We start from the raw sequence: 57,671 nt of genomic DNA, 5'->3' as shown, positions 1-57,671 counted from the left end.
GGTTGTGTATTGATATAACTAATCAAGATAAATATCTTGTGAAAGGAACAATAGAATCAGATTGGCTTGAAGAGAATTCTTATAAGTTTGGATTTATTATAAGATATCCACAAGGAAAACAAAACATAACTGGTATTGAATATGAGCCGTGGCATATTAGGTATGTTGGTGAAGCGGTTGCTAATTATATTTATAGTAATGGAATTACTCTAGAGGAATACTTAGACGAGTAATAATGAGAGGTGAAAATATGAATAATACTATTCTTGTTGTAGACGATGAAAAGGAAATAAGGCATCTATTAGAAATAAATCTTATTAATGAAGGATATAATGTATTTAAAGCTAGTTGCGGACAAGAGGCTTTAGACATATTAAATAGGGAAGAAATAAGTTTAATGGTTTTAGATATTATGATGCCGGGAATGGATGGATTAGAAGTTTGTAAAATAGCAAGGGAAAATCATAATATACCTATTCTTATGCTGAGTGCTAAAACTGAGGATATGGATAAGATACAAGGCATTATGACAGGTGCAGATGATTATGTTTGTAAGCCTTTTAATAGTTTAGAGCTTATGGTTAGAATAAGAGCTTTGCTTAGAAGAGCATATTTTTTGAATACAAGACTAAAGATATCTGATGAAATAATAAGAATTGAATCAATAGTAATTGATAAAAAGAAACATAGAATAACTATAGAAGGTAAAGAAGTATCTTTTACAGCAAGAGAGTTCGAAATTATATATTTATTGGCTACCAATAGAGGGAGGGTCTTTAGTGCTGAAGAAATTTTTGAAAGAGTGTGGAAAGAAAGATATTTTCAATCTAATAATACAGTTATGGTCCATATGAGTAGAATAAGAGATAAAATTGAGCAACATATGGCTGGGGCTAATATAATTCATACTGTATGGGGAGTTGGTTATAAAATTGAGAAATAGAAGATTATATAAGTTCATATTTAATAGTATGCTAGATATATTAATTTCAATAAGTTTAACTTTTCTCACCTTCATTACTATTAAGTTAATATTAGACTATTTATATAGAAAGGATAATATTCCTATTGTAAGATTAATTTGGTATTATTGGAGAGAATTAAAGGGTAGATTATTTGGAGACTATATTTATGCAGTTATTGGAATAGTATTATTCTTTGTATTTTATATCCTTATAATATATAGAAAAACTAAGAATTTAGTTGAAGTTATAAATGAAACAGAAGAAATGTCTAATGGAAATCTAACTAAGATAATAAAAACAGAGGCTAAAGGTGATATAAAAATATTGGCTGATAATATAAATAATATATCTAGTCAACTAAAAAATCTTACGATAGAAGAGAGACGAGCTCAGCAGACTAAGAATGATTTAATAACAAATGTATCACATGATTTAAGAACTCCACTAACTTCAATAATCGGATATTTAGAAATTATTGATACAGATAAGTATAAGGATGAAGTTCAGCTGAGATACTATGTGAATATTGCGTATGAAAAAGCTAAAAGCTTAAGTATACTTATAAATGATTTATTTGAGCTTACTAAGATGCAAAATAAAGCAATTAAGTTAGATAGGATAGATATTAATTTAGTTGAATTGTTAGGGCAAGTAGTTGCTCAATTTGAGTATCAGTTCAATAGTGCAGATATGAAATCAAGAATTAATTTCTCAGAAGATAGGTTAATGGTGAACGCAGATCCGGGAAAATTAGTAAGAGTTTTTGAAAATTTATTATCTAATGCAATCAATTATGGCAAGGATGGGTACTATGTTGATATAGTAACGAAAATAGAACAGGATAAAGCAGTTGTTCAAATTATTAATTATGGTGAATCAATATCTTCAATAGATTTACCATTTATTTTTGATAGATTTTATAGAGTGGAAAAATCGAGAAATAGAAGTATTGGAGGATCTGGATTAGGTCTAGCTATAACTAAAAGTATTGTAGAACTTCATGAAGGAACAATATCTGCATATAGTGATGATACAAAAACATTCTTTGAGGTAAGGTTACCGATTATATAAATTTAATGATAGGTAAAAAATTATTTAATATACAAAAAATGTTGACATTACTAGGGTATTTAGAATATATTGAGGTAGATAGATTTCAAAAAAGAGAGGTATTTTTGTGAGTGTATAGTATCAAATAGTTAATTTAATATTGATTCCAAAAAATTAGGTTTTTTAACCTTTATTTGTTATGGAATTAATTAAACTATATTGATACAAGTCGGCGAATGAAATTACGAGGGGTATATTATACCTTTTTCTATGATTGAGTTTTTAGCTGTGGAAGTATCCATGGCTTTTTTTATTAAAAAATATATTTATGAAATCTATCTAGGTTTCGTGACTTGTATGACTTAATGCAAGAAAGGAATATTTAAATGGATAAAATAACATTAGAGAAATTAAATTATTATGAATTAAAAGAAATAGTAAAGAGTTATTGTGTAAGTGGATTAGGAAAAACCTTAATAGATAAACTTGAGCCAAGTGGAAATTTAAAGATTGTGAATAAGAGACTTGATGAGACTTCAGAAGGAAGAAGGCTTTTAGAAGCATCATATCATATACCGCTAAGTGGAATATTTGATATAACACCTCATATTGAAAAAATTGAAAAGGGAGCATCATTAGATCCAGAAGACTTGACTATGATAAGTGACTTTCTAAGAGGATGTAGAAAAGTTAAGTTATTTGTTAAGGATAAGGAAGGATATGCACCAACGCTATGCAGTTATGGAGATAATATTACTGATTTAAGTTATATAGAAGAAGAAATAAATAAGTGTATTAGAGGTTCTGTTGTAGATTCTAATGCAAGTAAAGAACTTAAGAAGATAAGAAGACTTATAGATGATTGTGAGGAAAAAATAAGAGAAAGGCTTGATAGGTTCTTAAAGAATAGTGAAAATAAACAGTATATTCAAGAGTTTTTTATAAGTAAGAGAAATGGTAGATATACAATTCCAATAAAAGCAGCTTACAAAAAATATGTTCAGGGAACTGTTATTGAAGCTTCATCAAAGGGAGCAACAGTATTTATGGAGCCAGATACAATCTCTAGATATACTTCAGAACTAGCTACTTTAAAAATCGAAGAAAGTATTGAAGAATATAAGATTTTAGGTGTTCTTACAGAAATGTTAAATGAAAGAATAAGAGATTTAAAAATAAATATAGAAGTAATAGCTGAATATGATATGATTTGGGCAAAAGCTAAGTATAGTAATGAAATTTCAGGAATAAAACCTAGATTAAATGCTCATGGTTATGTAAAAATAGTAAATGGAAAATATCCTTTGATTAAAAATGGAGTTCCTCTTAATCTTGAGGTTGGAGAGGATTATAGAACATTAATAATAACAGGGCCAAATGCTGGAGGAAAGACAGTGGTTTTAAAAACAGTAGGGATTTTAACTCTAGCTGTACAGTCAGGGTTCCATATAGCAGCTGAAGAAGGAACTGAAATATCAGTCTTTGATAAAATATTTGTTGATATAGGAGATGACCAAAGCATTGAAAATGCTTTAAGTACCTTTTCATCTCATGTAAAGAATTTAGCAGAAATAATAAAGCAAAGCACAAAATCTACTTTATTATTATTTGATGAAATAGGAAGTGGAACTGAACCAAATGAAGGAGCAGCCCTAGCTATAGCTATTTTAGAAGAATTATATCATAAGGGATGCATTACAATAGCAACCACACACTATGGAGAAATAAAAAATTTCTCAGAGTCACATCCAGACTTTCAAAATGCAGCTATGGAATTTAAAAAGGATACTCTTGAACCTCTATACAAGCTTCATATTGGTAGAAGTGGTGATAGTAATGCCTTATATATATCTAAAAAGATGGGAATTCATGATTCAATAATAGATAGAGCTAAAAAATATATAGAAACAAAAGACTATAATTATGAATTAATTAAAGATAGTAAGATACAAAAGAAGAAGGAAGAAATAGAAGTACTAGAGGTTAAAAATAACTACTCTGTTGGAGATAGGGTAATTCTATTAGATAAAAACGAAAGTGCTATAGTTTATAAAGAATTAAATGAGTTTAATAATTTGGTAGTACTTTATAAAAATAATTTTATTGAGGTAAATTATAAGAGAGTTAAGTTAGATGTTAAGTCTGGTGAATTATATCCAGAAGGATATGATTTAAATCAATTATTTACAAGCTATAAAGAAAGAAAATTAGAACATGATATAAGTCGTGGATCAAAAAAGGCATTAAAGAAAATAATGAGAAATTTATAAAATTTATATGAAAAGGAGTATCTTTAAAATAATAAAGATACTCCTTTGTTATATGTAAAAACCAAAACTCTTTGACAAAAGAACGTAGCAATGCTATCATAGCACTATACAAGATAAATTAATACCTAATACTTTATTATAACATATAATATCATAAAGGTCAATACTTTTTTGGAGGAGTTTTAGAATGAATGAAATTATTAATTTTTTTCAAGATGACCTATCAGTAAGGAGTTTATCAAATGAAATTCTTAAGTGCAATGAGCACACAATAGACTATGGATTAAAACTTAGTGAGCATGATGTGCAAGATATTATTAAAACAAGGAAGATAGCCCTTGAGAAAAGTGGCAGAATAGAGTTTAATGGACAAATTATAAATAAAATGATAGAAAAGTTTTGTGATTCACCATATATTTCACAATACAACTATAGTGAAACAATAAGTGAATTATTAGAAATTTTTTACAATTATAAAAATGAGACTTTAGATTATATTGGTGATGATGAATTGATTGACATTATGAGGGATTTCTTTGATGGATACTGCCAAGGTTCACTAGAACTATTGGAAGGTAGAGTGTTATATAATATTGCAGATAATATTAGACATGGAGTTAGAGATTATACAAATATCAATAAGGAAAGGAGTTTTGATTAGTGGATAATAAGTATATTGAAATATATAATATATTAACAAATATTGATGAGGAATATTTTTTTAAAGATTTAATATCAAAATGCTATAAAAATTCTTTAATAGATGATATAGCTATAAATAAAATATATAATAGCAGATTAGAACTCTTAAGAATACAATTAAGATATTATACTAAGGATAAAAGCTCATCAGTTATGGTAGAAGTAGCTGAGAAAATATTAAATGGTATTGATTATTCTGTAGGAATATATTTAAAGTCGTTAAAAAATATAGAGATAATGATTAATGAGTTAAAAAAATATAGATTAGAAGATATTTTAAAAAAAGGTCAGGACATAATAAAACATAAAGTTATTAAAAATAGTATCTTATTAAGTAAAATAAAAAAAGAGAAACTGAAAGTAAAAAATGTTTCTTATAATGACACTATAAATTATGGAGTATCTTTGTTTTTTAAGGAGTATGATTACTCTTTTGCACCTCATGAGACAGGAGGTTCTATAGACTATCAATTATGTATTGATAATATGAAATATGTGGGCATCGAGTATATAGAGAACTATTTAAATACATTAGATTTAGAAAATGAATTTTGTAGTAAGTTTAATATTAAAGAAATTAATGAATTGCTAAAAGGATATAGAAAGGATAGCGATTTTCTACTTATAAATATATTTGAATTGGTTATTATTAATTCATTAGGCTTAATTATTTGTGATAAGCCAATAAGTAGTTTAAATATCAGTAATAAAGAAAGAGATATTATTATTAACAAATTGAGTAGTCTATCGTTTAGTGAATTAAACGATAAACTAAGAGATTGTGCATTAAAATTATATGAACAATTAAATATTAGAAATATTAATTTAATAAATTATATAGATAAAGCTATATTAAAAATAACAAAATTAATAAAAAGTAGTATAGAATTAGATAAATTAGAAGAGTTATTCATCTCCTTTATAGATGATGATAATTATATAAAATATATAGACAAAGAAAAAATGAGTAACGTAAGATTCAGAATGATAACTGAAAAAATTAGAGATAGCCAATCAATTGATGAAAAAATCAGTATAATAAAAGAAAATATTAAAAGTTTAGAAGATTTAATAGATATGCTAGGTTCTGATTGTATATTTGATGAAGAATTTAATATATATTTTAAAAGCTTATCACAGTTTGAAATTATACTGATATATAAATATATATCAGACATAAGTTTGGATGATATATATAATAAAGAATGGTATTCAATCTTTAATAAGTATATTTGTACTCTAACTGAGCAAGAGATAAATGACATAAATGCGATTGCAGAAAAAGTATTGTTGATTTAGTTAATGGTAAATAGCAACCTCTAATTGGTTGCTATTTTTTATTAATATAAACAACAGAAGTTAGGTTGTCCTTAAAGGATTTTAATATTTATGGTGTAACTATAAAAAAATAGATATACACGATTAAATTTATTGAAAAGATTTAACTAAACTGTACACTTTCTATTCGTAGCGAATATTATGCTATTAGAAAGGAAGTGATAAAAATGAATTATGACAGAGCTGATATGAAAAATTTACAAGACTTATATGATGAATGCAATAAATTAATGAGCTATCATATAACTATAGTTATGAAAGATGGAAGTACAGTAGATGGAATGATTGAAAAAGTAGATTCAAATGGAATTATCATGTTAGTTGGAGAAGACATTATGGATGATGATGACGGAGATACTAGTACTGGAGAAAGACAATTTGGAAAAGGTCCTGGTATGAGAAGGCATAGGAGATTTAGGCGTAGGGGTTATCCTTTTAACTCAATTAGAAGAGTACTCCCTATAGTTTATCCATATCCATTCTTTCCATTCTTCCCATATTAAAAAGAAATCTTAAGATTATGTATATTCGAATTTGACTATATGAAATCCTCCTGTTGTATTATGATATAATTAAAATAAATATAACTTAGGAGGCATTAATGATTAAACTAGCGATATTTGATTTAGATGGGACATTACTAAATACATTAGATGACTTAGCTAATGCTTGTAATTATGCCCTAAATAAATTTTCTTTTCCGACACATGATGTGGAGAAATATAAAAATTTCATTGGAAATGGAATATATAAATTGGTAGAAAGAGCTTTACCTGATAATGAAAAAGATAGGGGAACGGTAGAGAAAGTATTAAAAATCTTTATTGATTATTATAATGAACATATGATAGATATGACCAAGCCTTATGATGGAATAATAAATACTTTAGATGAATTACGATTTAAGGGAATAAAGCTTGCTGTAGTATCAAATAAAAAACATGAATTTACCATGGAAATAGTTAAAAAGTATTTTGGTGATAAATTTGATATAGTATTTGGGCATAGAGCTAATTATAAAGAAAAGCCAGATCCAGCTTCAGTCTTAGAAGTGATTGATAAACTTAATATCCTTAAGGATGAATGTATTTATATAGGAGATTCCAATATTGATATAATAACTGCAAGAAATGCTGGAGTTAAGTCAATTGGAGTTTCATGGGGGTTTAGAGGAAAAGAAGAGTTAGCTAATGAAGGGGCTGACTATTTAGTCGATAATACTATTGAATTAAGAAGTATAATAATAAATAATTAACACAAAAATAGTAGCTAATAATAAAAATAGGCTACTATTTTTATTATTAAATTTAATAAATAGAATTTATTGAAATTATTGACAATAAGATAAGTAAGGGTTTATATTAAAAATATAACAATATGTAAACGTATACCGAATTTAAAGTTAAAAATTTAACATTTATTGGTCTAAGAAAAAGATTAAAGAATAAATTACTATTATAATTTGAAAAAATAATGATTTATTATGCATCAGTATCTAAAAGCTAAATTTTTTTAAGAAGGTGATTAATAAAAATAATAAAGAAGGTTGCAAGAAAAATAATTATAAATATAGAAGGGAGAAAACCATGAACAGATTAATTAACACCCCTGTAGATAAGGCTCAGGAAACAATAGAACAACTATATGGAGATTTACAAAGAAGAATTGCTGTTAGCCCTACAAGATCATGTCCAGTGGATTTATCTGCTGCATTTCTAAGGATGTGTCAGTGCCATACATGTGGTAAATGTGTACCTTGTAGAATTGGGCTTAAGCAACTTGAAAATCTGGTAGAAGATGTATTAGAAGGGAGAGGGACTGAAGATACACTTAGGCTTATTGAAAGAACAGCAGAAGGAATAGCCGATTCAGCAGACTGTGCATTAGGTTATGAAGCTGCTGAAATGGTATTAAAGGGTATTAAAGGATTTAGAGATGATTATGAACTTCATATAAATGGTTATGAATGTGTAGAGAGACAAGAAAAATCTATTCCTTGTACTGAACAATGTCCGGCAGAAGTAGACATACCTGGATATATTGCATTAGTAGAAGAAGGAAGATATGCAGATGCTGTTAGACTTATAAGAAAGGACAATCCACTTCCTTTAACCTGTGCTTTTGTTTGTGAACACCCTTGTGAAAATAAATGTAGAAGAAATAATTTAGATTATTCTATTAACATAAGAGGTCTAAAAAAGACAGCTGTTGAGGAAGCTGGTGATGTACCTATACCTAAACCTTATCCAGCGACAAATAAAACTGTTGCTATTGTAGGAGGCGGTCCGAGTGGTCTTACAGCTGCCTATTACCTAAGTCTTATGGGACATAAAGTAACAATTTTTGAAAAAAGAAAAAAACTTGGCGGAATGCTTCAGTATGGAATTCCTAATTATAGGTTACCGAAAGATGAGTTGGAAAGAGAAATAAGAACGATACTTTCTAATGGAGTTGAAGTAAAAACAGAGGTATGTATTGGAAAAGATATCTTAATGGAAGAGCTTCGTGAAAATTATAATGCAGTATATGTATCAATCGGAGCTCATGGATTTAAAAGGCTAGGAATACCAGGGGAAGATTCAGATTCGGCTATATCAGCTGTACAATTTTTAAGAGAGGTAGCTGATGATAATCCACCTGATTTCAAAGGGAAAAAAATTGTTGTTGTAGGAGGCGGTAATGTTGCTATGGATGCAGCGAGAACTGCAATTAGGCTTGGTGCATCAGAGGTAAATATAGTATATAGAAGAAGAAAGATAGATATGACAGCATTAGCTGATGAGGTGGAAGGAGCTATAGCAGAGGGCTGTGAAATTATGGACCTTATGGCTCCGATTAGTATAGAAAAAGATGGTGTAGACAAGCTTAAGGGAATATGGGTTCAACCTCAGATAATAGGGCCTGTAGTTAATGGTAGAGCAAAGCCGCTCAATTCTAGTAAAGAGCCTGCGTTCATATCATGTGATATTGTAATTGTGGCTGTAGGGCAAGAAATTGAGTCTAAGTATTTTGAAAAATGCGGAATAAATACTAAGATGGGAAGAATTATTGTATCAGAATCAGGAGAAGTATATGGACAAAAAGGTATATTTGCTGTAGGTGATTGTGTAACAGGACCATCTACAGTAATTAAAGCAATAGCTTCAGGTAAAGTTGCAGCAGCAAATATTGATAGTTATTTTGGGTATAAGCATGAAATAAAGAACGATGTGGAAATACCACCTATAAAATTTAGAAGTAGTATTCCATGGGGAAGAGCTAATATGTCTGAAAGATCAGCACAAGAGAGAATTAGAGATTTTAATATGGTTGAGAAATCTCTTACGTTAGAGGAAGCAAAGCAGGAGGCAGGAAGGTGTTTACGTTGTGACCATTTAGGCTGTGGAGCATTCAAAGGAGGTAGAGTTGATAGATGGTAAATATAATAATAGATAACAAAAAAATAGCTATACCTAAGGAAATGACAATTCTTGAAGCAGCAAAGACGGCAGGAATAGAAATACCTACAATCTGCTACTTAAAGGATATTAATGAAATAGGTGCTTGTAGGGTTTGCTTAGTTGAGATTGAAGGAGTCAATAAACTTGCAGCAGCCTGTAATACTCCTATTTCAGAAGGAATGATTATTAAAACAAATAGTCCGAGAGTTAGAAAAGCAAGGAAAATTAATGTAGAACTTATACTTTCACAGCATAATTGTCGTTGTGCTACATGTATTAGAAATGGAAGCTGTCAGCTTCAAAGTATATCAAGGGATTTAGGAATTAACAATTTACCTTATAGAGAGGAAATAAAATATAAACCCTGGAGAAAGGATTTTCCTTTAATAAGAGATAATGAAAAGTGTATAAAGTGCATGAGATGTGTTCAGGTGTGTAACAAGATTCAATCCTTAGGGGTATGGGATACTACAGGAAGTGGCGCTAGAACTAATGTTGGTATATCTAAAAATAATAAAATAGAGGATATAGATTGCTCTTTATGTGGACAATGCATTACTCATTGCCCTGTAGGAGCTTTAGTGGAAAGAGATGATACTGAAAAAGTTTTTGAGGCACTTGCAAATCCTGAAATGATTACTGTAGTACAAATAGCTCCGGCAGTCCGCTCAGCTTGGGGAGAAGAAATTGGCCTTTCTAGAGAGGAAGCTACTGTAGGTAAAATAGTAGATGCTCTTAAGCGAATTGGATTTGATTATGTATTTGATACTTCCTTCGCAGCAGATTTAACTATAATGGAGGAAGGAACAGAATTAATAGAGAAAATAAAAAATGGTGAGAAACTTCCGATGTTTACTTCTTGTTGCCCAGGCTGGATAAGGTTTATAAAATCTCAATATCCAGATATGGTATCAAAACTTTCTACAGCAAAATCTCCACAGCAGATGTTTGGAGCAATTACAAAGACATATTTTGCAGAAAAAATGAAAATTGATCCTAGTAAGATATATAGTGTTTCCATAATGCCATGTACTGCCAAAAAATATGAAAAGGATATAGCAGATATTAATGCAGCAGAGGAAGGCGTGGATGTAGATGCAGTACTAACAACAAGGGAACTTGTAAAAATGATAAGAGCTGAACACATAAATGCTAAGGATTTAAAAGATGAGAAAATGGATAATATCTTAGGCGATGGAACTGGAGCAGGAGTTATTTTTGGAGCTACTGGTGGAGTGATGGAGGCTGCTTTAAGAAGCGCTTATTACTTACTTACAGGAGAGAATCCCAAAGTAGATAATTTTGAAAAAGTAAGGGGAATGGATGGGTGGAAAGAAGCTGAATTCGCCATTGGCAATACGACTCTAAGAGTAGCCATAGCAAGTGGACTTGGGAATGCTAGAAAACTGATGGAAGCTATTAAAAGTGATGAAGTTCAATATGATTTTGTTGAAATAATGGCATGTCCAGGAGGGTGCTCTGGAGGAGGAGGACAACCTATACTTTATAATATAGAGCTTGCAGAAGATAGAGCAGATGTATTATATGGTCTAGATGAAAGCTCTGAAAAGAGATTTTCTCATGAGAATCCTTTAGTTAATCAATGTTATAATGAATATTTAGGAGAACCGCTTTCTAAAAAAGCTCATAGACTTCTTCATTTCTCACATGTTGATAATAAATAGTATATATAATTTTCAATGAAATAGTAATAAAGAAGATTGATCCAAAATCGATTTTCTTTATTACTGTTTTTTTATTATAGAAGAAATTTATAAAAAGATTATCATGGAATAACTATTTATATTAAATTTTAAGATTATTATAAGGTTAACAAATTATAATATTAGAACTAATAGTGAGTATAAAAGTTTGATTCATAGACTGGGTAAATTTTATAGAGGTTATTTCATTTATAATTAGGAGGAAGCATAATGAAAAAAATCAATAAGTTACTTAGAAGAAGAAAAAGAAGAATACTTCTTAGAAGAACTAGAGCATGTATAATGTTGATAGTCTTTATAATACTTTCAAATAAAACAATAAATAGTATTTTTAATTATAAATTAACCGGTAGTTTAAGTAGGAATATATCAAATTTTGAAGATGTTAATGAAGATAAAGTAAGTGTTGTTCTTGATCCTGGTCATGGGGGACATGATGTAGGAGCTGAATTTGGCTCAATATATGAAAAAGATATTGTATTAAATATTTCTAATAAAGTTGGGGCTATATTAGAAGAAAACAATATTAATGTTATTTACACAAGAGATGAAGATATAGCATTAGGGAATGATGAGAAAGAAGATTTAAAAAGAAGAGTGGAGATATCAAATTCATCTAATGCAGAATATTTTATATCACTTCATATTAATGACTATGTTGATGTTTATTCATATGAAGATATATATGGTTTTGAAGTGTGGACAAACTATAATGATTATAGTAGCGTAAGCTTAGGAACAAAGATAGAAGAAAATTTAGAAAGATTAAATTATACACAAAGGCGTCCTATGTTAGATGGAAGCGAAGATTTATATGTAATAAGAGAAAATAATATTCCTTCTATACTTGTAGAATTCGGATTTATGAATAGTTATAATGATAGAACGTATTTTTCTAATGAATATAATCAAGAATTACTGGCGGAAGCTGTAGCAAATGCAATAATAGAAGCCATTAATGAAAACTCAAAAGGAGCTGCCTCGTAAATTATTTTTTATCATTTACGAGACAGCTCCTTTTATTTCTGGTTATGTCTTAAAAGAGTGTTGATATTAAATAGAAGAGAGATAATTTTATTTTTCATATAATCCATAAGCCTGATTTATTTCTTGAACAAATAGAATTCCATTTCCTGGTTTGTCCAATTGTAAATCTTCTCTTATAGAATTTACTATATCTTCAGTCTTATCTTTTTTAGATAAAATTATAACTACTTCTTTTTCTGGTTCTATTTCCATAGCAAAGACCTTACTAGTTTCATGAATCCCTGATCCTCTAGAATTTATAATAGTTCCGCCTTGAGAGCCTGCTTTAGTAGCTGCCTCTATAGCATCTTCTCCTTTTCCTTTATCAACTATTACAGTTATAACATTATACATATTATTCTCTCCACCTTTTTCTTCCTTATTACATTTACAACTTCTAGTTCCAAATACATCACATATATTCGTTGTGAAGGCTATTCCATAATTAGGTTTATTAAATTTGAATTCTTCATCTAATTTTACTAAAGCTTTATTTATTAAATCTGAATTAGAAATCATCATTACCACTTCTTTGCTTACATCTGCCAGTCCTATAAAGTCTAATATCTTATTGTTTACAGTTCCTTTACCTAAAAGTACTGTACCTCCAGAAATTCCATTTTGTTTCGCTTTTTGCATTACCTTGCTTCCTAATCCTGATTTAACTATAACACAAAGTAATTCAACATTGCTCGAATAACTAAACATTTAAATTTAGTCCCCCTTTTTTACTTTAACCAAGTATAAATTATAATAATTTTAAAGTTTTATTGCCCACCAATTATTTACATGAATCTTATGCTACATCAAAGTTAATACTATTTCAATAGAAATTAGCTCTAAAATAAAAAAATAAGAAAATATTAAAAATTTTCTTACTTTTTTATTATCTTTCAACTTATTTCTCATATAATCCATAAGTTTTATTTATATTTTGAACATATATAATGCCATTTCCTGGCTCATTAATTTTAATTTCTTTTGAAATTGATTCTACAATTTGTTCCGTTTGGTCTGTTTTTGATAAAATAAGAACTACTTCTTTTTCGGGTTCTATTTCCATAGCAAATACTTTACTAGTTTCATGAATTCCTGAACCTCTTGCATTAATAATAGTGCCTCCTAATGATCCAGCTTTAGTTGCTGCATCTATCACATCCTCAGCTCTTCCTTTATCTACAATAATAGTTATAGAATTATACATAATTTTATCAAAATCTCCCTCTTTAACTTTTTCATTTTCTTTGCAACTTCTAGTTCCAATTATATTAGATATTGATGTTGTAAAAGCTATTCCATGATTAGGCTTTTCAAATTTAAACTCTTCGTCTAATTTTATTAAAGCTTTTTCCATAATACTTTTTTTTGAAATCATTAAAACTACTTCTTTGCGAACATCTGCAAGTCCTAAAAAATCTAAAATTTTGTTATTTACAGTTCCTTTTCCTAAAAGCACAGTTCCACCAGATACTCCATGTTCCTTAGCTTTGTGAAGCACCTTACTTCCTAATCCTAATTTAACTATAACACAAAGAAGTTCAATACCTTTAGAATTAGAGTTATTCAACATCTAAACCAACTCCTTCTTTTTAGATTTAATTTTAAATATTAAACCTAATATTTGTAGAGCTATAATTGGCGTCATAGCAACCATAGCTATCATTCCAAAGCCATCTATTAAAACATCTGCTCCTTCTATTGATACTGCTGCACCTTGAGCAAAAGCTAATATAAATGTAGCTGTCATAGGTCCAGAAGCAACTCCACCTGAATCAAAAGCCATTCCTACAAATAGCTTTGGAACTATATACATTAAACCAACTGATATTATATATCCAGGTAATAGATAGTGCCATAATTGAATCCCTGGAACAATTATTCTTATCATTGATAATGCTACTGCAAATCCAACTCCAATTGCTAAGGACAACATTACTACATTTCTTTTTACATATCCACTAGTAACATCTTCAATTTGATGAGTTAAAACATAAACCGCCGGTTCAGCTAAAATCGTTACACATCCAAGGATAAATCCTACTATTATGACATAGGCCTTATTATCAAGGGCTGCTATCTTGTAACCAACTATAGTTCCAACTTCCATAAATCCAGCATTAACTCCTACTAAAAATATTACTAAACCTATAAAGGTAAATAATATACCGAACATTATTTTTCTTAATGATTTTTTAGAAGTTTTAAATTTAATCTTTTGGAATATTAAAAATATAAGAATTATCGGGGTTAGAGCTAAGAAAATTTCATATGCTAAATGAGGTATTGCATTTAAAAATGGCCCTATTATTCCTTTTGTTCCTTCCAAATTCACTTCTGCTGATCCGCTGATTTCATTAGTTTTTGATACTATGCTCATTATCATCACAGCTAAGATAGCTCCTGTTGATGCTATAGCAACTAAACCAAAACTATCTTTTTCTGACTGTTTACTATCTTTTTTCATTTTAGATACCCCAGTTGCTAAGGCTAAAATAAATGGAACTGTCATAGCTCCTGTTGTAGCTCCTGAAGCATCAAAAGATATTGCTAAAAACTCTGGTGATACAAAAATAGTAATAAGGAGTATTACCCCATAAATAATGGTCAGTAATTTATAGAGTGGAAATGAATAAACTATTCTTCCAAGTCCTAAAGCAAGCATTAGGGATATTCCAATTGAAACAACTATAACTATCAAGAACTTTCCGAAAGCACCTCCAGTTACATCTGCGACTTGTCCACCAAGTATATGAAGATCTGGTTCGGCTATAGATATAACAAGTCCTAGAATTAATCCCGCTATAATAACAATCCATAGCTTGTTTGCCTTAGCTATATTGTTTCCCATTATATTTCCTATTGGTGTTACTCCAATATCAACGCCAACTAAGAAGATTGATAATCCTATTACTACAAATACAGCTCCTATTATAAACCTTACCATCATAGAAGTTTCTATGGGAGTTAATGTAAAGTTTAGTATTATTACAATTAAAGTTATAGGTAAAACCGACAATGATACCTCTTTAATTTTTTCTGTCAATAAATTCAATTTGCCTCATCCCTTCTTATTTAAAATTTATTTTTTCAATCACCTCTCTTATTTTTTCTTTTATATAATAATGATAAGTATTAAATTTAATAATTTCATTGCTTTATTTACTCGTAAAATTTTATTACTGTAGAATATGTTGTATGAAATATTACACCTAAAATTTTTGATTAAATACTTACCGATTAAAATCAAATTTCATGTTTCCTAAGTTAATTGTACTTAATATCAAGTATTTTTGCAAATTTCTGAAAATTAATTTAATTTAATTTTATAATTGTGTTAAATATTTTTTTAACAATCAAATAAATAGGTTTTAGCTTTTTTAAATTTATTATTTTTCATATTATTATTTTAAAAAGCCATATTTTATTCATAATATTAAGTGTTTAATATTCTTTTAATAGATTTTCTCCAAGGATATTAAGGAGATATTGTCAAATATATAACTTTTCTCAATATCAAATACTTTTCAGTGGATGGATGATAATATAAAAAAAGCCCAACAATTATGTTGGACTTTAAATTCATTTCATGTCTTATTTCAATATTGAAAATTTTACGTTCTATTACATCACTAAAGAGATAATTATTTTTAAGTTATATTAAACTTGTTTATTAATCCAAATCTTTGCTAGTAAATCCTAGTGGTAAAAGTTCTTCTAATGTATATTCTTTAAATTCATCTTTATTTTTAGCAAGGAAGATTTTAAATGTCTTCGGATTACAGAACTCTGCTATTACTTGTCTGCAAACGCCACAAGGAGCACAGTATTCAGTTTCCTCAGCATCTGCTTTATTACCTACTATTGCTATTGCAAGGAATTCATGTTGTCCTTCAGATACAGCTTTGAAGAAAGCAGTTCTTTCAGCACAGTTTGTTGGAGTAAAAGCCGCATTTTCTATATTACAACCTAAGTAAATTTTACCGTTTGTACCAAGTAGTGCTGCACCAACATTAAAGTTAGAGTAAGGAGTATAAGCAAATTTTTGAGCTTCATAAGCCTTTTCAACTAATAATTTTGCATCAATCATAAATTTCACCTGACACTTTCTTTAATAATAATTAAATAATATAATTCACTTTAAAAGTATATAACATTAAGTGGATTTTTATTATAACACTATTAAATACCTGTGTATATATCAATTTTAATCAAAGATAATTTTGTTCTTAAAGATATCAAAAAAATATTAAAGTATGTATTGACATTAACGTTGCGTAAAGGTCTATTATTAACTTGTAAGGAGGAATGAAGATGGAATATACAATTAAAAAGCTAGCTGAAATGGCAGGTATAAGTACTAGAACTCTTAGATATTATGATGAAATTGGATTATTAAAACCATGTAGAATTAATTCATCCGGATATAGGATATATGGAGAAAAAGAGGTTGATATATTACAACAAGTTTTACTTTATAGATCTATGGATATTAAACTTGAAGAAATTCAAAATATAATTTCTAATTCTAGTTTTGATATTTGTCAATCATTAATTGAACATCGAAAAAGCCTCATTTCTAGGAGAAATCAACTTGATCAATTGATTTTAACTGTAGAAAAAACTATTGAATATAAAAAAGGGGAAATAAGTATGTCTAATAAAGAAAAATTTGAAGGATTAAAACAAGAACGATTAGAAGAAAACGAAAGAAAATACGGAAAAGAAATTAGAGATAAATATGGCAATGAAACAGTTGAGGCTTCTAATAAGAAGTTTATGAATATGAGTGAAGAAGATTTTAATGATATGAATAAAGTTGAGGAACGACTATTTAAGGCTCTATTAGAAGTTATTTCTACTAGTGACTTAGAATCAAAAGCAGCAAAAGAAGTCTACGAAAATCATAAAGAATGGCTTAGCTTCACATGGCCTAGTTATTCAAGGGAAGCTCACATTGGTTTAGCTGAAATGTATGTTGCTGATGAAAGATTTGCAAAATATTATAATGATAAAGCAGGTAAAGAAGTAGTAAATATATTAAGAGATATAATAGTAAAGTATGCAAAATAATTTTTTATAAATTCCTATCCCTCATTATATGAGTAGATAGATATTATATTCTGGCCACTTGAATCCTATAACGGAGAAAAGAATATAATTATCTATCTATTTTTTTTATTTAGTGTTTCCATAAGAAGAGTAAAGTTATTTATATAAAATAAAATTGAGTATAATAGTTAAATAAATATTAAGTTCGACATGGAAAAGAAAATATATATATATAATGAGTATAATATAATAATGAAGGTTTATTAGGAGGAAGTAGAATGAAGAAGAAAATATTGATTGCCGCTATCATGGTAGTCTTCGCAATTTCAATTACATCATGTGGATATAAGGATAAATCTAATAATAATGAAATCAATGTTAGCAAGCCTACAGAGATTGAAGAAGGTGCAAGTGGAGATTCATCTAATAATACTCCACATAAGAATACAGAGCCTAATACAGATGATTCAGATGAGACTAATGCTGGAAATTCAGATAATTATAAATTTGATTTATTAAATAGTATAAAAGGTAAGTCTGAAGATGGAATGATTATAAACAGTGAATTCAAAGCAAAATATACTGTTATTGATGAAATAATTAATGTTTATGGCAAAGCAGACTCTGAAAATTATATTGCCGAAGCTAAAGGTATTTATTATGCCTTTGAAAGCAAAAATTTAGCATTTGGATGTAATAAGGGCTCTCAAATATTTGAAGTAAGATCCTTTGATAAATCGTTAAAAGAGTTAAATTTACAAGATATAATATCATATTTTGGAGAACCATCATATGAAGTTACAACAAGTTTGAACGAAAGAATAATTGGATATGTAGTAAATGATGATTTTAAATTATTATTTGTTTTTTCAGATAGTAAAAGTGAAAAGGCGATTTTAGATCATTATTCAGTTTTATATCCTCGAGGAACTATTAACAATATGGCTGGTGATCCGGGCAGAGAATGGTAAATAAAATAAAGATAGAATTAAGTAAATGTCAATTCTATCTTTATTTTTATGTAGGATTGACGTTGGTTTTAATTAATTTCATAAAGATATCAGGCGTAACCACTCTTACCTTAGGATTAGCATTTATCTTATTTATAACCCCTTGAAGAACATTCATATCCTTGCTCCATACATGTATATAGACAAAGGTATAAGAATCTGGATCAGTAATATCTATATAATCTAATTTAGTTCTAGAATTGATATTATCAACTAGTTCATCCTCACTTTCTAATCCTTCCCAAAGTAAGTCACGACAAGAAACTATAGGTTTATTGTTAGACCAATTTATTTCTCCGTTATAGTTATTATTTTTCGTATAATCTAGATAGAATAGGCCATCTATATCTGATCTATCAGTGTACTTATCCCATAGACTATTTTCATAAAAAGCATTATCATCAATAATCAATACATATTTCTGATCTACTTTTTTCATGTACTCATTTAGTCTATCAGTATAATTAGAAAGTTTATTTATTGGATATTTACTTGGATAAATATATCCATTGCCTGAAGGAGAAACAAGATAGTAATCTGAGTAAGCTCCTGAACTTGCACTTTGATAGTATTTTTCAAATACTGTAGGTGCTAAATAATATAGAGATGGACTTAACGACCAACCTAAATTGAAGTTTCCTCTATTTTTAGAGCCAAACCATTTTTCAGAACTATAATTACTTCCAAGTAGCCATTGCTGATTATCACCATCAGACATAATGAAGGTTACATAATGTACATTAGTTTCTTTAGGGATTTCTTTATTAGATTTTTGAGTTTGTGCAGTTGTTGGAAATGAGCTTAATACAGATAAGTTATAAGACCAATCTGCGGCGATAACATCTACTCCATATTTGGATGCAATACTTACATTATTATATTCATCTGGACCCCATCCTAAGGCACGAGGAGTATTTTCCATTGATTTAAATACTAATTCTCTTAATGAATAATCATTAACATCATCCTCATAAAAGATAAGGGATTTTGACATTATAGCATAATCTCTTAAAGCCATAGATTTTACTGGAGAGAGCTCTATAACTGTTGAATGATTTAATCCTGAATTCCAAAGAGTTTTATATGCCCAATACTTATCTGTCTTTGAACAATCTTCAATTAATTTATATATTCCGAAATTATTGATTTTTACTTCAAGAGATTTTTCAATAGGAATCGAATTTTTCAATGATGCTAAAGTGCAAGCGTTATTAATAGAGGAGGGATTTGAATTATCATATAGGATGTAACCATTAATACTAGACTTAAACTTATTTATTAATTTCCAGGGATCAGATATATTTTCATAACTAATGCTATTCTCATTAATTAGATCATGTAACCAAATCTTATAATCTGGCTCATCTTTACTAAGAATATAGATTTGTGATTTAGATTTTGTTGATATAATGCCTTGAAGAGCAGAAATCATAGTCTGCTCTTCATTATTCATTTTATCTTCAGAGATAACATATAAATGCTCTGGTATCACAGGGTTTTTAATATAATTATCATTAATGAAAATATTATTATATTCAATTGAAGAAGTTGATTTAGATATATATTTATTATAAAAATCACTTAAAAATTTATAATGCTCTCCGGTATAAAATCCTTGCGCATCTTTAGTATCCATTCCAGATAGTATGACTTGGCGTTTAATAATATCATTTAAGCTAACATCTTTATGATTTTTTATAAGATCATACATTATCATAAATGTAGTAGTTCTTCCTATCCCTTCTTTACAGTGAAAATGAAGCCATGAATCTTGAGGTTGATTTTTTACGAAATCAATAAAGTAATCTACCAAATCATCAGTTGGGAATCCGCCATCAGTTACAGGAATTCGAACATATCCAATTTCTTTTGAGTTAGCAACTTGAAATTCATTTTGAACAAGTTTAGGAACTATAGTTTCTTTTTTATTATAAAAAGTAAGCGGTTCTCCAATCTTAATTGAGCCTAATAGTTTATTTTCAACAGCTATAACTTCTGGTAAGGTCAATCCTTTATTAGCATCGTTTTTTTCTCCTTCCCAACTAACGGCTATTCCATTTATAAATCCATGAGATTCTTGCCTTAAATCAATGTCTATTATAGAAAAATTATTATTAATAGCCTCTTTTATTAAAGAGAGTCCTGAATCGGAAAACTGTCCACTTCCCGATATATTTAGATTATCAAGACCTTTTAAGTTTATATTTTTATCTTTTATTATAGATTTGTAATTTGAGGATAGTCTAAAGTGGTCCGGCAATGTATTATTATTAGGCGAATTCTCTATAAGACGTAAATCTTCCAGAGCCTTAGGAAAGTAACTTATGTTCATTAATAAACAAATGGTTAATAAAATAAATGTAGTGCAAAATTTAATAAATTTTTTCATATGTATTTACCTCATTAAAAAATTATTTCATTTATTATGATTAGAAATAAGCTTAAACTTTATGCACAAAAGTGAGTTTAATCACTATACCTATAATGGAATTTTATTTTAAAATTTGAAAAAATTCACTAAGGACAAGATGCTATAATTATTTTGAAAAATAATGTATATATAATTTTCGGGAATTATAGGAGAGGTGTTAAGAATATGAAGTTAATAATAAATGCTGATGATTTTGGAATAAGTAAGGGAGCTAATTACGGAATAATAGATGCATATAAGAATGGGGTAGTCAGAAGTGCTTCAATAATGGCTGGAATGCCAGCTTTTGATCATGCAGTAGGGCTTTTAAAATCTTGTAAAGGTTTAGAGGAGTTAGGGTGTGGTGTTCATTTAACTTTGTCTGCGTATAAACCAGTTTTGAATACTCACAAAACAATAGTAGATGAAAATGGATTTTTCTATAAAAGAATAAGTGAGGAGACTGCTGAAAATAAATTTGATCTTGAAGAAGTATATAATGAATTTTCTGCACAAATACAAAAAGTTATTAACAGTGGTATAGAAATAACTCATTTGGATTCTCATCATCATGTTCATACATTAAAAGTTTTGAAACCTGTAGTAGAGCAATTGCTCTCTAAGTATAATTTACCAATTAGGGGTGGATTATTATACGAATTGGATTATGATAAGATAGTTCCATTTAGTGGGTTTTTCTATGATGAAACAGTAAGTATTGATGGATTTAAGAAAGTAGAAATAAACAAGTATGAAGTTTTAGAAACTATGACGCATCCTGCATATTTAGATAGTTTTATTATGGAGAATAGTTCATATAACCTAAAAAGAGTAGAAGAGCTTAAAGTATTGACGTCTGAGGAAGTTAAAGAGTTCGTAGATGAAAATGGTATTACACTATGTAATTATAGAGATATTTATAAATAATAATATTATTAATAAGTAATTATTAATGGGTTTTGTAGCTTTACAGAAGTATTACACTGGGAAAAAGTGCTATAATTTAAATATAAATAAAAATAGAGGTGATTACAATGGAAAAGTTAGAGAGGTTTATAAATTATTTATCTGGAAGTTTTAATAATGACAATCAGATAAGAGAGGAAAAAGCTACAACTGGCGAGGCTAGAACACCTGTTGCAAAACATATTGTTGGTATATGTAATAATAAGGTTAAAAATCTTCCGAAGGACTTTAATGGATACTTTACTATAGATGAAACTTACTATAATCATGGAGAACATAATACGGCATTGCATCATTTATTCCTATACACATTAAATGAAGATGAGGATGTAGTGTTAACTTCTTATGAGTTACCAAGTGAAATAGACTATAATGATTTTGTGAATTCAAATGATAAATTAGTCATAGATTATAGTAATTTAGAATTATCTAAAAAGTTTGCACCTATTATATTTGAAGAAAAAGATGGATACTTCTTAGCTGAAAGTGAAAGTAATTTTTCTTCTGAAGTAATATTTACAGCAATAGAAAAAGTATATAATGGTAAGATATATATGACAGAAATATTTAGAAAGAATGGAGAAATAGTTTCGGGGTCAAAAGAACCAATAATATATGATAAAATTAAATAATTAATCTTAAGATAATGAATTACTTAGTTTGTTCATTATCTTTTTTATTAAATTTATTAATGAATTTTATAAATATCACCAAAGATGTAATAATTGAATAAAATAGTGTACAAATATTTAAAGGAGTATGCTATGGACATGATTTATATGCTTCCATTTTTAATAAATAAGAATGGAAGTGATTTTATTTATGATTCAAAAATGTCTGATGATTTTTTTAAAAGCCTTGAAAAGTGTAAATATAAGATTTTACTAATATATAATCAAGGGTGTTTAAGTAATCAAGAACTCAGTTATTATTTATCAAAGTTTAATATTAATTACGAAATTATTGGAAATGGAGAGAATGATGGAATTGCATTTTCAAGATATTCAATGATAAACCATATAAAGAAAAATTATAATAATATCAAATATGTGGCTGAAGTACATTTAGATATGATATTTACTCCAAATTGGGATAAGCCACTAATAGATTTTTTGCTAAAAACGAATGAACCAATAGTTTCTCCGAGAATAGTTTATTTTGAAGATAATTTATATAAAGTAACTGGGCGAGAAGAATCTTTTATATTTCCAGAAAGTCTTGAAGAAAAAATAGAAATGATGGAATCTTTAATAGAAGAAAAGATAGATTACGGATTTGTTCATCCAGCTATTCATAATTTTAATATATTAAAGAGAATAAATGCGTATGATATAAGATTTTTGACTGGTAAGCAAGGTTATGAAGATGACAGTATTATATTAGGATATAACTATTATATGGGAACTAAGGAAAATTGGAAGCCTAAAATATATTGTAAATCATGTGTTTATCATAGAACTATAGGGCAAAGAGCTAAGATAAATAACTTCTATGAATACGCTTGGGCTAGTAAATTTGTAGAAGAAAAGGATATTTGTTTAGATGCAGGCTGTGGTGCGATACATCCCTTCAAATATTATTTAGCAAGTATATGCCATGAAGTTCATGCCGTAGATATAGATAGTACAATATTAGATAAAGAAGAGATTATAAACAAACAAAAACAATACTTTTCAGATGAAGAAGTTATGTTATCAGAAAGATACTTAGATAAGTTATTACTAAAGAATGAGGACTTAAGAAATCTAAAATATGAAGATGAATTTTTTAATAAAATATATTGTATATCAGTATTACATCTTATAGAGGAGAATAATATTATAGATATATTAAAAGAATTAAAAAGAGTTCTTAAGAGTAATGGTCTTTTAGTGATTACTGTGGATGTACCAACAACTAATATAGAAAAACTAATTAATAATATTAATCAGGTAGGTCTAAAGCTCAAGAATAATTTAGATTTAATTCAGTATGAAGGCATAATTTATTCTGATATAGTAGAAGGTTTAAATTGTTTTAGAATTTTAGTAACAAAGTAAATATATATTGTATTGAAGAATAGTTGCAAAATAAAGTTGTCTTTGCAACTATTTCATATTTAGCGTATAATAAATATATATATTATTTTTATGGGTAGTTAATTTAAATGGAGAGAATTTATGGGGAGAAAAGATAAGGTATTAATAGAGAAAATATCAAGTGAAGAATTTATAGACAAAAGGTTAGTAGGATACTATTCTACACCAGATTTCATTTGTGAATATATTAAGAAAAGATTGTTAGAGATAAAGTCTAATGGAAAAGAAGTTTTTGACCCTTGCTGTGGGAGAGAAGAAATGTTAGCTCCTTTCATTAAAAGCAAAATAAAAACATTTGGAGTAGATATAGTTAAATATAAGGAAGATTATAGTTGTGAATTCCTAAATAAAGATTTCTTAGAAATTTATTATGAGAGAGTTAAGGAAGATAAAGATATTGAAACTCTAAATTATGATTATTATACCTTAAATCCCCCATATAATTGTCATGAAGTTAATTACATTAGAGAAAATAAGTCTAAGCTTAGAAGTTTATTTAAAGATGTAGGTATTCATAATATGTACAGCATGTTTATATCAGCCATAATAGATTTATCTAAAAATGGAGCTGTTATAGGAATAATAACTCAAGATTCATTTTTAAGCTCTAAAAGTTATGAAAAGCTAAGGAAAAAGATTATAAATAATTGTTCAATACATGAGATAACTATGTGTCCTAGAGATTTATTCATAAATCAAGGTGCAGATGTAAGGACTAGTATACTTATATTACAAAAGGGCGTTAATTTCCAGGGAAATATAGTGGTGAACAACAGATGTGCAAGTATTGAGGAATTTAAAGCAAAATTAGATCATTCAAACAAGAAAATTTATAAGTTAAGGGACATAATATTGAGCAGTAAAAAGGATAATTATGAATTTATAATTGAATGTCCAAAAGATATTAAGAACTTATTCAACTTACAAAGAATAGCTGATAAATTTAAATGTATTTCTGGAATATCAACAGGTAATGATAAGGAGTTTTTATCTTATGACAGGGGAGACCCATTTACTATACCTTTTTATAAAAATCCAGGTAAAGATAAATTCTTCACTGAAAAAATTATGTATATAAATAAAAATTTCTTAGACTTAGGGGTAGCGATTCCTAATTTCATAGTCAGAAATAAGGAGTTCATATATAAATCTGGTATAATTTGCTCTTCTATGGGAGTTAATTTTAGTGCTTGCAAGCTACCTGATGGTAGCACTTTTGGTGTTAATGCTTGCATTATTTGTGATGAAGAAGATTTATATTGGCTATTAGCATATTTAAATTCAACTTTGGTAACATATTTTGTAAGAGGTGTTTTATTAAGAAGTAATATGATAACTTCCGGTTATGTTTCAAGAATACCTTTATTAAGCTTTAATGAAAAGGCTAAGAGTACGCTTTCTAAACTTGGAAAATCTGCATATGAAAATATAAAAGAAAATAAGGATGTAAATCATATTTTAGAGGATATAGATACAGTAGTGAATAAAGAAGCTATAATTAGTAATGAAACTATAAATTATATAAATGATTTTAGGAATGGATTAATAAAAAAAACATAAAATACATATTACCTTAAAATAATTATTAATATAGAGTAATTAAGATAATATGTATTTATTTATTAATCTTCTAGAACTTCAAACTCATCCTTTGTTGCACCACAAACAGGACAAACCCAATCATCAGGTAAATCCTCAAATGGAGTATCTGGATCTATTCCATTCTCAGGATCTCCATATTCAGGATCATAAACGTAAGTACATGGAACACATACATATTTTTGCATTAATAATACCTCCTAATCTTTCATTCATTAAAATGTATTGGATATGTTATTAAAATATGATATAAATTAATATAAATATATTAAACTTAAGGAGGAAGGTGAAATAGTGAGTAGAAAAACTAGTAAGAATAATGCTTTACTTAATAGCGTAAGAAAAGATACTTCTCCAAAGATTTACTCTTTATTGGTTGACTTAGTTAATGATGATAGAGAAGATTTAGCAGAATTAGTACTTAAAATAGATTATTTATTAGAATATGCAAGTGCATGCATTCGTCAAAAGGATTTTGAAGAAGCAAGAGAAACTTTAAGTAAGATAGAAAATAGAATAAAAATGCTAGACAGAGATAACGTAGATACTGAATATATTAGATATCTTTATGATGGCATAAAAAATAAATGTAAGTAAAAACAAAAAAGATGTTACAAAGTATTTAGTAACATCTTTTTTGTTAAAAATAATATATTTTATTATTATTATCTTTTCCTGTTTGCGACTTCAATATTAACTTTTCTCTTATTAAGTTTACGTCCTGAACATTTATCAATAACTTTATCTTTAACATCTGGAGTTATATTAACAAAAGAGAAGTTCTCTAAAATATCAATATCACCAATAGAAGTTGCTCTTATTCTAGCAGTATCCTTTATAAAAGTAACTAAAGATTTAGGATTAATTCCATCACGTCTACCCACAGATAAGAATAAACGTATATCTTCAGATTTTGGAGCTTCTAATTTATCAGAAGAATAGGTATCAAGTAAGTCATTGTTAAATTGATTCTTAATTAATGCTGCAATAAGGTCAACATTATCAAATTTCTCAGATAGCTCTTTAGCAATAGGAATATATCTTGAGTAATCTGAATCATTAATAGTATTTGTAACATCTTCTAATATGCTGTCTGATTTACTATTAAATATATCATTAACTGTTGGGATAGCTTTTCTAGCTATATCACCCTTAGTAACTGACTTTATTTGCTTAAGCATAGAATATTCCTTTGGAGATACTAATGAATAAGCAATACCTTCTCTATTAGCTCTTCCTGTTCTACCTATTCTATGAACATAGCTTTCAACATCTTGAGGTAAATCATAGTTAATAACATGAGTTATTCCTTCAACATCAATTCCTCTTGCAGCAACATCAGTAGCAACTAAGTAGTTTAATGAACCTTCTTTAAATTTCTTTAAAGTCCTTAGTCTATGAGCTTGAGACATATCTCCGTGCATTCCCTCTACTACATAGCCTCTAGATTGCATTCCTTCCACTAGTTCGTCAACACCTTTTTTAGTTCTACAGAATATTATAGCTGATGATGGTGTATCAAAGTCTAAAACTCTGCAAAGAGCTTCAAATCTTGTCTTATGAGATACTTCATAGAAACCTTGGCTAATTTTAGAAACAGTCATTGAAGTTTTTTGTATTGCTATATGTTTAGCATCTGGTTTCATATATCTTTTTGCTAATTTTTTAATTTGCTCAGGCATTGTAGCAGAGAATAATAAAGTTTGTCTGTTTTCAGGTAGTTTCTTTATTATATCTTCTAGATCATCTATGAAGCCCATATTTAACATCTCATCTGCTTCATCTAAAACTAAGAATTTAATCTTATCTAATTGGATAGTTCCTCTTTTAATATGATCTAATACTCTACCAGGAGTACCAACTACTATGTTTACGCCTCTTTTTAAGGTTCTTATTTGATTATTTATTGGATCTCCACCATATATAGGAAGTATTGCTAATTCGTCATACTTTGATAATCTTTTAAGCTCATCATTAACTTGAATAGCTAGCTCTCTTGTAGGAGCTAAAATTATAGCGCTAAGGCCATCCTTTTTTGAAATGTGGTTAATAATTCCACATCCGAAAGCAGCAGTTTTACCAGTTCCAGTTTGAGCTTGACCTATAAGGTCATATCCTTGAATTGCTACAGGTATTGCCTCTGCTTGTATTTGGGATGGTTCTTCAAAACCTAATTCATCAATAGATTTTAAAAGGGTATCCTTAAGCCCTAAGTTACTAAATTTAATTTCATTCATCTAAAATCCTCTTTCTCTTTATTTAAAATAATATATAATTAATCATAAGCGATTATTTTATATTAAATAATTTAGTATGGACTATAATTGTCAAACATTGAGCCCTAAGTTACTAAATTTAACGTCATTCGTCTAAAAAATTCTTTGTATTTATTTAATTATTTAAAATAATATATAATTAATCATAAACGTTTATTTTATATTAACTAATTTATTATACACTATATTTTAAAAATATGCTCGTATTATTTACTAGTAAAATAAGTAATTTTATAAAAATTATTGAAAAAGCAAAAAGTAAACATTTAAATTAGTCGAATAATGGAAAATAACAATGAAAATTTATGCTTTTATAAATAGGATATATTCATTTAATATATTTTATTATAAAAAGTTTTTTAATAAATATTCAAATAATATATAATAAATAAAGAGGTGTACGTGTACACCTCTTATTTATTATGATTTTGGAAGTTTACTTTCAATTATTTCATAAACTTTAGTAACAAGACCATCTTGTTCTTCTTTACTTAAATTAGATGTTTCAATTGCAGGATGTATGTATAAATCAACATTTGAAGCTTTAACAATCCATTTCTTTTTATTATTTTCCATTATCTTATAAGATCCGTTCATAGTTACCGGAACTATAGGGACTTTAGATTTTGTTGCAAGTTTAAAGCTACCCGCCTTAAATTCACCCATCTTATCGCCTTTACTTCTTGTACCTTCTGGAAATATTACTAAGGAGTGACCATTCTTTAGTATTTTAACTCCTTCAATAATAGCTTCTCCGGATTTTCTTAAACTACTTCTATCCATAAAAACACAATACATGTATCCCATCCAAGTACGAACTCCAGGAATTTTTTTTACTTCAATTTTAGATACAAATCCCTTTAATCCTGGTATCTCACTAATATATATTGGAATATCAAAGCTACCTTGATGATTTCCTATATATAATACATTTTTATCCTTAGGGATGTTTTCAATTCCGTGTACTGTTACCTTAACTCCGGCAACCTTTAATAAGATTCTTGCCCAAATGGTAGATGTTCTATAAGTAAGTTCATCTCTCTTTTCTTCTAAGCCCTTTTTCGTTAGCATCTTAGCTCTTATCATAGCAGGAATGCTTAAAATAAGTGTACCAAAGAAGACTATATACCAAATAATAGATCTAAGCATGCAAATCAAATCCTTTCGATAAATAAAATAACTATATTATAAAGTATATAACAAAGTATAAATATAGAAAAGTTAATTAGTAATTCTTTTATAAGTAACTTTATAAAAGTTGTAAACATACATTGTATATTATTAATAGATAGAGGTGTTAGTTTTGAGTAATACGAATCTCTATAAATTAAAAATAGAGAGAAGCGAAGATATATTAGATGATGGACCTATAATACCAAGATGCTATGAAGTTACTTATTCAAAAGCTTCAAATGAAATGAAAGTAGTGATAGATAAGGATGAAAGCAAAAGTATAGAGGTATATAGAGGAAATGGTCTATGTGGAAGATGGTGCTATGAAAATGATAAGTATATGCTTTTCTTTCAAGTAAGTCTTATTTCTAATAAGAAAGATTATGAGAAGGCAAAAGAGAAAGATAAGTCAATAAGGGAGGAGATTCCATTTATGCTTAATTCAATAATAAAAGCAGAAGAAGAGTTCCTAGAAAGAAACAAAGGTTTATATGATGCTGAAATATTTATAAAGTTCAACTGTTTATATGATGACTTTTATAAAGTGGAAAATTGGGGATATTTAAGAAACTATAGTGATATACAAATTGACGATGAGAAGAAAATAAGAGAAAAAGAACTTAAGAATCAATTATATGCAACTAAAAACCAAATGGATATTTATGAAAATATAATTTTAAATCTATTAAAATCAAATATAGAGACGCAATTATTTCCCATATACGGAAGCAATATTAGGTTTTTAATTAGAGATATGACGATATCAAACATAAGAGAACTAGAGCAAGTAACAGGAACAGATAAAGAATACGAAATGGTGATATCGATTAGTTTGTTGAATGGTAATCAAATAGATGAAGTATTACTGAATGCAAGAGTAAGTCCGAATGGTATAATAATTCAGAAGATTCCATAACTGTAAATATTGACAGAAAGAAAATGTTATTATACAATTTATTTGGTACTTAAGTCTCCATAGTTCAATGGATAGAACAGTCCCCTCCTAAGGGACAGATACAGGTTCGATCCCTGTTGGGGATACCAGTATTTACTCGTAAACCAAGATAATTCATGGTTTACGAGTTTTTTATTTTCATTTAATATTGTTACTTTAATTTGCTATTTTAATGTTATTGACAAGTTAATTTAATTATTAGAAAATAATAAAGTATTTAAGAGCAGATGGGCAGCTAATTACCCATTGCTCTTTTTTTATGTAATTAAATAAAAATAGTAGTATTAATAAATACAGGAGGATATACGATGAAGAAAATTTTAAAAGACAAAGCTTTTATAACGACAATGCTTACATTAGCATTACCAATAACACTTCAAAACCTTGTAACATCATCACTAAATCTTGTAGATAATTTGATGATTGGGAGATTAGGAGAAGAAGCCATTGCAGCAGTTGGACTAGCTAACCAATATTTCTTTATATTTACGCTATGTCTTTCAGGTATAAATGCCGGTGCTAGTGTATTTATGTCGCAGTATTGGGGAAAGAAAGATGTTAAAAGTATTAAGAAGGTACTTGGATTAGATATATCTATAGGTCTTATTGCTTCTATAATTTTTGGAGGAGCAGCCTTTTTCTTAGCTAATCCAATAATGTCTGTATTATCGAAAGATGCTCAAGTTATTGAGCTTGGAGCACAATACTTAAGAATTGTTGCTATTAGTTGTTTATTTACTAACTTTACTCAAGGATTCTCTTCGGCTCTAAGAAGTTCAGAGCAGCCAAAGGCTCCAATGTATGCAAGTATAATAGGAGTACTTTGTAATGCATTTTTAAACTGGGTATTTATATTTGGTAACCTTGGAGTAAAACCAATGGGAGTTGCAGGAGCTGCTTTAGCAACAACTATTGCTAGATCTTTAGAAATGGCTTATATAATTTTTAATGTTTATGCTAAAAATAATGTTGTAGCATCAAAAATAAAAGAATTATTTGCTTTCGATATGAATTTTGTAAGAACTTATTTCAATACATCTACAGCGGTTATAATTAATGAATTATTATGGTCATTAGGAATGACAGCTTATTCAATAGCATATGCACAAATAGGAACTAGTGCAGTTGCAACAATGCAAATTGCAACTACATTAAATAATATGTTTATGGTTTTATGCATAGGCTTAGCATCGGCAGCAGCTATAATGGTTGGTAATAAAATAGGAGCAGATGAAGAAGAGGTTGCTATAGATTATTCTCATAAGATTGGTAGTATTTCTCCTGTAATAGGATTAATTATAGGAGTAGCGGTATGGGTTTTAGCACCACAAATCGTTAAACCTTTTAATGTTGAAGCAAATACTTTTAGAGATGCAGTAACAGTTTTAAGAATTATGGCAGTAATTTGCCCTATAAGATTCTATAATGTAGTTATGATTGTTGGAATATTTAGAGGTGGCGGAGACACTCTTTATTCAACTCTAGTTCAATTAGGAACTGTATGGTTCTATGCTGTACCAGCTTCCTTTATCGGAGCAACATTTTTAGGATTCCCTGTTACACTAGTATATTTCTTAATATGCACAGAGGAATTTATTAAGATTATATTTGAAAGAAGTAGATTAAAGTCAGGAAAATGGATAAATAATGTAGTACAAGAATATGAAGTTGCGTAAAATAAAATAATAAAAAAATAGTAGTTCTAATATTTAGAAATTTATATATGATATAATAATAAATAAAGAGTATTTATTATTAGGAGAGTGAATTATTTTGGACAGTTACACGTGGCAGATAGTAGTATTAATAATATTAATAATATTGTCAGGATTCTTCTCTATGTCGGAAACGGCCTTAATGGCTCTAAGTAAAATTAGAATAAGACATATGGTAGATGAAGGAGTTAGTGGAGCGAAGTTAGTTGCAAAGCTATCTGAGAACCCAAGTAGATTATTAGGAGCTATATTAATTGGTAATAATATAGTAAATATAGGAGCGTCATCTCTTGCTACATCAATTGCAGTAAAACTTATTGGGCCAGGAGGAGTAGGAGTTGTTACTATTATAATGACAATTTTAGTTCTTATATTTGGAGAGATAACGCCTAAGTCTATAGCTAAACAAAATTCTGAAAAAGTTGCATTAAGGGTTAGTAAGCCTATAAATATTGTAGTTAATATCTTTAGACCATTAGTGGCAGTATTTACAGGTATATCTAGTTTATTTATAAAACTATTAGGTGGAGATCCTAAGGCTAGTGAACCATTTATTACAGAGGAAGAATTAAAGACTATGGTTGGGGTCGGTAAAGAAGAGGGGCTGCTTGAAGATGTTGAAAAGGAAATGATATTTAATGTTTTTGAGTTTGCTGATTCTCAAGTGAAGGATGTAATGGTTCAAAGAGTAGAGATAGTAGCCGTAAATGTTGATTCTACTTATGAAGAAGTTATTAATGTAATTAAAACTGAACAATTTTCTAGAATACCAGTTTATAATGAAAATATAGATGATGTTATAGGAATATTAAATGTTAAAGATTTAATAATGGCATCTCAAAGTAAAGATAATTTTAAAGTGTCTGATTATATGAGAGAGCCTTATTATACATTTGAGTATAAAAAGATATCTGAACTATTTAAAGAAATGAAAAAATCAAGAAATCACATGGCTGTAGTGTTAGATGAATACGGTGGTAATGTTGGTATAGTTACTATTGAAGACTTGATTGAAGAAGTAGTTGGGGAAATTGAAGACGAATATGATGATGAAGCCGATAGTGATATAATAGTAGTAAAAGAAGATGAATATATAGTTGATGGTAGCGCAAGATTAGATTATATCGGAGACTTAATAGGAGTTACTATGGAATCTGAGGAATTTGATTCTATAGGAGGTTTAGTAATTGGAGAATTGGGTAGATTCCCTGAACAAAATGAAGAAGTTAAAGTTAATAATATTAAGTTTGTTGTAGAGGATATTGACAAAAATAGAATTAAAAAGGTTAGAATATTTACTTAAAATGTGTTATAGAACAATTTAAATTAATCTGGAGTTGCTTGGGCAGCTCCTTTTTATAAAACTTTTTATTAAGGAGAAGTGTATTATGGATTACATGGATCTCGCAATAAAAGAAGCTGAAAAAGCTTTTTCTAAGGGAGAAGTCCCTGTTGGTGTAGTAATAGTTAAGAATGGAGAAATAATAGCGCAGAAACATAATTTAAAAGAAGTAATGAAGCTTAGTACCGCCCATGCTGAAATTCTAGCCATAGATGAGGCTAGTAAAAAACTAAATAATTGGAGATTATCAGGTTGTCATATGTATGTTACATTAGAGCCTTGCCCAATGTGTGCTTCAGCTATTGCACAAAGTAGAATATCTAAGTTGTATATTGGTACATTCAATAAAGATATGGGAGCCTGTGGCTCGACTATAAATTTATTAGATTATGATATATTTAATTGGCAAGTTGATGTAAAATGGTGTTATAATCAAAAATGTAGTAATTTACTTACTTCATTTTTTGAAAATAAGAGAAAAAAATAAATTAAGAGGAGGTAGTGAGATGAATCCAGTAGCTTTTGAGCTTTTTGGTTTAGAGATTAGATGGTATGGGTTAATAATATCCATGGGAGTCTTAGCTGCTATGTTATTAATATACATATTAGCTAAGAAGAAAAATCTTAGTTACGATATAGTAATAGATGCATTTTTAATTACATTTCCTATATCAATTATAGGAGCGAGATTATATTATGTAGCTTTTGAATATCAAAACTATCATTCTTTTATGGATGTAATAAATATAAGGAATGGTGGAATGGCTATACATGGTGGTGTTATAGCAGCTTTATTATCAGGATATGTTTTTGCTAAATATAGAAAAATTAACTTCTTGAAATATGTAGATATAATAATGCCAGGTGTGATTTTGGCACAAGCTATAGGGCGTTGGGGAAATTTTATGAATCAAGAGGCGCATGGAGGTCCTGTTTCTCAAGAATTTATCAGTAAATTTCCAGAGTTTATACAAAAGGGGATGTTGATAAATGGAACTTATTATCAACCAACTTTTTTATATGAATCAATTTGGAATTTATTGGTTTGCGCAATATTAGTTTACATAGTTCTTAAGAAAAGAGAAGGAAAAGACGGAGTTGTGCTTGGTGGATATATGATCTTATATTCAATAGGTAGATTCTTTATTGAAGGATTGAGAACAGATAGCTTAATGGTTATGGGACTAAGAACAGCGCAGATTGTAAGCTTACTTGGAATAGTTTTAGGGGCAGTATTAATTGTATCTGTGAGTAAAAGGAAAAAGTCATACTACAATTAATATAAGCTGTAATTACTAATTATTTCCTGTTATTAATAACTGAATTTTGGTTAAAATAAAATAATGAGGTGATTATATATCACCTCATTATTTTATTAATTAATCATATAAAAAATATATTAAAATTCATTTTAGAAGTGCTACCAGGTTTTAATTGTTGCAATATTTATTTGTATATGATAATATATAGCAGTAGTTCAAATTAAGTAACTATAAGTAAATTTAAAAAATTATGTTATTAATTCATTTAATAAATAATTTATTTAATTTAATATGGAGAGATGTCCGAGTGGTCGAAGGAGCACGCCTGGAAAGCGTGTATAGGGGAAACTCTATCAGGGGTTCAAATCCCCTTCTCTCCGCCATGGCCGTGCTAGATGGGGAGTTAGCGGTGCCCTGTAACCTGCAATCCGCTATAGCAGGATTGAATTCCTAGCCTAGGCTTTAATTTGTAGAGCCTGCCTATGCAAGTGGTGTTGATGGCAAGGTCCCATACGACGTAAGTGCATGAACCTCGTCAGGTCCGGAAGGAAGCAGCGATAAGTGATTACTGCGTGTGATATGGATAAATCTTGTCAGAGCTAACTACATAGTAACGTCTATAGATTACTGTCGAAGCTAGGTGCACGGTTTAATTTTAGGCCTTTCTTGAAAGAAGGGTTTTTTTAATGTAAATATAAAATTTATAAAATAATTATTTATAGGTTACTCTTCAATAGGATTAACATACAATAGGACAAAGAAAGCGAGGGAATTCCTTTAAGGAACGCCCTCGTTTTCTTTATAATTTTCTTACTAAGTCAATGAAATCAAAGCTTAAGTTATCAGCTTCATTTATAAAAATTTCAGATTGATACTCAATAGACCAATCTTTAAAATTGATTTCAGGGAATTTAGTATCTCCATTAAAATCCTTATAAACTCTAGTTAAATAAAGTTTTTTAGTTTTAGGTAAAAGAGTTTTGTATATTTCTCCTCCACCGATTATAAAGACTTCATCAGTAGAGTTTTCAAATCTATCTATAATAGAGTTGATATCGTTAGCTATTTCAACATCAGCTGAATCAACTTTATAATTTTGATCCCTTGTAATAATAATATGATGTCTATTAGGTAAAACTTTTGGTAAAGATTCAAAAGTTTTTCTTCCCATAATTATAGTATGACCAGATGTAATTTCCTTAAATCTCTTTAAGTCATTAGATATATGCCATAAAAGCTTATTATCACCACCGATTACATCATTGCTTGCTTTAGCTACTATAATTGATAACATTATACACTTACCTCCATTTTAATAGGATCATGGTGTTTATAATCTATAAGTTTTACATCATCTACAGTGAAATCGTAAAAGTTTTTAATTTCAGGGTTTATCCAAAGTTTTGGAGCTTCAAAATCTTCATTTTCTCTAGTAAGTTGAAGCTTCATTCCTTCAATTTGATTTTCATAAATATGAGCATTGTTAATAACATGTGTAAATAATCCAGGTTTAAGATTAGTTACCTGAGCTATTAAATGAACAAGCACCGCATATTGACTGGTATTAAATGGAACTCCTAATGGCATGTCTCCGCTACGCTGGATTAACATACAATTTAGGTATCCATCAGTTACATCCCATAAGGTTTGATAACAGCAAGGTTGTAAAGTCATCTCCGGTAAATCTTCAATATTCCACATAGACATAATCATTCTTCTGTCTTGAGGATTAGTTTTTAAAGTTTCAATAAGCTTATCAACTTGATTAAATTTTGCAATTTGGTATCCATAAGCTTTACCAATAGTATTGTTTTCATCTACCCACTCATCCCAAATATGGACATTTTGCTCTTGAAGTTTTGTAACATCATTTGATTGATCTCTATATATCCATAGCATTTCCTTTATGGCTGTTTTAAATGCCACTTTTTTAGTTGTTAGAATAGGAAATTCATTTTGTAAGTTAAACTGCATGATTTGATGTGGCAGCTTATATGTAGGCATTCCAGTTCTATTATTATCATAATATCCATTATCTAAGATATCCTTAACTATAGATAAGTACTTTTTATCATATAAACTCAAATATATCCCTCCTTATTTTAAACTAAGATTATTGTACTATAAAAGTAATAATCTAAAAATAGAAAAAGTTAAAATGTTGTTTAGTATTAAATTAACTTAAATTACATTATATGGTATAATGTGAGTTAGAAATAATTGTAATAGATAGGTTTTTAGGGGGGAGAATCAATGTCGAAGGATAAACTTTTACCGATTGCTATTTTCTCATTAGCAATTTCTATTATTATAGCTGCATCTATAATTTCAAAGGGGATTGAGAATAAAGGTAGATATATAGGAGATGGAGTTTTTCAAGGATTTAATAATGTCAGTAATACTATAAGAGATATTAACTTAAATAATGAAGAAGATGATAAAGGGGTTTTTAGCTCAGAAGAGTGTTCAGAATATTTAGGGATATCAGAAGAAAGACTAATGCAAATTATGAATAATCAGGAATCTAAGATACCTTATGTTAAGGTTGGAGAGAATTTTATATTTAGCAAAAATGCATTAGATAAATGGATAGAAGAATCAAATTTTAAAATGTAGTCTGACAATATAGTTATAATAATAGAAAGTATTGAAAATTTAAGGGGGAAATTAATGATCATATATAGAGGTCCTAGATATTATTTAATTGATGTGTTTTTATTATCTATAGTCATATTTTGGATTGGGGTATCATTACTTGGGACAAATGATGGAATGATAAGTTATTTATTATCAGTAATAGTTTCCGATTTAATATTAAAAAATAAAGGAAAAATTAAGTCCTAGGTAGCAGCAGGGGAATAATATTAATGAAGGATTAATTAATATAAAAAGCATAGTCTTATATAGTACAGGGAGAACTGTAATACACTGTGAAGAAAAAAATGCAATAAAATGAGGGAATAAATATTTTGATTAGGATTATATGGTGTATTTTGTAAAATTAAATACGAAAAATTCAGAAAAAGATATGTAGTATAAAATACTACCTTTCTCCCTCTGTTTTTTTACTTGAAATTTTAATAAAAATACTTTATTATTATCTTATGATATTTGGAAAATAGAAAGGAGAAATAGGACTGTGAGATTTCTTATAAAAATTTTGAAATATGAAATTTTATCTAGTAGTTCAAAATCAAAAACAGCAACAGTTTTTGGAAATTGGATTACTATAACCTTTTTTAAAAGGAATCTGCAAGAAACTATTTCTTAACTTGCAAAGATGGTAACTCCAATTAGACCCATTTATTTATATTGGGTCTTTTATTATGCCCAAAAATGTAAAAAAGTAGTTGGAGTTGATTTTAATGAATAAAATAAAAAATAATATCAAAATAGAGTATTTATATAGATTCTTTTCGTCCTTTGATATAACCTCTGCAATTTGGGTGCTATATCTAGGGTATAAGGGGATGACATTAGTTCAAATAGGGTTACTTGAAGGAATATTTCATATAACAGGATTTCTATCAGAAATTCCAACAGGAGCATTGGCAGATTTATTTGGTAGAAGAAAAATTATGATAATTGGCAGAGTGGTATCATTAATATCTGCAATTATTATGTTGTTTTCTAATTCATTTTTAGGTTTTGCAATTGGATTTATATTATCAGCATGGGGATATAACTTGAATTCAGGATCTGAAGAAGCTTTAATTTATGACACCCTTAAGACATTAAAAAGGGAAGAGGAGTATTTAAAACTTAATGGAAGAATAAATTTAATTATAGAAGTTTCGCAAGGACTAGCGGTATTTATTGGTGGGCTTCTTTCTCAAATAGACTTTTCAATTAGTTATATTACAGCAATTATAATAGGAATATTTTCTTTAACTATTTCTTTTAAGTTTGTAGAAGTAGATATAAGAGAAGAACATGAACAAAGAATGTCATTAATAAATCATTTTAAAACATCTATTAATTTATTAAAAAATAGTAACTTTCTTTTTAATATATTAATGTTCTTTCCTATAATATATACATTTTCAGCTATAATATATTTTTATGGTCAACAATTTTTAAGTGATGCTGGTTATTCAAGAATAAGTATTTCTATAATCTTTTTATTTAATGGAGTACTTTCATCTATAGGATCAATTATTAGCCATAAGATATATAGACGATTTAAAAATATGGGATGGCTAACTATATCTATGATGATTAGTTTTTTAATAATACTAATGGGACTATTACCAGAAAAATTATCTATATTAATTTTTCTGCTTATAGGTTTTTTAACAGCAATACTTCAACCTATTAGTAGTAAATTGATAAATTCTATTGTTAAATCTGAACAAAGAGCAACTATAATTTCAGCAGAAAGTATGTTTTATTCTTTAATGATGATAATATTATTTCCTGTATGTGGATTAATAGGTGATATATTTTCTTTAGATTTTTCATTTAGGATTATTGGAGTTGTAGGTATATTAATTGTATTTATTGAGCTACTTATTATAAGGAAAAAAATCGAATAAAACTGTTTAGAAGACTCAAGGATAATTTCTTGAGTTCTTTTTTATCATTAAGTAAGGGATTTATTTCAAGCAAAAGTAATTTATATTCTTTTATAGGAAAAAATATTAAATGTAAGCGCATTTGTTTAAAATTTAACAAGTAAAAATTACAATATTTTCATATTTTAATGTGAGGGTATAATCAATGAAATTTATATGCAAGTTTTTGAGATTGGACTTGCATGGTGAAAAAAATAAAATGAAAGATTTGATTTTCAAACTTTCAAACTTCATTAATTTTAATCTTTAGTCTATAATATAAGTAAATAATTAAAATGAGGAATGATTTTATGGGATATACAGCTTTATATAGAGAATGGAGACCTCAAAATTTTTATGATATTGTTGGTCAAGAACATATAACAACTACAGTTAAAAATCAAATATTAAATGATAGAATAGCTCATGCATATCTTTTCTGTGGTACAAGAGGAACAGGTAAGACTACTACAGCTAAGGTTTTTGCTAAGGCTTTAAACTGCCTTGATTTACAAGATGGTGAACCGTGTAATAAGTGTGAAATGTGTCAGAAGATAAATGAAGGTTTAGCAATAGATGTTACAGAGCTTGATGCGGCTTCAAATAATGGAGTAGATAAAATTAGAGACATTATAGACGATGTTAAATACCCACCGCAAGAGGGTAGATATAAAGTTTACATAATGGATGAAGTTCATATGCTATCTACAGGTGCTGTTAATGCATTCTTAAAGACTTTAGAAGAGCCGCCAAAGAATGTAATATTTATTTTGGCGACAACAGATCCACAAAAGCTACCGATTACTATTCTTTCAAGATGTCAAAGGTTTGATTTTAAAAGAATTAATAATAATGAAATTATAGGAAGACTTAGAAAAATAGTTAATGAACAAAATGCACTAGCAGATGATAAAAGTTTAAGCTTAATATCAAGAGTATCTGATGGTGCAATGAGAGATGCTTTAAGTATATTAGATCAAGCAATATCTATGGGAAATGGAGCAGTAGAATATGATACTCTTGTAAGTATGCTAGGTCTTGTTACTAATGATCATTTATTTAATCTAACTAATTCGGTTATTCAAAGGAATGTTGAAAAATCTATAAGTATAATAGATGAAGTAGTATATGCAGGAAAGGATATATATCTATTTATAAAAGATTTGATTAGTCATTATAGAAATATTCTTATGGCTAAAGTTACAAATAATCCAGAAGAAGTATTAGATATGTCAGAAGAAAATATAGCTTTAATCAAGGAGCAGGCAGCGAAAGTTAGAGCTGAAGAGGTAATGAGATGTATTAGAATACTTCAAGAAACAGAATCTAATGCTAAAATAAGCAAACAAGCGAGGCTTTATTTAGAATTAGCTATAATCAAAATGTGCAAAATAGAATATGATACTTCCAATGAAGTTATTTTAAGTAGAATTAATAAACTTGAAGAAGGCCTAAAGAATGGAACACTTAAAGTTGTAAGTGCAGTATCAAGTGAAACTAGCGGAGGACTTAAGACTGAGTCAGTCACAAGGGAAGCGAAGAGAGAAGTAAAAAGATCTGTTAGCCATAATGTAGCTGGAAATGAAAATTCTAAGGTTACATTAAATGATATACAAAAGGCTTGGAAGGATATACTAGAGAGATTTAAAGCTAGAAGGGCTATGATAGTTTATGCTTCTATGGTAACAGGGAAACCTGTTGAATGTAAAAATGGTATTTTAACTATTGAATATGAAGATCAATTTAAATTTAATAAGGATAGATTAGAGAAACCTGAATATAAGGCATTAATTCAAGAAGTATTAGCTGAGATATTCAGAGAAGATATGAAGATTGTTTTTGAAGTAGAAGAATCAACAAGTAATGAAAAATCAACAGAAGATATGTTAATAGAGTCATTAGGAGCAGACATGGTAGATATTTTAGATGAATAATGTCTACATAAATAATAAGGTAAATAAGAATAATAAAATTGAAATTATTAGAACCTTAAATGTAGTAAAATTAATGAAAATACTATATAATAAAAAATATATTTTTATATAAGGAGGATGTTTTTATGGCAAGAGGAGGATTCCCAGGCGGATTTGGGGGAGGCAATATGAATAACCTAATGAAGCAAGCTCAAAAACTTCAAAAAGAAATGGAGCAAATGCAAAAAGACCTAGAAACTAAGGAGTTTGAAGCTTCAGTAGGTGGCGGAGCTGTAGTTGTAAAGGCAAATGGAAAGAAAGAAGTTGTTTCTATTAATATAAAACCAGAAGTAGTAGATGCTGATGATGTAGAAATGTTAGAAGACTTAGTATTAAGTGCTGTAAATGAAGCATTAAGAAAAGCTGAAGAAGAAAGTGCAAATAAAATGGGAAAATTAACTGGCGGGATGAACATGCCAGGATTATTCTAAAGATTAAAACTAAGGCGAATTAAAGTTCGCCTTTTTATATATTGATTTTACAGAGAGGATGATTTTATGGATTTTTATCCAGTTGCTATAGAGAAGCTTATTGAAGAATTTGCCAAGCTTCCAAGTATAGGGCAAAAAACAGCTCAAAGATTAGCATTGCATGTATTAAATCTTCCAGAAGATGAAGTTAGAGAATTTGCAGGTGCTTTAGTTAAAGCGAGAGGAACTATAAAGTATTGTTCCATATGTGGAAACTTTACAGATTCAGATCCTTGTGCAATATGTTCTAATCCTAATCGAGATAAGGATATAATTTGTGTAGTTGAGCAACCTAAGGATATAATGACAATGGAAAAGGTGAAAGAATTTAACGGAAGTTATCATGTATTACATGGAAATCTTTCTCCAATGCAAGGAAGAGGGCCTCAGGACATAAGAATAAGAGAATTAGTTTCAAGAATGAGTGCAGACGTTAAGGAAGTTATCCTTGCAACTAATCCAAATATTGAAGGTGAAGCAACAGCTATGTATATATCAAGAATTTTAAAACCTTTAAATATTAGAGTGACTAGAATAGCATCAGGTATCCCAGTAGGTGGAGATTTAGAATATGCTGATGAGGTAACACTATCAAAGGCCCTAGAAGGAAGAAAAGAAATATAAAATAAAGGGGAATATATGACTAAGTTATTAAAATTTTTATTTAGTAGATTGGTTATTATAGGATTACTTATTGTTGTACAATTAGGAATTTTGATTTTTACTATATGGAAATTGTCGGAATCATTTGTCTATTTATATGTATTATTTTCTGCAATAAGTATACTTGCTGTTATTTATATATTAAGTACAAAGGATAATCCATCCTATAAACTGGCTTGGGTAATACCTGTATTGCTCCTTCCTGTTTTCGGAGGATTGTTTTATTTAATTTTTGGATTAAGAAGAACGACTAAAAAGTTCAGGGCAAGAATGATTAATATTTATAATGAAACAGTAAAATTCTTACCTCAAGATAAAAAAATTTTAATAGAGATTGAGGCAGATGATAAATCTTTTGCCAATCAGGCTAAATATTTAAATAACTATGCAGGGAGTCCTATTTATAAAAATACAATAACAAAATATTTATCACCTGGTGAAAAATTTTTTGAAGAGCTAAAAGAAGAATTGAAAAAAGCCAAGAAGTATATATTTATGGAATACTTTATTATTCAAGAAGGAGTTATGTGGAATAGCATACTTGAAATCTTAGAAGAAAAGGTTAAAGAAGGTGTAGATGTTAGGATTATTTATGATGATATGGGATGTCTTCAAATTCTTCCATATAAATATTATGAAAAGCTTAGGCAAAAAGGAATAAAGTGTTTAGTTTTCAATCCTTTTGTTCCATTTCTATCTGTAATTATGAATAATAGAGATCACAGAAAGATTACAATTATAGATGGGCATACAGCTTTTACAGGTGGGATAAACTTATCTGATGAATATATTAATGAAGTAGTTAGATTTGGTCACTGGAAGGATGCTTCTATAGTTCTAAAGGGAGAGGCAGTTTGGAATTTGACTATTATGTTTTTACAGGCTTGGCAATTTACGTGTGGGGAAAAAGAAGATTATAACCAATATAGGCCAACAGTTAATTATATTGGAGAGTTTGCAAGTGATGGATATGTTCAACCATATGGAGATAGTCCTTTAGATGATGAGAATGTAGGTGAATATGTTTATTTAAATATTATAAATAGGGCAAAAGATTATATTTATATAAATACGCCTTATTTAATAGTCGATAATGAGTTAGTTACAGCTTTGACATTAGCTGCCAAAAGTGGAGTTGATGTAATTATAGTAACACCTCATATTGAAGACAAATGGTACGTCCATCTAGTAACTAGAGCATATTATGCTCAGTTAATAGAGGCTGGAGTAAAAATATATGAATATACACCGGGGTTCATTCATTCAAAAACCTTTGTATCCGATGATAAAATCGGCGTAGTTGGAACGATAAATATGGATTATAGAAGTCTTTATTTACATTTTGAAAATGGTGTTTTATTATATAAAACTAAGTCGGTTATGGAAATTAAAGAGGACTTTCTTGAAACTTTGAAAGTTTGTAAAAGAATATCAATAGAGGATTGTCATAAGGTAAAATGGTCTAATAAATTTATTACAGCTATCTTGAGAGTATTTGCACCACTTATGTAAAAATTTAGATATTATTAATTTTAGCTTTAATCCGAATAATTTTATATTCACCCTGAATAATTTTATAAAAGTATGGACAATACTTTAATAGGAATTATTTGGGAGGGATAGAAGTGAATAAAATTACAATTTTAGATTTATTATTTAAAAATGCTAAGAAAAAGAATTATGAATATAGTATTGAGGATATAGCTATATTAAAAGATATTGAAGAAGCAATAAAAGAAATGGAAGTAGCTAGGGCTCTCTTTAATTCAGTGAGTGATCCCAAATTAATTGAATTAGCTATTCATGAAGAAGATGTTGCAAGAACAAGATATGAGTATCTAATTAATATGGCTAAAAGTAAAGAATTGAGAAGAATAGAATAATAATATAATTTATATAATAATATTATTGAGAAGAGGGGGATTAATATGGATATCAATTTAATGTTATATGGGTTAATTGGATTAGTGTTACTTTATTTATTGATAAAGGTTTTAAAGTGGCCGCTTAAAATATTAATGAATGGAATAATAGGAATAGTATTATTATATTTTACTAATTTATTAGGCGCTTATTTTGATTTCTCAATAGGAATAAATTGGATTACAGCTTTAATAGCAGGATTCCTAGGGGTGCCAGGAGTAATATTCTTAGTAATATTTCAATTATTCTTATAGAATATGAAAATAGTAAAAAACAAGGTGAAATATCAATAATTGCTTTAGCAATAAGATATTTCACCTTTTCTTAATGGAGTTGTTTAATAAATCTCCTTATTTGCGCGAGAGAGGGAACAAAATAGTTCCCAAAAGTTATATAGATGGGAGTTAGAAGTTTCTTCTTAAATCAACGAGTGAAAAGCTTCTTATAAAATTAATATATGAAAATTGGATATAGAGGTTACTACTATTTTCGAAATTTTATGATAAAATAATTATATAAAAATAATTCAAAGGGGATGTTAAAATGCCAGCGGGGAATGGAGTTAATTGCAGTTATTGTCCTGAATATAAGGAGACTTGTAATGGAGACGATAAAAGCTGTTTATGTTATAAATGTCCTAGACACTTAGGGCAATGTATATGTGTTAAGTATTGTAGGGAAACTGAATCCATATTAATATTTGACAAATAAGTTTAGGAGGGAATTGAGAATGAGTGAGAAAGGAAAAAGCTTCATAAAAGAATTTAAGGAGTTTGCACTAAAGGGAAAGGTTTTAGATTTAGCAATTGGGGTTATTATTGGGGGTGCTTTTAATAAGATAGTATCTTCTTTAGTAAATGACATAATTATGCCACCAATTGGAGCTATAACAGGAGGAGTAGATTTCAAAGATCTTAAATACATATTGAAACCAGCGGTTGGAGATATTCCAGCAGTTACTTTAAATTATGGTGCTTTTATTCAAAATATTGTAGATTTTTTAATTATTGCATTATCTATATTTGTTTTTATTAAGATAGTCTCTAAATTAAATAGTAAAAAAGAAGAACCTGTAGAAGAAGAACCAGCATTAACTATGGATCAAGAATTATTAACAGAGATAAGAGACTTATTAAAGAAAAATGATAGTGAACAAATATAAAAGTCTTACATAAAATAATAGTAAAAAGCTAAAAAAATCTCTTAACAAAAGAATATTTATGGTGAGAAGTTTATTTATAATTTAATGAATATTCTAAATTTTTTATAAAATGGTTGTTAATTATACTAAAAAGTAGTAAAATTAACAATAAAAATAAGCAATAAGCAAAAATATATAAAATTTATAATGGGGGAGAGGAAAATGCACAAAAAGCTATTTATTCCGGGTCCAGTTGAGGTAAGACCAGATGTATTAGAGCAAATGGCAAAGCCTATGATTGGTCACAGAAGCAAAGACGCTTCTGTTATTCAAAGAAGAATCAGTGATAATTTAAGAAAGCTATTTTTCACAGAAAGTGAGATGCTTTTGTCAACTACTTCTGGTAGTGGACTTATGGAAGGGGCCATAAGATCGTGTACAGCAAAGAGGGCTGCTGTATTTTCCGTGGGGGCATTTGGAAAACGATGGTATGAAATGGCTACATCCAATAATGTTCCTGCAGATATATTTGAAGTAGAAATGGGAAAAGCTATTACACCTGAGATGGTAGATAAAGAACTTTCAACAGGAAAATATGATTTAGTAGCAGTGACACATAATGAAACATCTACTGGTATTATGAATCCAATTGCAGAAATTGGCGAAGTAGTTAAGAAATATCCAGATGTAGTATTTATAGTAGATACTGTAAGTTCAGCAGCTGGAACTAAAATAGAAGTAGATAAATGGGGAATTGATGTATGTATAACATCTAGCCAAAAGGCATTAGGGCTGCCTCCAGGATTAGCTATATGTACATTTTCTAATAAGGCGAAGGAAAGAGCTGAAAAAGTACCAAATAGGGGTTTCTATTTAGATCTTTTAGCTTTATATAAATATATTCAAAAGAAGGATTATCAATATCCATCAACACCATCAATACCGCATATGTATGCTCTTGACTATCAACTAGATTATATCTTAAATAAAGAAGGTCTAGAAAATAGATTTGCAAGACATTTAGAAATGGCTAAGGTTGTTAGGGAATGGGCAAAGAAGCATTTTGAACTATTTCCAGATGAAAATTATTTATCTAACACATTGACTACAGTTGAGAATAACAGGGGCATAGATATCTCTGCTTTAAATAAAGAATTAGGCAATAGGGGATTCCAGATATCTAATGGATATGGAAGCTTAAAGGACAAGACCTTTAGAATAGCTCATATGGCAGATTGTCAAATGGAAGATATTCAAGAACTTTTAAGCAATATAAATGATATTTTAGGTTTAGAGTAAACGTAAATATATTAAGCGATAAGCATTAAGTAATTAGAGAAAATGCAAATATAAGAAGCTGTTTCGACAGTAAAAAAATTAAAATGAAGAATTATTGATGTAATTTGGACTAAATTAATGAAAATAGAAACTCCTAAAGGAGTTTCTTCTTTAATTCTACATTTTACATTCTTCATTTTACATTAGTTCTAGGGGGTATAAAAATGTATAAGATATTAATTAGTGATGGATTACAAGAGAAAGCATTAAATAATCTTGTAAGCTTAGGCTTTGAAGTTATAGATAAACATTATAATAAAGAAGAATTAGGAGAAGCTCTTAAGGAGTATGATGCTTTAGTCATAAGATCAGCTACTAAGGTGACTAGAGAGGTGTTAGAAGCTGCTCAAGGTGGAAGATTAAAATTAATAATTAGGGCAGGCGTTGGAATAGATAATATAGATGTAGAAGCTGCTACTGAATATGGTATTATTGTAAGAAATACTCCGAATTCTAGTTCAGATTCAGTTGCAGAGCTTGCATTAGCTCATATGTTTGCAGTAGCAAGATTTGTGGGAACTTCTAATTATACTATGAGAAATGGAGAATGGAATAAGAAGAAGTATGAGGGGGTTGAACTAAGTGGAAAAACCCTTGGTATCGTAGGTATGGGAAGAATAGGTAAATCTCTAGCTAATAAGGCAAACGCTTTAGGAATGAGAGTTATATATAATGATGCTTTTGGTAAAATAGATGGCTTAGAATATGAGTTTTTAGATTTAAAAGATTTATTGAAAGTTTCTGATTTTATTTCTCTTCATGTTCCTTATGACAAAACAGTAGGATCATTAATAGGAAAAGAAGAATTAAAAATAATAAAGGACGGTTCTTATTTAATAAATTGTGCAAGAGGAAAAGTGGTAGATGAAGAGGCGTTATTAGATGCATTAGATAGTGGGAAAGTTGCAGGAGCAGGAATTGATGTATTTGAAGTAGAACCAAACACTAATGAAGCATTAGTTAATCATCCAAGAGTTAGTTGCACACCACATATTGGTGCATCAACTATGGAAGCTCAAGAAAGAATTGGAGATGAAGTAGTCTCAATTATTAAGGAGTTTTTTAACTAGGATAAATATAGGAGGAATATTATGGCGGTAATCAGACCTTTTAAGGCTATAAGGCCTATAAGTGAACTTGTAGAAAAAATTGCAGCGCTACCTTATGATGTAATGGATAGTGATGAAGCTCGAGAAATGGTAAAAGATAATCCACATTCATTTTTACATGTTGATAAGGCGGAAGTAGATTTGCCGATTGATATAGATGTATATGATGATATAGTCTATGAAAAAGCAAAACAAAACCTAGAACAAATGATTGATGATGGGTTATATATAAAAGATGATAAACCTAATTACTATATTTACAGGCAGGTGATGAAGGGTAGAAGTCAAACAGGACTCGTAGCTTGTGCATCAATAGATGATTATTCTAACAATATAATTAAGAAGCATGAATTAACAAGAGAAGAAAAAGAAATTGATAGAATTAATCATGTATATAAGTGTGAAGCTCATACTGGTCCAATTTTCTTGACTTATAGAGAAGATAAGAGAATTTCAAATATAGTAAATGAATGGATTGAGAAAGAGCCAATATATGATTTTATAGCTGATGATGGAGTAGCACATACTGTCTGGGTTATTGATGATGAGCAGATAGTAAATAAGTTACAGGAGTTATTTAAATCAGTAAAATATTTATATATTGCAGATGGGCACCATAGATCTGCTTCAGCAGTTAAGGTTGGTCATTTAAAGAGAGCAGAAAAAGAGAGCTATACTGGAGAAGAGGAATTTAATTTCTTTTTGTCTATATCATATCCAGATAGTGAATTAGAAGTATTAGATTATAATAGAACAGTTAAGGATTTAAATGGACTTTCTAAAGAAGATTTCTTAGAAAGAGTAAAAGAAAACTTTGAAGTAACTGAAAGTAACGAACAAGTAAAACCAAAAGAAAAGCATACTTTTGGTATGTATATTGATAATCAGTGGTATTTATTAAAAGCAAAAGAAGGAATATTTAATCCAGAGGACCCTGTAGATAGATTAGATGTATCAATACTTCAAAATAGTCTATTAAGGCCAATACTTGGAATAGATGACCCTAGAAAGTCTAAAAGAATTAAATTTATTGGTGGAATAAGAGGTTTAAAAGAACTTGAAAGAAGAGCTAATACAGATATGAAAGTAAGCTTTTCAATGTATCCAACTACTACTGAAGATATAATGGCAATAGCAGATAGTGGAGAAATTATGCCACCAAAATCAACTTGGTTTGAGCCTAAACCTAGAAGTGGAATATTTGTTCATAAGTTCTAGAATATAAAATTTATTATAAACTCAGGTAACCTGAGTTTATTTTTTATTAAATTTAAAAATATTACTTGAATAATATGCATTTATTATATACTCTTATATATGTGTAAAAATTTAGAATTTATGAATGATAATTGAATAAACTTATAGAATGGGAGATATAAAATGACAGATTCGTTAATTAATTGGTTTACTAGTACATTAAGTTTTATGCCTAAAGAAGTTATAGCATTTATAATATCCATGGTTCCTATTTTGGAGCTAAGAGGTGGATTAATTGCAGCTTCACTTTTAGGAATTGGAGTATATAAAGCTGTATTTTTATGTGTTTTAGGAAATATAGTGCCTATTCCATTTATTTTATTATTTATCACCCCAATATTTAATTGGATGAAAACAACTAAGTTATTTAGACCTATGGTTGAAAAATTAGAAAATAAGTCAATGGAAAAAAGTGATCAAATTCAAAAGTATGAATTTTGGGGACTTGCATTATTTGTAGGGATACCTTTACCAGGAACAGGTGCATGGACCGGAGCACTTATAGCAGCATTACTTGGAATTAAAATTAAAAAGGCATCTTTATCAATTTTTATAGGGATAATAATAGCTACAGTAATAATGACAATAATATCTTATGGAATCCCATGGGCTATTCAGGCAATGGCTTAAAATCTATTAATTAATAATTATAGTTTATTTAAATGTAGAATATATAATAAAATTTATTGGGAACTCAGTTTATCTGAGTTTCTTTTTTATAAATGCGATTCAAGTATTTCCTACAGGTGTAAAGAAAGAGATATTAATTTACTGCCACTAGGAGCCTGCGACGGAGCAAGTAAGTTAATATCTCTTTCTTATTATAGTTTTTGCATCATATTCATTAATATTTTAGTTGAATTTCTAACTGCTATAGGAATAAATTTTTCATAATCCATATGAGCACCATTATTGGCGTTATCAGAAATTGATCTAATAACTACGCATGGAATATTATTTAAGTAGCAAACTTGAGCTATGCTAGCACCTTCCATTTCGCATGCCATAGCATTAAATTCTTTTTCAAACCATTTGATTTTATCCACACTTGAAATAAATTGATCCCCAGAAATTATTCTACCTGAGAAAGTATTTATTTCTTTAATTTCTTCACAAGCCTCTAATGCAGCCTTAACTAATATTTCATCACATTTAAAGTCAAAAGTATCTAATCTTGGAATTTGACCATGTGGATCTCCAAAAGCCGTTGTATCCATATCATGTTGAACTAAGTTAGTACCTACTACAACATCTCCTGGGTAAATATCTTTACCAATTCCACCTGCAACTCCAACATTTATTATAGAATCTACATCGAATTCAGATATTAATATTTGTGAACAAACAGCAGCATTAACTTTACCTATTCCACACACTACAGCAATTATATTCTTATCTCCTAGAGTTCCTCTGTAGAAAGTCATATTAGCTTTTTTAGTTTCTTCTTTAACTTCCATATCTTTTAGAAGAAGTTCTAATTCTTCAGCCATTGCACTTATAATTCCTAAAACCATAAATTATCCTCCTTAAATTTATGTTATGTATAACTTAAATCTTTAAATATATTATCATATTATCTACACTATTTAAATAAAATATATAATTTTCTAGTTTTTAACTTAATAGATTTTAAATGCTTAAAATTCAAATAAAAATATTGTTGTTAATAAATTAATAATGGTCTAAAATAAGATATATTAAATTTAAATATTTTGTAAAAACACGAGATATGTAAAAGGAGAGAAATAAATGTTACAACATCCATTGTCTAGAACAGAACTACTTGTAGGTTCTGATGGGTTAGAAAAATTAAAAAAAGCAAAAGTAATGGTGTTTGGTGTTGGTGGAGTAGGAAGCTTTGCAGTAGAAGCTTTAACTAGAGCAGGTGTAGGTACCTTAATATTAGTGGATGATGATACTGTTTGTCTTACCAATTTAAATAGACAAATCCATGCTACATATAAGACAGTAAGTCAAGTCAAGGTCGAAGTTATGAAGGAAAGGGTGCTTTCTATAAATAGAAAGTGTAATGTAATAACGCATCAAGTTTTTGTTACACCTGAAAACTTAAGTGAATTAATTCCTGATGATGTTGACTATGTAATAGACGCTATTGATACAGTTTCTGCAAAGATAGCATTAGCAGAGTATTGTTATGAAAAAGGGATCAATATAATTGCTTCAATGGGAACTGGTAATAAGTTTGACCCAACACAATTTAAGGTATCAGACATATATAATACAAAGGTATGTCCTTTAGCTAAGGTTATGAGATACGAACTTAGAAAAAGGGGCGTTAAAAATCTTAAGGTAGTTTATTCAGAAGAGAAGCCAATGAAGCCAAAAGTAGAAGATGTAGTAACTTGTAAAACTGGCTGTGTTTGTACAGGCGGTACTAAAAAGTGTGCTTCTAAAAGACAAATACCAGGCAGTATATCATATGTTCCTCCAGTAGCAGGAATGATATTAGGTGGAGAAGTAATACAATCTATTATAGGAATTAAATAATAAAGTAAAGATAAGTGCTAATATAAATTAGCACTTATATTTTTTATAGCTTTATATGACAGTATCCATTTGGATTTTTCTTTAGATATTTTTGATGATATTCTTCTGCTTTATAATAATTAATTAGTGGTTTAACTTCTGTAACAATTTTCTTATTATATTTATTTTGTTCTTCATCCTTACTTCTAAGAATTATATCTAAGTCATTTTCATCTAAATAATATATACCAGTTCTATATTGACTTCCTACATCTGGACCTTGTTTGTTTAAAGTGGTTGGATCAACTATAGACCAATATTCTCCTAATATATTTTCTAATGAAACAATATTTTCATCATATTCAACTAAGCAAACCTCAGCAAAGTAAGTATTTTTATAACATACATCTTCATAAGTTGGGTTTTCAGTTCTTCCATTAGCATATCCAACTTCTGTAGATACAACTCCAGTTATTCTAGATAGGAATTCTTCAACTCCCCAAAAACACCCACCAGCTAAAACTATTTTTTTCATTTTATCACTCTCCTTCTTATATAGTTTATTATTTATTTTATATTATACATCTAAAGTAAATAATAAGTATAATTATTTAAAGGAGATATCAATCTTTATATCATCACCAATTATTTGTCTAAATAGATTGGTGATTGAAAGCCTTGAGTTAGAAATAGCTTTTTCATATATATCTTTTTCGTTAAGAGTCATTTCAAAGCTCTTATATACATCTTTTTGAATTAACTCAAACTCTTCTGAAGTGAGCTTTATTTCTCCAAATCTCAAAAAACCATTTGATGAATCTTCATAAACAGTTTTATCTCTAATGATATCTATGGTAAAAATTTCTGGATTAGGAATAGTAATATTTAATGTTTTTTTATTTTCATCTATAATAATATCGTCTTCTTTTAAATTAGATAAGTCTATGTAGAAGGAACAGTTAGCAAAAAATTTTATTCTTTTATATTTATGAAAAATCTCTAAATCTCCCCAGCTTTTATCTATAGTTATTGTTTTAGATAGCTCTACTTCTAGGGGAATTATCTTACTAGTATTTCTAACTTCTTTTATAATGCTTTCTTCAGTAGTGATATTTACAGAGTTATCTTTTTCTTTAGAATTTGTAATACTTATTTTAAAAATTAAAATTGCTATAAGAATGAGTATAAAGGTGAAACATGAGAATTTAATAATTTTTTTTATTTTTTTAAATGCTTTTGAAATCTTCATAGAATCTCCTAAATAATTTATAATACTTAAGTATATGAAGGTTTATTTATAATAATGAAAGCAATTAATTCTTAATATTAGATTAATTCGTCGAACATAATATATTGTGTAAGTTGTGTGTTTTTCGTTATAATATAGATAATAGTAAACATATTCAACTTAGGAGATAGTATTATGAATGAAAATAAAGAAATAACCATAGAACTAGTTAAAGGAAGTCTCAATGATTATATAATTAAAGATAGAGATAAAATCTTTATAGGAAGGTTTACTATAGTTGAACTAGACAAGGATAATAAAAAGTGTAATATTAAACTAAAGTTTTTCAAAGATAATAGGCAAACTTTATTAAGGGAAACTATATTAAGTATATTGAGGGCTATTTTTAAAGATGGCACAATATATAAAGCTAATATATTAGTAGATGAAAACATAAATTACAAAGTGTTTTTAGACTTAGGATTCACTTTAGAAGGAATTTTTACTGATAATATTTTTTCAAATGGGATATTTTTAGATGAGTTGAGTTTTGGAATTAACAGAAGCGAGTTTAATAATAAACAAAGAAATTATATTGTAAAGTTAAAGGGTGAGAGGATAACATTAAAAAGTTTAACTCCTGATTGTGCAGATGAATTAATAGATTATTATACTAGAAATAAAGAGCATTTAAGTTATTATGAACCTACAAGAGATAATAGTTTTTATACCATAGAAGCACAAAGAGATATATTGATGGAAAGTTATAAAAATCTTATGAATGGTACTGGAATTGATTTAGGTATATATAAAGATGATTTATTAATTGGGAAGATTAAAGTATCTAATATAGTATATGGTGTATTCAAAAGTGGAATTGTGGGATATTCCATAGATAAAGATTATCAGGGGCGTGGATATATGACGGAAGCCTTAAATTTAGTATTAAAGTATTCTGAAGAGGAGCTTGAGCTTCATAGATTAGAAGCTTCGGTGTTAACTGATAATTATAAGTCCAAATCAGTTCTTTTAAAATGTGGATTCAATGAAATTGGATTAAATGAAAAATATTTATTTATAAATGGAGCTTGGAGAGATCATATAACATTTTATAAGATATTAGTTAGAAGTTAGTATTAATATAGGTATAGGTAGAGGTAGGATTAATATGGATAGAATAATGTTAAATAATAATGCAAAGGTTATAAAGTCTTTTAATAACAACATACTACTTGTAAAAGAAAATCAAAAAGAAAAAATACTATTTCAAAAAGGGATAGGTTTTGGAAAAAGGCCTGGAGATATTGTTGATAAAGGAACAGTTGTAGAAAAGATATTTGTGATAGAAAATAAGGATAATCAAAAAAACTTTAATGAGATATTAAATAGAGTAGATTCTAAACTAATTGCATTAGTAGAAGAGGTTATAGTTGAGATTACAGATGAGCTAGGTGAAGAGTTAAATGAAAATATTCATATAGCATTAGTTGATCATTTATTTTATGCTATAAAGAGATTAGGAGATAACGAGGAAATTCAAAATCCATTCTTAGTAGAAATAGAGACACTTTATGGAAGAGAATTTAGTATGGCCTGTAGGCTAGCTAAAAGGATAAAAGAAGAATTAATGGTAGATATACCAGAGGGCGAAAAAGGTTTTATAGCACTACATATCCATTCTGCTAGAAATAATGGTAAATTATCAAATACTATAAAATATAGTTTTTTAAGTAATTCTATAATAGAGCATGTTGAAGATAGACTGAAAATAATAATAGACAAGAAGTCTTTAGATTATGCTAGATTTTTAACTCACATAAGATTTGCTATCGAAAGAATAATTACGGATAAACCAATAAGAAATGATTTAATAGATGTTATAAGAGAAAAATATAAATTATCATATAAGATAGCTGAAGAAACTAGAAATATTATTTGTCAGGTACTAAATATTAATAAGGTATCGGAAGATGAGATTGCCTATTTAGCTATGCATATAGAAAGATTTAGAGTATCAATTGCAAAATAATAATGGATATTATAGTTATTATAATATATTTATAATAAAAATGTGGTACTGAATTTCGAGTTTAAATTATCGATGTTCAGTACCATATTTTTATAAGCAATATCTTTTTTATACTTCAAATTTAACAACTGGAGTCTTTCCAGCAACAACTTCTCCACTTTCAACAGGAGCGATTGATTTTGCTGCATCCACATTAGTTATTAAAACAGGAGTTGCAAGTGATAATCCTTTGCTTAGTATAAATTCTCTATTTATTTTAATTAAAGGAGTACCAGCTTTAACTTTTACACCTTGTTCTACTAATTGTTCAAAACCTTCTCCATCAAGAGAAACAGTTTCTAATCCAATATGAACAAGTATTTCTAATCCATTTGCTAATGTCATAGCAAATGCGTGCTTAGTTTTGAAAATTAGAGTAACTTCTCCGTCAGCAGGTGCAACAATAGTATCACCTTCAGCCATTATAGCCATTCCATCTCCTGCTAATTTTTCAGCGAAAACTGGATCAGGAACTTCTGATAAAGGCATTGCCTTACCTGAAACAGGAGCAACAAGAACGTTAGGATCAATAGCTGCAGCTACAATTTCTTCATTTTTTGAATCTGAATTAAATAAGTTTTTTAAAAATTTAAACATATTATTTCCTGAATAATCAGGAACCCACATCCTTTCTACTACATATTATATAATATTAATATTAATATATATTTATAGTATTAATAAATTCAATACAATAAATACATAAAGATAAACATAGTAAATAAAAAACAAAAGGCATAAGTCCGGATATATTTTAGGACTCATGCCTGATTAAACAGTAACACGTCTAGTATGATTATATATATACTTATCAATAATTGTCAATAAATAATAGAAAAAATATCAAGTCATGGAAGATTTGTTATGAAATTTTTTCTTTTTTTTTTTGGAAAAATATATTGAAAACAATAACATATGGTGATACAATTGTTATTGTAATAAATAATTTACGAATTTAGGCGTGTTATCAATTAATTGAGCATGAGCCGAAAAGGATTTTATAGATTTATAATATCCTTTTCGGTTTCTTTTATTTATGGAATTATTTTACATTTGCTTAAGTTTGTATAAAAATTTAAGGAGGAATTATAATTATGATGAAGTATCTTCAAAGACTTGGAAAATCATTAATGCTTCCAGTTGCAGCATTACCAGTTGCAAGTATCTTAATGGGTATAGGTTATTGGATTGACCCATCAGGTTGGGGTGCTAATAACGTAATCGCTGCTTTCTTATTAAAAGCAGGTGGAGCATTAATAGATAATATGGCAATCCTATTTGCTATCGGGGTAGCAGTTGGTATGTCAGATGACAACGATGGAACAGCAGGACTTGCTGGTTTAGTTTCATGGCTTGTTATTACAACAGTATTAAGCACAGGTGCTGTTGCAATGTTCAAAGGTATTGATGTTGCAGAAGTGCCAGCAGCATTTAGCAAAATTCAAACTCAATTCGTTGGTATACTTTCAGGTATAATTGGAGCAACATGCTACAATAAATTTAAAGGAACTAAGTTACCAGACGCTTTAGGTTTCTTTAGTGGTAAGAGATCAGTTGCAATAATGACAGCACTAGCTTCATTAGCAGCAGCATTAGTATTATTCTTCATATGGCCAGTAGTTTACAATGCGCTAGTATCATTTGGTAAGGCTATTGTTTCTACAGGAGCTATTGGATCAGGTATCTATGCATTCTTTAACAGATTATTAATTCCATTTGGATTACACCATGCACTTAACTCAGTATTCTGGTTTGATGTTGCTGGAATTAACGACCTAGGAAACTTCTGGGCTGGAACAGGTACTCAAGGTGTAACAGGAATGTACATGACAGGATTCTTCCCAGTTATGATGTTTGGTTTACCAGCAGGAGCTTTAGCTATGTATCACACTGCTAAGGATAATAAGAAGAAGGTTGTATATGGATTATTATTAGCAGCTGCTTTATCTTCATTCTTTACAGGAGTTACAGAACCATTAGAGTTTGCATTTATGTTCTTAGCTCCAGGACTATATGTAGTACATGCTGCTTTAACAGGTGTATCTGCTGTAGTTACTACTTTATTACCAGTAAGAGCTGGATTTAACTTCAGTGCTGGTTTAGTTGACTGGGTATTAAGCTTTAAAGCACCAATGGCGGAAAATCCACTTTGGTTAATACCAATAGGTTTAGTATTTGCAGTACTTTACTATGTAACATTCAGATTTGTAATCACTAAATTCGACTTAAAGACTCCAGGTAGAGAAGACGAAGATGAATTAACTGAAAACACAGCAATTTCTGGAGATATGAATGAATTAGCTAAGGCTTATATAAAAGCTTTAGGTGGAGCAGAAAATATCGTATCAGTTGATAACTGTGTAACAAGATTAAGATTAGGAGTTAAAGATAACTCTATAATAGTAGATAAAAGTTTAACAGCTTTAGGTGCTAGAGGGGTTATAAGACCAGGAAAAGGCAACATCCAAGTAATAGTTGGAACAAATGTACAATTTGTAGCTGATGCAATAAAAGCTGAATTAAAGAAATAATTTAATAGTAAATCAAGGTGAGGATTTCAAATCCTCGCCTTTTTTATTTATATAAGGCTATGAAGATAAAGTGATTTAGAGGATTTATTATGAATAATTTAGTTAACTTATCCAGGTGTATCAATAACAGTAATATGTAGAAAAACAAAGAATAAAGTAGAAATATGCACTTATCTTTATGTGAATTATTGCTTTTGCTAGGATTGTTATGAATATAAATGTTAAGATTAGTCTCGTTCCCGAGAGAAACAAGTACGAAGGAACAAGTTAATAAAAAAGATTTTAAAAGTCGAAAAATGTTGACAAATAAATCTTTAAATGATATAATGAATGAGTCGCTTGAGGGCGACGAAGAAAATGGTCTTTGAAAATTGAACAGAATATAAGTTAAGTATAAAGTAAACCAGCAATTCTTTTAAGTCTTAAGTGAGAATCTAAATTTTAATTTAGTAATTCGAACTTACAACGCTGACGATAGGAAGCGTTGTTACATTAATTAAGACTCAAAGTAATTTGAGCAACAGATTAAACTTTTTATTGAGAGTTTGATCCTGGCTCAGGACGAACGCTGGCGGCGTGC

56 protein-coding genes, 2 tRNA genes, 1 rRNA gene and 1 other RNA gene (2 of these 60 running past the window's edge) are annotated in these 57,671 nt (G+C 28.7%); 46 read left to right on the top strand and 14 right to left on the bottom strand.

Annotation, left to right across the window (positions count from 1 at the left end; genetic code table 11):
- The 11 genes from QK892_RS01980 to QK892_RS01930 form a co-directional block, all read left to right on the top strand.
- Positions 1–233, top strand: partial view of a M15 family metallopeptidase gene (locus QK892_RS01980; protein WP_317271839.1) — the final stretch only. It extends 472 nt beyond the left edge of the window; only the last 233 of its 705 coding nucleotides appear in the window; its start codon lies off the left edge, out of view; it ends in the stop codon at positions 231–233.
- A 17-nt stretch (positions 234–250) separates the two neighbouring features.
- Positions 251–943, top strand: coding sequence for a response regulator transcription factor (locus QK892_RS01975; RefSeq protein WP_317271838.1), 693 nt, complete (start codon positions 251–253; stop codon positions 941–943).
- Positions 933–2,036 (top strand): sensor histidine kinase, encoded by a 1,104-nt coding sequence (locus tag QK892_RS01970; protein ID WP_317271837.1) that lies wholly within the window; start codon positions 933–935, stop codon positions 2,034–2,036. The genes QK892_RS01975 and QK892_RS01970 overlap by 11 nt, the downstream gene beginning before the upstream one ends.
- 365 nt (positions 2,037–2,401) lie before the next feature.
- On the top strand, positions 2,402–4,285 hold the full coding sequence (locus tag QK892_RS01965) for an endonuclease MutS2 (RefSeq protein ID WP_317271836.1): 1,884 nt from the start codon (positions 2,402–2,404) through the stop codon (positions 4,283–4,285).
- A 187-nt stretch (positions 4,286–4,472) separates the two neighbouring features.
- The gene (locus QK892_RS01960; RefSeq protein WP_317271835.1) at positions 4,473–4,946 is read left to right on the top strand and encodes a DUF6323 family protein; all 474 of its coding nucleotides are present in this window, start codon (positions 4,473–4,475) and stop codon (positions 4,944–4,946) included.
- The gene (locus QK892_RS01955) at positions 4,946–6,286 is read left to right on the top strand and encodes a DUF6179 domain-containing protein (protein WP_317271834.1); all 1,341 of its coding nucleotides are present in this window, start codon (positions 4,946–4,948) and stop codon (positions 6,284–6,286) included. The genes QK892_RS01960 and QK892_RS01955 overlap by 1 nt, the downstream gene beginning before the upstream one ends.
- Before the next feature lie 206 nt (positions 6,287–6,492).
- Positions 6,493–6,828, top strand: coding sequence for a hypothetical protein (locus QK892_RS01950; protein WP_317271833.1), 336 nt, complete (start codon positions 6,493–6,495; stop codon positions 6,826–6,828).
- Positions 6,829–6,926: 98 nt separating this feature from the next.
- On the top strand, positions 6,927–7,580 hold the full coding sequence (locus QK892_RS01945; RefSeq protein WP_317271832.1) for an HAD family hydrolase: 654 nt from the start codon (positions 6,927–6,929) through the stop codon (positions 7,578–7,580).
- A gap of 331 nt (positions 7,581–7,911) precedes the next feature.
- Positions 7,912–9,744, top strand: coding sequence for an NAD(P)-binding protein (locus QK892_RS01940; protein WP_317271831.1), 1,833 nt, complete (start codon positions 7,912–7,914; stop codon positions 9,742–9,744).
- The gene (locus QK892_RS01935; protein ID WP_317271830.1) at positions 9,738–11,450 is read left to right on the top strand and encodes an NADH-dependent [FeFe] hydrogenase, group A6; all 1,713 of its coding nucleotides are present in this window, start codon (positions 9,738–9,740) and stop codon (positions 11,448–11,450) included. Before QK892_RS01940 ends, QK892_RS01935 begins: the two co-directional genes overlap by 7 nt.
- Positions 11,451–11,699: 249 nt before the next feature.
- Positions 11,700–12,476, top strand: a complete 777-nt coding sequence (locus QK892_RS01930; RefSeq protein WP_317271829.1) for an N-acetylmuramoyl-L-alanine amidase family protein — start codon at positions 11,700–11,702, stop codon at positions 12,474–12,476.
- An 87-nt stretch (positions 12,477–12,563) separates the two neighbouring features.
- Here the strand turns inward: QK892_RS01930 and QK892_RS01925 are convergent, their stop codons facing one another.
- The 4 genes from QK892_RS01925 to QK892_RS01910 form a co-directional block, all read right to left on the bottom strand.
- Complete coding sequence (locus tag QK892_RS01925; protein WP_317271828.1) at positions 12,564–13,223, bottom strand: P-II family nitrogen regulator; 660 nt, start codon at positions 13,221–13,223, stop codon at positions 12,564–12,566.
- Between the two features lie 190 nt (positions 13,224–13,413).
- Positions 13,414–14,085, bottom strand: a complete 672-nt coding sequence (locus QK892_RS01920) for a P-II family nitrogen regulator (RefSeq protein ID WP_317271827.1) — start codon at positions 14,083–14,085, stop codon at positions 13,414–13,416.
- A complete protein-coding gene (locus tag QK892_RS01915) occupies positions 14,086–15,567 on the bottom strand; it encodes a DUF1538 domain-containing protein (RefSeq protein ID WP_317271826.1) in 1,482 nt (493 codons plus the stop codon).
- 618 nt (positions 15,568–16,185) lie between these two features.
- Positions 16,186–16,602 carry a cytidine deaminase gene (locus QK892_RS01910; RefSeq protein WP_317271825.1) on the bottom strand — a complete coding sequence of 139 codons (417 nt, stop codon included), beginning with the start codon at positions 16,600–16,602 and terminating at the stop codon, positions 16,186–16,188.
- 224 nt (positions 16,603–16,826) lie between these two features.
- On the opposite strand from QK892_RS01910, the gene QK892_RS01905 reads away from it, so the two are divergent.
- Positions 16,827–17,585: a MerR family transcriptional regulator gene (locus QK892_RS01905; RefSeq protein WP_317271824.1), complete on the top strand. Its 759-nt coding sequence runs from the start codon at positions 16,827–16,829 to the stop codon at positions 17,583–17,585.
- A 257-nt stretch (positions 17,586–17,842) separates the two neighbouring features.
- On the top strand, positions 17,843–18,535 hold the full coding sequence (locus tag QK892_RS01900; RefSeq protein WP_317271823.1) for a YjgB family protein: 693 nt from the start codon (positions 17,843–17,845) through the stop codon (positions 18,533–18,535).
- Between the two features lie 46 nt (positions 18,536–18,581).
- On the opposite strand, the gene QK892_RS01895 is transcribed toward QK892_RS01900, so the two are convergent.
- A complete protein-coding gene (locus QK892_RS01895; protein ID WP_317271822.1) occupies positions 18,582–20,963 on the bottom strand; it encodes a GxGYxYP domain-containing protein in 2,382 nt (793 codons plus the stop codon).
- A 207-nt stretch (positions 20,964–21,170) separates the two neighbouring features.
- Between QK892_RS01895 and chbG the strand changes: the two genes are divergently transcribed.
- The 4 genes from chbG to QK892_RS01875 all read left to right on the top strand — a co-directional run bounded on the left by chbG (position 21,171) and on the right by QK892_RS01875 (position 25,588).
- The gene (chbG, locus tag QK892_RS01890; protein WP_317271821.1) at positions 21,171–21,911 is read left to right on the top strand and encodes a chitin disaccharide deacetylase; all 741 of its coding nucleotides are present in this window, start codon (positions 21,171–21,173) and stop codon (positions 21,909–21,911) included.
- A gap of 107 nt (positions 21,912–22,018) precedes the next feature.
- On the top strand, positions 22,019–22,582 hold the full coding sequence (locus QK892_RS01885) for a hypothetical protein (protein ID WP_317271820.1): 564 nt from the start codon (positions 22,019–22,021) through the stop codon (positions 22,580–22,582).
- 132 nt (positions 22,583–22,714) lie between these two features.
- Positions 22,715–23,989 carry a class I SAM-dependent methyltransferase gene (locus QK892_RS01880; protein ID WP_317271819.1) on the top strand — a complete coding sequence of 425 codons (1,275 nt, stop codon included), beginning with the start codon at positions 22,715–22,717 and terminating at the stop codon, positions 23,987–23,989.
- A 120-nt stretch (positions 23,990–24,109) separates the two neighbouring features.
- The gene (locus tag QK892_RS01875) at positions 24,110–25,588 is read left to right on the top strand and encodes an N-6 DNA methylase (protein WP_317271818.1); all 1,479 of its coding nucleotides are present in this window, start codon (positions 24,110–24,112) and stop codon (positions 25,586–25,588) included.
- 62 nt (positions 25,589–25,650) lie between these two features.
- Here the strand turns inward: QK892_RS01875 and rd are convergent, their stop codons facing one another.
- Entirely contained in the window at positions 25,651–25,815 is a 165-nt protein-coding gene (gene rd / locus QK892_RS01870) for a rubredoxin (protein ID WP_317271817.1), read from the bottom strand.
- Positions 25,816–25,921: 106 nt separating this feature from the next.
- Here rd and QK892_RS01865 point away from each other — a divergent pair, with 106 nt between their 5' ends.
- A complete protein-coding gene (locus QK892_RS01865; protein WP_317271816.1) occupies positions 25,922–26,224 on the top strand; it encodes a hypothetical protein in 303 nt (100 codons plus the stop codon).
- A gap of 68 nt (positions 26,225–26,292) precedes the next feature.
- On the opposite strand, the gene QK892_RS01860 is transcribed toward QK892_RS01865, so the two are convergent.
- Both QK892_RS01860 and QK892_RS01855 read right to left on the bottom strand, forming a co-directional pair.
- The gene (locus QK892_RS01860) at positions 26,293–27,864 is read right to left on the bottom strand and encodes a DEAD/DEAH box helicase (RefSeq protein ID WP_317271815.1); all 1,572 of its coding nucleotides are present in this window, start codon (positions 27,862–27,864) and stop codon (positions 26,293–26,295) included.
- 459 nt (positions 27,865–28,323) lie between these two features.
- Positions 28,324–29,052 (bottom strand): lysophospholipid acyltransferase family protein, encoded by a 729-nt coding sequence (locus tag QK892_RS01855; protein WP_317271814.1) that lies wholly within the window; start codon positions 29,050–29,052, stop codon positions 28,324–28,326.
- Between the two features lie 154 nt (positions 29,053–29,206).
- Between QK892_RS01855 and QK892_RS01850 the strand changes: the two genes are divergently transcribed.
- The 8 genes from QK892_RS01850 (at position 29,207) to ffs (ending at position 34,998) form a co-directional block, all read left to right on the top strand.
- The gene (locus tag QK892_RS01850; RefSeq protein ID WP_317271813.1) at positions 29,207–29,992 is read left to right on the top strand and encodes a staygreen family protein; all 786 of its coding nucleotides are present in this window, start codon (positions 29,207–29,209) and stop codon (positions 29,990–29,992) included.
- A 53-nt stretch (positions 29,993–30,045) separates the two neighbouring features.
- Positions 30,046–30,120 (top strand) — tRNA-Arg (locus tag QK892_RS01845).
- A 219-nt stretch (positions 30,121–30,339) separates the two neighbouring features.
- On the top strand, positions 30,340–31,707 hold the full coding sequence (locus tag QK892_RS01840; RefSeq protein WP_317271812.1) for an MATE family efflux transporter: 1,368 nt from the start codon (positions 30,340–30,342) through the stop codon (positions 31,705–31,707).
- A 97-nt stretch (positions 31,708–31,804) separates the two neighbouring features.
- The gene (locus QK892_RS01835) at positions 31,805–33,049 is read left to right on the top strand and encodes an HlyC/CorC family transporter (RefSeq protein ID WP_317271811.1); all 1,245 of its coding nucleotides are present in this window, start codon (positions 31,805–31,807) and stop codon (positions 33,047–33,049) included.
- An 85-nt stretch (positions 33,050–33,134) separates the two neighbouring features.
- Positions 33,135–33,575, top strand: a complete 441-nt coding sequence (locus QK892_RS01830) for a nucleoside deaminase (RefSeq protein WP_317271810.1) — start codon at positions 33,135–33,137, stop codon at positions 33,573–33,575.
- A gap of 19 nt (positions 33,576–33,594) precedes the next feature.
- Positions 33,595–34,368 carry a prolipoprotein diacylglyceryl transferase gene (lgt, locus tag QK892_RS01825; protein ID WP_317271809.1) on the top strand — a complete coding sequence of 258 codons (774 nt, stop codon included), beginning with the start codon at positions 33,595–33,597 and terminating at the stop codon, positions 34,366–34,368.
- Between the two features lie 275 nt (positions 34,369–34,643).
- Positions 34,644–34,733 (top strand) — tRNA-Ser (locus QK892_RS01820).
- Positions 34,734–34,736: 3 nt separating this feature from the next.
- Positions 34,737–34,998: signal recognition particle sRNA large type (gene ffs / locus QK892_RS01815), an RNA gene on the top strand.
- A gap of 151 nt (positions 34,999–35,149) precedes the next feature.
- On the opposite strand, the gene QK892_RS01810 is transcribed toward ffs, so the two are convergent.
- Together QK892_RS01810 and QK892_RS01805 are read right to left on the bottom strand one after the other, a co-directional pair.
- Positions 35,150–35,644, bottom strand: a complete 495-nt coding sequence (locus QK892_RS01810) for a dihydrofolate reductase (protein ID WP_317271808.1) — start codon at positions 35,642–35,644, stop codon at positions 35,150–35,152.
- Positions 35,644–36,435 carry a thymidylate synthase gene (locus tag QK892_RS01805; RefSeq protein ID WP_317271807.1) on the bottom strand — a complete coding sequence of 264 codons (792 nt, stop codon included), beginning with the start codon at positions 36,433–36,435 and terminating at the stop codon, positions 35,644–35,646. Before QK892_RS01805 ends, QK892_RS01810 begins: the two co-directional genes overlap by 1 nt.
- A 168-nt stretch (positions 36,436–36,603) precedes the next feature.
- Between QK892_RS01805 and QK892_RS01800 the strand changes: the two genes are divergently transcribed.
- The 15 genes from QK892_RS01800 to QK892_RS01730 all read left to right on the top strand — a co-directional run bounded on the left by QK892_RS01800 (position 36,604) and on the right by QK892_RS01730 (position 49,407).
- On the top strand, positions 36,604–36,966 hold the full coding sequence (locus QK892_RS01800; RefSeq protein ID WP_317271806.1) for a helix-turn-helix domain-containing protein: 363 nt from the start codon (positions 36,604–36,606) through the stop codon (positions 36,964–36,966).
- A 54-nt stretch (positions 36,967–37,020) separates the two neighbouring features.
- Complete coding sequence (locus tag QK892_RS01795; RefSeq protein WP_317271805.1) at positions 37,021–37,194, top strand: hypothetical protein; 174 nt, start codon at positions 37,021–37,023, stop codon at positions 37,192–37,194.
- Positions 37,195–37,489: 295 nt separating this feature from the next.
- On the top strand, positions 37,490–37,621 hold the full coding sequence (locus tag QK892_RS01790) for a hypothetical protein (RefSeq protein ID WP_317271804.1): 132 nt from the start codon (positions 37,490–37,492) through the stop codon (positions 37,619–37,621).
- Between the two features lie 94 nt (positions 37,622–37,715).
- Positions 37,716–38,885 (top strand): MFS transporter, encoded by a 1,170-nt coding sequence (locus QK892_RS01785; protein WP_317271803.1) that lies wholly within the window; start codon positions 37,716–37,718, stop codon positions 38,883–38,885.
- A gap of 329 nt (positions 38,886–39,214) precedes the next feature.
- The gene (gene dnaX, locus QK892_RS01780) at positions 39,215–40,837 is read left to right on the top strand and encodes a DNA polymerase III subunit gamma/tau (RefSeq protein ID WP_317271802.1); all 1,623 of its coding nucleotides are present in this window, start codon (positions 39,215–39,217) and stop codon (positions 40,835–40,837) included.
- Positions 40,838–40,962: 125 nt separating this feature from the next.
- Entirely contained in the window at positions 40,963–41,307 is a 345-nt protein-coding gene (locus QK892_RS01775) for a YbaB/EbfC family nucleoid-associated protein (RefSeq protein ID WP_317271801.1), read from the top strand.
- A gap of 66 nt (positions 41,308–41,373) precedes the next feature.
- The gene (gene recR, locus QK892_RS01770) at positions 41,374–41,970 is read left to right on the top strand and encodes a recombination mediator RecR (RefSeq protein WP_317271800.1); all 597 of its coding nucleotides are present in this window, start codon (positions 41,374–41,376) and stop codon (positions 41,968–41,970) included.
- A 15-nt stretch (positions 41,971–41,985) separates the two neighbouring features.
- Positions 41,986–43,521 carry a cardiolipin synthase gene (gene cls, locus QK892_RS01765; protein ID WP_317271799.1) on the top strand — a complete coding sequence of 512 codons (1,536 nt, stop codon included), beginning with the start codon at positions 41,986–41,988 and terminating at the stop codon, positions 43,519–43,521.
- A 113-nt stretch (positions 43,522–43,634) separates the two neighbouring features.
- Positions 43,635–43,892, top strand: coding sequence for a DUF2508 family protein (locus tag QK892_RS01760; RefSeq protein WP_317271798.1), 258 nt, complete (start codon positions 43,635–43,637; stop codon positions 43,890–43,892).
- A 45-nt stretch (positions 43,893–43,937) separates the two neighbouring features.
- Complete coding sequence (locus QK892_RS01755; protein ID WP_317271797.1) at positions 43,938–44,186, top strand: pro-sigmaK processing inhibitor BofA family protein; 249 nt, start codon at positions 43,938–43,940, stop codon at positions 44,184–44,186.
- A gap of 476 nt (positions 44,187–44,662) precedes the next feature.
- Positions 44,663–45,094, top strand: coding sequence for a large-conductance mechanosensitive channel protein MscL (gene mscL, locus QK892_RS01750; RefSeq protein WP_317271796.1), 432 nt, complete (start codon positions 44,663–44,665; stop codon positions 45,092–45,094).
- A gap of 201 nt (positions 45,095–45,295) precedes the next feature.
- Entirely contained in the window at positions 45,296–46,372 is a 1,077-nt protein-coding gene (locus QK892_RS01745) for a pyridoxal-phosphate-dependent aminotransferase family protein (protein ID WP_317271795.1), read from the top strand.
- 203 nt (positions 46,373–46,575) lie between these two features.
- Complete coding sequence (locus tag QK892_RS01740) at positions 46,576–47,481, top strand: D-2-hydroxyacid dehydrogenase (protein ID WP_317271794.1); 906 nt, start codon at positions 46,576–46,578, stop codon at positions 47,479–47,481.
- A gap of 21 nt (positions 47,482–47,502) precedes the next feature.
- Positions 47,503–48,738, top strand: coding sequence for a DUF1015 domain-containing protein (locus QK892_RS01735; RefSeq protein WP_317271793.1), 1,236 nt, complete (start codon positions 47,503–47,505; stop codon positions 48,736–48,738).
- Positions 48,739–48,900: 162 nt separating this feature from the next.
- Positions 48,901–49,407 carry a COG2426 family protein gene (locus QK892_RS01730; protein ID WP_317271792.1) on the top strand — a complete coding sequence of 169 codons (507 nt, stop codon included), beginning with the start codon at positions 48,901–48,903 and terminating at the stop codon, positions 49,405–49,407.
- Between the two features lie 191 nt (positions 49,408–49,598).
- Here QK892_RS01730 and QK892_RS01725 read toward each other — a convergent pair whose 3' ends face one another.
- Entirely contained in the window at positions 49,599–50,291 is a 693-nt protein-coding gene (locus QK892_RS01725) for a 5'-methylthioadenosine/adenosylhomocysteine nucleosidase (RefSeq protein ID WP_317271791.1), read from the bottom strand.
- Between the two features lie 235 nt (positions 50,292–50,526).
- Between QK892_RS01725 and QK892_RS01720 the strand changes: the two genes are divergently transcribed.
- Complete coding sequence (locus QK892_RS01720) at positions 50,527–51,285, top strand: tRNA threonylcarbamoyladenosine dehydratase (protein ID WP_317271790.1); 759 nt, start codon at positions 50,527–50,529, stop codon at positions 51,283–51,285.
- A gap of 43 nt (positions 51,286–51,328) precedes the next feature.
- Here QK892_RS01720 and msrA read toward each other — a convergent pair whose 3' ends face one another.
- Positions 51,329–51,799 (bottom strand): peptide-methionine (S)-S-oxide reductase MsrA, encoded by a 471-nt coding sequence (msrA, locus tag QK892_RS01715; protein WP_317271789.1) that lies wholly within the window; start codon positions 51,797–51,799, stop codon positions 51,329–51,331.
- Between the two features lie 72 nt (positions 51,800–51,871).
- A complete protein-coding gene (locus QK892_RS01710; protein ID WP_317271788.1) occupies positions 51,872–52,513 on the bottom strand; it encodes a DUF4230 domain-containing protein in 642 nt (213 codons plus the stop codon).
- 174 nt (positions 52,514–52,687) lie between these two features.
- Here QK892_RS01710 and QK892_RS01705 point away from each other — a divergent pair, with 174 nt between their 5' ends.
- Positions 52,688–53,626, top strand: coding sequence for a GNAT family N-acetyltransferase (locus QK892_RS01705; RefSeq protein ID WP_317271787.1), 939 nt, complete (start codon positions 52,688–52,690; stop codon positions 53,624–53,626).
- Positions 53,627–53,660: 34 nt separating this feature from the next.
- Entirely contained in the window at positions 53,661–54,521 is an 861-nt protein-coding gene (locus tag QK892_RS01700; RefSeq protein WP_317271786.1) for a PRD domain-containing protein, read from the top strand.
- Between the two features lie 108 nt (positions 54,522–54,629).
- On the opposite strand, the gene QK892_RS01695 is transcribed toward QK892_RS01700, so the two are convergent.
- Positions 54,630–55,157: a PTS sugar transporter subunit IIA gene (locus QK892_RS01695; RefSeq protein WP_317271785.1), complete on the bottom strand. Its 528-nt coding sequence runs from the start codon at positions 55,155–55,157 to the stop codon at positions 54,630–54,632.
- Between the two features lie 497 nt (positions 55,158–55,654).
- On the opposite strand from QK892_RS01695, the gene nagE reads away from it, so the two are divergent.
- Both nagE and QK892_RS01685 read left to right on the top strand, forming a co-directional pair.
- Positions 55,655–57,091: an N-acetylglucosamine-specific PTS transporter subunit IIBC gene (gene nagE, locus QK892_RS01690; RefSeq protein ID WP_317271784.1), complete on the top strand. Its 1,437-nt coding sequence runs from the start codon at positions 55,655–55,657 to the stop codon at positions 57,089–57,091.
- 533 nt (positions 57,092–57,624) lie between these two features.
- Positions 57,625–57,671 (top strand): 16S ribosomal RNA (locus QK892_RS01685) (it continues 1,469 nt past the right edge of the window).

The sequence above is a fragment of the Clostridium lamae genome, from assembly GCF_033043255.1.
GTDB lineage: Bacteria > Bacillota > Clostridia > Clostridiales > Clostridiaceae > Clostridium > Clostridium lamae.
The sequence above is the reverse complement of the archived record's forward strand: the minus strand, read 5'-3'. Positions and strand labels throughout refer to the sequence as shown.

Bases quoted from the DNA above. Each gene is read 5' to 3' on its own strand.
- QK892_RS01975 (WP_317271838.1), top strand. From the start codon at position 251: ATGAATAATACTATTCTTGTTGTAGACGATGAAAAGGAAATAAGGCAT.
- QK892_RS01965 (WP_317271836.1), top strand. From the start codon at position 2,402: ATGGATAAAATAACATTAGAGAAATTAAATTATTATGAATTAAAAGAA.
- QK892_RS01960 (WP_317271835.1), top strand. From the start codon at position 4,473: ATGAATGAAATTATTAATTTTTTTCAAGATGACCTATCAGTAAGGAGT.
- QK892_RS01950 (WP_317271833.1), top strand. From the start codon at position 6,493: ATGAATTATGACAGAGCTGATATGAAAAATTTACAAGACTTATATGAT.
- QK892_RS01945 (WP_317271832.1), top strand. From the start codon at position 6,927: ATGATTAAACTAGCGATATTTGATTTAGATGGGACATTACTAAATACA.
- QK892_RS01940 (WP_317271831.1), top strand. From the start codon at position 7,912: ATGAACAGATTAATTAACACCCCTGTAGATAAGGCTCAGGAAACAATA.
- QK892_RS01935 (WP_317271830.1), top strand. From the start codon at position 9,738: ATGGTAAATATAATAATAGATAACAAAAAAATAGCTATACCTAAGGAA.
- QK892_RS01930 (WP_317271829.1), top strand. From the start codon at position 11,700: ATGAAAAAAATCAATAAGTTACTTAGAAGAAGAAAAAGAAGAATACTT.
- QK892_RS01925 (WP_317271828.1), bottom strand. From the start codon at position 13,223: ATGTTTAGTTATTCGAGCAATGTTGAATTACTTTGTGTTATAGTTAAA.
- QK892_RS01920 (WP_317271827.1), bottom strand. From the start codon at position 14,085: ATGTTGAATAACTCTAATTCTAAAGGTATTGAACTTCTTTGTGTTATA.
- QK892_RS01910 (WP_317271825.1), bottom strand. From the start codon at position 16,602: ATGATTGATGCAAAATTATTAGTTGAAAAGGCTTATGAAGCTCAAAAA.
- QK892_RS01905 (WP_317271824.1), top strand. From the start codon at position 16,827: ATGGAATATACAATTAAAAAGCTAGCTGAAATGGCAGGTATAAGTACT.
- QK892_RS01900 (WP_317271823.1), top strand. From the start codon at position 17,843: ATGAAGAAGAAAATATTGATTGCCGCTATCATGGTAGTCTTCGCAATT.
- QK892_RS01895 (WP_317271822.1), bottom strand. From the start codon at position 20,963: ATGAAAAAATTTATTAAATTTTGCACTACATTTATTTTATTAACCATT.
- chbG (WP_317271821.1), top strand. From the start codon at position 21,171: ATGAAGTTAATAATAAATGCTGATGATTTTGGAATAAGTAAGGGAGCT.
- QK892_RS01885 (WP_317271820.1), top strand. From the start codon at position 22,019: ATGGAAAAGTTAGAGAGGTTTATAAATTATTTATCTGGAAGTTTTAAT.
- QK892_RS01880 (WP_317271819.1), top strand. From the start codon at position 22,715: ATGGACATGATTTATATGCTTCCATTTTTAATAAATAAGAATGGAAGT.
- QK892_RS01875 (WP_317271818.1), top strand. From the start codon at position 24,110: ATGGGGAGAAAAGATAAGGTATTAATAGAGAAAATATCAAGTGAAGAA.
- rd (WP_317271817.1), bottom strand. From the start codon at position 25,815: ATGCAAAAATATGTATGTGTTCCATGTACTTACGTTTATGATCCTGAA.
- QK892_RS01860 (WP_317271815.1), bottom strand. From the start codon at position 27,864: ATGAATGAAATTAAATTTAGTAACTTAGGGCTTAAGGATACCCTTTTA.
- QK892_RS01855 (WP_317271814.1), bottom strand. From the start codon at position 29,052: ATGCTTAGATCTATTATTTGGTATATAGTCTTCTTTGGTACACTTATT.
- QK892_RS01840 (WP_317271812.1), top strand. From the start codon at position 30,340: ATGAAGAAAATTTTAAAAGACAAAGCTTTTATAACGACAATGCTTACA.
- QK892_RS01830 (WP_317271810.1), top strand. From the start codon at position 33,135: ATGGATTACATGGATCTCGCAATAAAAGAAGCTGAAAAAGCTTTTTCT.
- lgt (WP_317271809.1), top strand. From the start codon at position 33,595: ATGAATCCAGTAGCTTTTGAGCTTTTTGGTTTAGAGATTAGATGGTAT.
- QK892_RS01810 (WP_317271808.1), bottom strand. From the start codon at position 35,644: ATGTTATCAATTATAGTAGCTAAAGCAAGCAATGATGTAATCGGTGGT.
- QK892_RS01800 (WP_317271806.1), top strand. From the start codon at position 36,604: ATGTCGAAGGATAAACTTTTACCGATTGCTATTTTCTCATTAGCAATT.
- QK892_RS01795 (WP_317271805.1), top strand. From the start codon at position 37,021: ATGATCATATATAGAGGTCCTAGATATTATTTAATTGATGTGTTTTTA.
- QK892_RS01785 (WP_317271803.1), top strand. From the start codon at position 37,716: ATGAATAAAATAAAAAATAATATCAAAATAGAGTATTTATATAGATTC.
- dnaX (WP_317271802.1), top strand. From the start codon at position 39,215: ATGGGATATACAGCTTTATATAGAGAATGGAGACCTCAAAATTTTTAT.
- QK892_RS01775 (WP_317271801.1), top strand. From the start codon at position 40,963: ATGGCAAGAGGAGGATTCCCAGGCGGATTTGGGGGAGGCAATATGAAT.
- recR (WP_317271800.1), top strand. From the start codon at position 41,374: ATGGATTTTTATCCAGTTGCTATAGAGAAGCTTATTGAAGAATTTGCC.
- cls (WP_317271799.1), top strand. From the start codon at position 41,986: ATGACTAAGTTATTAAAATTTTTATTTAGTAGATTGGTTATTATAGGA.
- QK892_RS01755 (WP_317271797.1), top strand. From the start codon at position 43,938: ATGGATATCAATTTAATGTTATATGGGTTAATTGGATTAGTGTTACTT.
- mscL (WP_317271796.1), top strand. From the start codon at position 44,663: ATGAGTGAGAAAGGAAAAAGCTTCATAAAAGAATTTAAGGAGTTTGCA.
- QK892_RS01745 (WP_317271795.1), top strand. From the start codon at position 45,296: ATGCACAAAAAGCTATTTATTCCGGGTCCAGTTGAGGTAAGACCAGAT.
- QK892_RS01740 (WP_317271794.1), top strand. From the start codon at position 46,576: ATGTATAAGATATTAATTAGTGATGGATTACAAGAGAAAGCATTAAAT.
- QK892_RS01735 (WP_317271793.1), top strand. From the start codon at position 47,503: ATGGCGGTAATCAGACCTTTTAAGGCTATAAGGCCTATAAGTGAACTT.
- QK892_RS01730 (WP_317271792.1), top strand. From the start codon at position 48,901: ATGACAGATTCGTTAATTAATTGGTTTACTAGTACATTAAGTTTTATG.
- QK892_RS01725 (WP_317271791.1), bottom strand. From the start codon at position 50,291: ATGGTTTTAGGAATTATAAGTGCAATGGCTGAAGAATTAGAACTTCTT.
- QK892_RS01720 (WP_317271790.1), top strand. From the start codon at position 50,527: ATGTTACAACATCCATTGTCTAGAACAGAACTACTTGTAGGTTCTGAT.
- msrA (WP_317271789.1), bottom strand. From the start codon at position 51,799: ATGAAAAAAATAGTTTTAGCTGGTGGGTGTTTTTGGGGAGTTGAAGAA.
- QK892_RS01710 (WP_317271788.1), bottom strand. From the start codon at position 52,513: ATGAAGATTTCAAAAGCATTTAAAAAAATAAAAAAAATTATTAAATTC.
- QK892_RS01705 (WP_317271787.1), top strand. From the start codon at position 52,688: ATGAATGAAAATAAAGAAATAACCATAGAACTAGTTAAAGGAAGTCTC.
- QK892_RS01700 (WP_317271786.1), top strand. From the start codon at position 53,661: ATGGATAGAATAATGTTAAATAATAATGCAAAGGTTATAAAGTCTTTT.
- QK892_RS01695 (WP_317271785.1), bottom strand. From the start codon at position 55,157: ATGTTTAAATTTTTAAAAAACTTATTTAATTCAGATTCAAAAAATGAA.
- nagE (WP_317271784.1), top strand. From the start codon at position 55,655: ATGATGAAGTATCTTCAAAGACTTGGAAAATCATTAATGCTTCCAGTT.